Raw genomic sequence first — 57,671 nt, forward strand, 5'->3', positions numbered from 1 at the left:
CAGCTATAAACATGATAATTGCAATAACTCTGGAAATATCGTGGTACCGAGGGGGGGAATCGAACCCCCACATTGTCACCAATACTGGATTTTGAATCCAGCGCGTCTACCAGTTCCGCCACCTCGGCAAGTGAAGAATGCCAAGCTATACCTATTTTTTAATACGATGGCCAGAAATAATTGGATTGTTATAAAATTGAATAAAATCAATGCTGTTGAGCCATATTGACGCACTGGCAGAAAAGTCTTCATATTAAATATTTGAATATGTTAATAGCTGTTAACTCTAAAACAAATGGAGAAACTATGCTTATTAAAACAATAAAATTACTATCATTAACATCAATGTTATTTTTTACTATGGCCTTTGCTCAAACGCCATTGCAAACTCTTGAGGCTCTAGATATCAACCCAAATTTGACTATCATTGAAAACGGGGTAGAAAAAGAAATAAATATTATAACTGAAATTGAAAAAGAACTGATTATACTTTCTCAGCAGCCTAAATATGTTAAAAGTGACTTATTTAAACGTTTTGAGAAAATGAACACTCTCCTTTCTCATGCCCTTATTTCACAAGGCACTAACATTGACCTTTGTTCTGAAGATGGCTTAAGAGAAAAAATACTTGCTACTGGAGATGCCATACGATTTGATAAAAACTTAGCGAGTTTTAAAGGAAAACTCTCAAAGTTTGGAACAAATGCACGCCACGTTATTGATCCTTATATCAATTACGCAATATACCTTGGTTTAATAGGAAAATACTTTAAAGCATACGTCGGAAAATTAGGATACAACTTATCGAATAAGCTTAGAATTCCAAAGTTTACAGTGGATTTAAAAAACCCTATTGTATCTCCTTCAGAAAATCTAGCGTTCGTTGAACCTTATTATGATAATTTATATTATCTACTCGATACAGTTTTTGAAGTAGACCCGTTTTTTATACCTGACCTGGTAGCTCAGATTTAATTTTGATTTATTGTCAAACGGCATATTGCCGCACTTCACTTTTTCACTTTACCCTAGAACTAAAAATGAGTAGTTCTAGGGCAAACATAAAAACCATTTAGGAGGAAACACATGTTTAAAAAATTAGTATTAAGTTTAATTTTGGCGGGCGCAACACTCAGTTTTGCTCAAAGCTTGTCACAAGCTAAAGCTGAAATACAGCGTCAAATCAATGATAAAGGTCTAAATAATATTGTTGAAGAAACCGTAAGCTTCTTATCCAATTCCCAATTTTTTACTTTTGAAGATGGTGAGTTCACTTCAAAAGTTTATTATACAGACCAATTAACAGCATCGCAAAAACAACAAATTGAAGAAAAATATGCTGCTTTTGAAGAAGCTGTATTCAACGAAATGACAGCAGATGAACAACAGTTAATAAGAGATTATGTTGCTTCTAAAGGTTCTGATGGTTTTTATGATGATAGCATTATATTTAACCATATCAATAACAATTTAAAACCCTATTACTTGCCTATCTTAAAGGATATCGGTGAATTAGACTGGTCATGGAGCCATATTTATAGCTTAACGCCTTGTTATCCATATGATGGCAGCAAATCTTACGTGGATGACGGTGAAAACTATTGTGACCTTTACAATAAAAAACCTGATGCTAAAAGCAGTACTCTACAAATAGCTTACAGTATGGCTCAAGTTGGTATCTTTGCCTTTGTCATGGAATGTAAAAATTATCCAGATGTAAAAATAACAGATGGAGTCTATGTTAAATTCTTAAATAAGCTTAGAAATACCAGTTTAATGACATTAACAGATTCTTCTATGGCAAGATTTTTAAACTTCGACGACAAATCAACAAGCTCTCTTGAACTCATCAAAAATTGTGATCGAATGAATGACTTGATTGATAGCATATTATAAGAAGTCTCTGTTCTTTGATCTTACTAAAGATAAAAAAAGCCATAACATATATTGTTGTGGCTTTTTTAGCTTTAGATGCTCTGTATTAAAACTTAATATCGATTACATCCACCGTCACTATTTCTTAAGTAGCATAAAAAATACTCTGCCTCCTAAAACATAATAGTATCAAGAACGCTATTAAGGCCCTTGAATCTCAACATCTAAGGAGCCTCTGCCTTTTCTGACAATGATATTATCTCTAGAATCTGGCATTTGACTTAATAATATGAAGACTCTGGAAATACTGCTGCCTTGTGGATTAACAAACTGTTCTGTTTTAATACCCGTTACATTGCCGCCAGCACTTTGAGAAACTTGTAGCTTATTCAAGGAAACATCTTTTATTTCAACCACGGCTTGATTTGGACGTCTCAAAAACCGCTTAATTGCAACTTTACCGCCTTCGTGATTAATGCTGACTCGACCACTTCCATCAACTGATATATTAGTAATTGATGGCAGGTTTGCTAAAGCAGCTCCAGTATCAATGTTAGGTTGTTGTGCAGCTGGCTCATTGGCTGCAAAAGCATCATCAATAGAGGCTGCTTCATCTGTAAAACCTGGTTCATTGCCAAAACCACCATCAGATAAAGCCAAATCATCGGGTTGAACATCTCCACTTGGGCTATCCTCAAAACCCAAATCCTCTTCTGTACCACCAAATCCTAGATCATCTCCAGTATCTGCTGGCGGAGCATCGTCAAAACCTAGCTCAGAAATTAAATCGTCTGGCTCTGGTGCCGGAGCAGGTGCTGGCGCCGCTTTTCTTTTTGGCGCTGGTGCTGGTCTTTGACTTTGTCTGACAACAGGTTTTGGAGGATCTTGCGCAATAGGCTCTTCTATTGGAGCTTGTTCATCAAGGTTTTGCGCCAAACCTGATTCTCCAGGCTTATTAAACCTAATCATCAACATATTTCCTGCAACTTCTGCATTGTGTTCAAAGGGCTCGGTCAATGTCACTTTCACTTTTGAACCTGAACCAGCTTCTTCAGCTTCAATAAGCTCTATCATAGGATGCGGCAAAGGAATCATTTTTCTCTCTAAATTCAGTGGTGTCTGAGGAAACTCTACAAGCAAAGTGCGTTCATCCAGCGCCTTGGCCATATAGTTCATACCTTCTCCACCCACGATTTCTAAGAAAACGCCTGCATCGGTTTGCGATACATTCAAACTTTGAATACTGTTTTCTGACGTTTGTTTTTCTTCAATGCCTGCTTCTTGTTTCTTACCTTTTTCACCGGGCAAGAAAATAGAAAACAGCGCAAAAAATAGAACAACCAAAATAACTATTCCCGAACCAATTTTTAGTAGTGACTTCATTGTTTTTTATGTAACCTTTCTTAGAGATGATTAAACATTTTAGTTTTGCATACCCTTACTTATTAATTTTACACATATTTTTTATCTTTACGAGTTTTTACCGCATCCAGGCACAAAATATTTTAGATAAAAATCTTCTACTTTTGCCTTCATTTAAGGAAACCATCAGCAAAAAAAACTTTACCCACCTTAATACTCAAGAACAACAGGCTTTGTACGTATTTAAAGCTCAATCAGCTTTTGAACAAAAAAATCATGCTACGGCTTTGCAATGGACAGAAAAAATATCCAATAAAGGTTTTTTTGCTCCTATCAAACCCTACCTAAAGTTTAAAATATATCTACAGCACTGCCAAGAACTTTTAAATAGCCCTGTATTAACTCAAAAAACCCTTAAATCCTTCAATAAGTCGCATAATAGCGCCTTGCAATACATTAAATATCTTAATTTGGCCTTACTACCTGGCCTAAAACAAGACATACACAATGATCTTAAACAATTGATGTTTCATAACTATCTGCATTACTTCACGCAAAAAGATAAGCTCAGTATTGAACACCCATATCTGCTCAGCAACCTAGATCTTAATCAAGAACAACAAAAAACCATAGAAAAGCTTATACAAGCTCAACCCAATAAAAAACATCGCGCTCATGCACAGAAACTTTTGCAAAAAGACAACTTCACACAAAAACCCATTAACATAACTGAAAAAGTTTCATCAAAAGAAGACGATGCCTCAATAATTTACTTCAATCAAATTGCCCCTGGATCAAACAAAAAAAATATTGAGCACCATTTAAAACTCTTAAGCTTGTATCCAAACAGTCAAGGTGCTCAAAAATCATTAAATGCAATTCTTACTGCTTGTAAACAAAATGCTAAAAGCACTTTTTTAACACTGTACTACAGTAAACAAACGCCTTTACCCTTTGAGTTATTTTATAAAACAGGACACATTTTATGGAACCAAACATTATATTCTTATGCACAAATGGCTTTTGAAAAAGCCCTCATGCTGAATGCTTTCCATAAAGATGCGCATAAAGCCAGCTTTTATATGGCAAGAATTAATGAAGACCAATTAAAATGGGATCAAGCTAAACAGGCATATATGCAGTTTGTTGCAACTTATCCTTCTTCTGACTTGTACAAACGATCTATCTTTAAACTTGGCTTAATCAGTTATATTTTAAACCAAGAAGAAAAATCTCGTAGATATCTCAATACTTTTTATAGTTTGGCAGACTCGGCCAATGAAAAAGGACAAGCTCTGTATTGGCAATTAAAACTAGCACAAAAGTTTAATCAAAAAAACCGTGTTGATTCACTTAAACAAGCTTTACAAAAAGAAGCTCCACTGTCTTTTTATGCTGCAAAAGAAAAGCTTTGGCCAGATTTATTCCAAAGTTCAAATTATTCAGACAGTATTTCTCCCCAATCAAAACTTTATTCAGCTTATATTTGGACCTTGGCCGGATTTAAACATTTAGCGATTTGGGAACTGGAAAAACTATCTTCATTAGACTATTTAGATAAAGAGTTTATTAATTATCTCAACCTTTGGCATGCCAACCAAGATCATACTACACCTGTTATTTTAGCTTATAGAGCAATTCACAGTAAATCTAGTCCTAGTCCCATAGATAAAAGATTGATTTCTAGTGTTTTTCCCAAACAATACAGTCAACAAATAACAAGCACAGCTAAAAATTTAAACTTATCCAATGAGCTTGTTTTGGCCATTATAAAACAAGAAAGTGCTTTTAATCCAAAAGCAAAAAGTCCTGCTGGGGCTTATGGTTTAATGCAACTCATGCCAAACACTGCAAAACAATTTTTTAAATTGATTGAGCAAGAAAAATCTTTTGATGAAAAGTTTTTATATGAACCTGAAACCAACATAAAACTAGGCAAATTATACCTTCAAAAATTAATTCAAGACTATGATGACAACTTGATCTACATCGCGTCAAATTATAATGCGGGCGCAAACCCTTTAAAAACTTGGCGTAGCCGCTGGAATAGCTTGGATGAAGATCTATTTATTGAAATGATCCCTTACAAAGAAACCCGCAACTACGTTAAGCTTGTTTTACGCAACTATTATTTTTATCATTTCTTAAACCATAAAAACATTGACAAATAAAAATATATCAATCGCAAACCTATATTTTTAGCCTTCTTGCAAAACATTTTTATTGACGTACATATTAGTTAACGGTAACAAAGACTATAGTTATTATTAACCTAACTTTTCAAGGAGAAAAGAATGACAAAAGCTGAATTAGTTGAAAAAGTAACAAAAGAAGTTAAGCATAGAGAGCTTTCAAAAGCTGCTATCAATGAAGTATCTGACGCTATTTTTACAGTGCTTTCAAAAGGCATTAAAAAAGATAAAAGATTTACTTACCCAGGTTTTGGTACTTTTACAGTTAGATCAAGAAAAGCTAGAAAAGGTAGAAACCCTCAAACAGGTGAAGCTATCAGCATTCCTGCTAGCAAAACTGTAGGTTTTAAACCTTCACCAGACTTTAAAACTTCTTTATAAGTTAGTTTTAAGATATTCTTTAAAAAGGCTTTGTAGTGATTTACAAAGCCTTTTTAGCATAAAGACAAAAGCATAAACTTATTCAGCTTCAAATGTTATTTTTACAATAATTTTTAGACTCTACCAAATTAATTTATTTCATCAATACGATCTATAGCTTTTCTAACCCTTTTTGTATTTTTAAATGTTGCAACGTGAAACATTGCATCCCCTCGATTAACAAGCGGCAAATCACTGATACCAATAATAATTCCAGACTCATCTATTTTAATTTCAAACTCATTCTCACCAAAAGTATCTGAAACAATAGCTAAAGTTTCTCCTGGTGATACGGTATCTCCTAACTTTTTCATGGCTCTAAAAGAGCCGCTTCGTCCGGCTCTAACCCAAAAGCTACCTTTAGCAATGAATGCATCTTTGTTTTTTTTAGTTAATATTGTTTTTTTAAGTTTTGGAAGCATTCCAATTGCTCTCATCACTGAAATACAACCTTTTAAACCTACTTTAATTACATCTTCTTCAAATCTTAAGGCTTGGCCGCCTTCAAAAAGCAACATACAGATATTCTTTTTTCTTGCTGCATCTCTTAAAGATCCATCTCTAAGGTTTGAGTTTATAACCACTGGAGCTTTAAATAACAAAGCCAGCTTTTTGGTTTCTTCATGATCAAGGCAAGCTCTAATCTGTGGTAAGTTTGATCGGTGTACACTACCCGTGTGAAAATCAATACCATGCGTACATTTTTCTACAACCTGCTTCATAAAAACATAGGCTAACCTTTTAGCCAATGAGCCTTTTTTTGAACCGGGGAAACTTCTATTTAAATCTCTTCTATCAGGCAAATAACGTGATTTTAAGTTAAAACCAAATACATTGACCACAGGGACAACAATTAAGGTGCCTTTAATTTTTTTGTTTTTCAAAAAATGTAAAAGTCTTTTTATAATCTCTACTCCATTGATTTCATCGCCATGAATAGCTGCTGAAACAAACATAACAGGGCCTTCTTTATCTCCACGGATCACTTCAATTGGAATACTTAAATTTGTGTAATCATACAATGCTCCAACATCAAGAAAAACTTTTCGTCGTTCACCCTTATTAATTTTTATTTTTCCAAACTTCATCATTTATTGATCTGACTGAAATACCTTTGCTTCTCGTGGTAATCGTTTTAGTTTAGGTCTGCGACGATTTCTTTCTTTTTCTGGAATCATGGCCTTCATTTCTTTTAGCTTTCCAAAACATAGCAGTCTATCTTCTGCTTCCAGTACCCGATCTGCTCTAGGATTTGGAATAACTTTTTTCCCTCTATAGAGTGTTAATACATTTATATCTCTTTCTCTTAAACCTGTTTCTTGAATTGTTTTACCCAAATATTCAGAGCCTTTGGGCATATATAGTTCAGCCACACCATAACCACTACTGACTGTCAGCCTTTGTCTAATATCAATTTCAGGAAAATCAACCTGAGCAGCAATGTAATCAATGATTGAGCCAGCAACATCTAAGCCTGTACACACTTCTATGCCTTCTAAGCCAGGAGAAGAGTTGATTTCCATAATCTGCGGGCCATTTTTACTTTCTAGCATATCCACCCCTGCTACTCTTAAACCCATAATTTGAGCGGCTCTAACCGCTGTTTTTTTATACTCATCATCTAACTCTATTTTTTCTGTTTTTCCGCCTCTATGCACATTACTTCTAAATTCTTGGCCTTGTGCCACTCTACGCATAGATGCAACCACCTGATCCCCCACAACAATCGCTCTTATGTCTTTTCCTCTACTTTCTTTAACAAATTTTTGAATTAAAATGTTTTGTTTTTGGCTTTGTAAAAGTTCTATAATAGAGGCTGCAACCTCAACTTTATCAGCTAGAAGAACCCCAATTCCTTGCGTTCCTTCAATAAGTTTAATAATAACGGGAGCTCCACCAACTCTATCAATTGCCGGTAAAACATCATTTTTTTGTTTAACAAAATTGGTTTTTGGAATACCAATATTGTGCCGACTTAAAATTTGAAAGCTTTTAAGTTTATCTCGTGAGTTTAAAATACTATCTGCGGTATTAGCACAAAAAACATTCATTTGTTGAAACTGCCTAACCACAGCCGTACCAAAATAGGTCATAGATGCACCCACTCTTGGTAAAACAGCATCATAATCCGCAAGACGTTTTAGTTTATAGAATAATTCAGGAGCACCCATTTCTAGGTCAATGGCAAGTTTATTGGTATCTAAGACCTTAACTTTATGGCCTCTACCTAAGGCAGCTTGTTTAAGTCTTTGCGTACTGTATAACTTAGCGTTTCTAGATAAAATTGCTAGCTTCATAACTTCATGTTTCTTTCATCATCAAAAAAGATTTTGACACATCAATTAAAAATTTTTTAGATATACTTGTTCTTCCTAATAATATTCTAAAACCCATTTCATCTCTATTGCTTAATGATAAATCAACCAACCAAAGCTTTTCATTTATTTTGATATAGGTTTGAATAATTGGGCGTTTTTCAGTTATACCATTTGAACTTTTTATTTTTCTATACTCTAGAATTTTTTCTTCACATAAAACTTTTTCTTTAGAGGAATCTTGCTGAGGATAAATATAAAACTGGGCATACTCTTCATTGTTCTTTTTTAATACTTTTAGTTTATGCGCATGTAAACTTGACGTTCTTGCTCCAGAATCAATTTTGGCTTTAATTTTTCTGACCTTTAAGTCTGGTAAGGCTATCCATTCTCTCCAACCAATAATACTTAAATTACTTTTTTTCATATTGATTCTAAAAATATTCTGATAATTTTTTGTTCTAAAAAATTAGCTTCTCCCTCTGGACAAGCTATTCTTACTGTAAATTTCACTTTTTCCACTTCAGAAAGATCAATTGCAATTTTAGGTTCTGTAGAGGGCTTATAAATTCCTTTTTCTTTAGCTAAAGCTGCAATTGCTTTTTTTGCCTTTGCCTCAAACACTTCATATTCAGTTAAACATGCCTTTAACAAATTTTTTTCATGTATTTTCCATTTCTCATCAAGTTTTAATACAATTTGAAATGAATGAAAAATATACTCGCTGCCCAAACTTTCGTTTTTAACAACTTGGGTTAAAAGTTGACTATTGGGAATAAAAATTTTTTTCCCAGAGAGATGATGAACGGTATCGCCTGGACCAATCTCCATCAAGGTTGTTCCTAAAAGACTTTGTCTTATCACCACACCTCTAATTGTCCCAATTTGAATTCTATCACCAAAGGTAAAAGCCTGGTTAGATGATTTTAAGATGCTACCCAGAACACAAAGCAATAGTTCTTTGGTAGCCAAAACCAATGCTGCCGCAAATGCCGCTATAGAGACAGCAAAACCTTTAATTGAAGCTCCCCAAATGATAAAAATCCCAAAAAATAAAATGGTCGATAAAACTCTTTTTAAAGTGTTTTTATACTTTAATCGCATTTCTATACTTGGAATGTTCCAATTGTTGATTACCTTTTTACCCATAAACTTTAAAAGAATGGTTAAAACAATCACTCCTAAAGTGACCAATAATTTCAGATAAAACTCATCTTGTAAGACTTCTAACATGGATACCTTATAAACTATTTTCATTGACAAATCCCAATATATTTTCTTTACCAAATGGTTAATTTTGCATAGGGATATACTTTATGAATGCCTTTGTAAATTCTGTTTTTGAATCTGACTATATAGAAAAGTTTATCGCTATTTGGAATTTTCCCTTGGTTACTTTTTCTGGAAGAAGTATCTCTGTAAGCAATATTGTTATCGCAGTTTTTGTTCTTATTACTGGCTTAATTTTTTCCAAATTGATCAGTAAAATTTTAGAACGCCATTTTTTTAAAAAGTTTAGGCTAGATATTGCAACCTCTGCAACGGTTAGAGTGATAAGCAATTATATTTTTATTGTTTTATTTTCACTTTTGGCGCTGCATTTTGCAAATATACCGCTTACCATATTTACTTTTCTTGGTGGTGCCATTGCTTTAGGAGTTGGTTTTGGAAGTCAAAGCATTATTAACAATTTTATCAGTGGCCTTATTGTCCTCTTTGAACGCCCCGTTAAAGTTGGTGATTTTATTGAAATAGACAGTACTTTGGGTTTAGTAGAGCATATAGGCTCACGCAGCACTCGACTGCTTAAACCAGATAATACGCATGCAATTATGCCCAACAGTTGGTTGCTTGAAAAAAAAGTATTGAACTGGAATTATAGAGATAGAAAAGTGAGAACCTCTGTGTTGGTGGGGGTTGCTTATGGCAGTAATGTTGAGAATGTTTTTAAACAGTTGAACTTTGCTTGTGAACAAAACTCCCAAATTCTTAAAAAACCCGTTCCAACCGTATTGTTTGAGTCTTTTGGTGATAACGCCTTATTATTTGAAGTGATTTTTTGGGTTGAGGTGGATAACCTACTACAAAGACGGCAGATTGAAAGCAGCTTGAGGTTTGAAATCAATCAATTGTTTACAAAACATAAAATCACCATAGCTTTCCCACAAAGAGATGTTCATCTAGATGCCTCAAAACCTTTGCCTATACAAATGATCCAAATTTCAGAACAAACAAAACCATAATATTTCCGGTTTTTGTGACTAAAGCTTATTGTTTTTTGTGAATCCAAAAAGAATGGTCGGGACGACTGCCATGCCACCGCAGGTGGCTCAAACAATGGTGAACCTTGGTTCAAATCCAGCAATACTCTATAGATCTACTTATAAATATGAATTTTTTGCTAAACTTAAGAGATAGAATGGTCGGGACGACTGGGCGAAATTGCCCTTTTTCTAAGATATTAAAATCATTGCTAAATTCAACAATAACAATAACTTAATCACACTTTGATAACATCGTATTACATCGCAAATCATCTCTTGTCATGATTCTTCTTTCCCATTTCTTTCCCTTAGTCTAATGCAAACAGTTGGAAATGAATGTAGAATCATCGCTAAAATATGGCTATATCAAGACAAGATATTTTAACGTAATTGTAATTACAATTCCCAACTATCGTTAGCTTTATTTATAAATAACTATCTTCCAAAACTATGGCTTAAAATAAATTTTACATTATCTGAATTTTCCCAGATAAAATTATGCCCTCCGATTAAAAGTCTATAACTAGTCTGATCTAAAGTAGAAGTAAGGGGTTTACTATAGGGATCTGATACTCCCATATAAATATCAATACCTTCAAAATCATTATTTAAATAGTTGCTGCTCTGTTTATTTAAAACAATATTCTCCAATGACCCATTATAAGATTCCCAACGATGAAGTCTAGCACCTTCTACAATATTATCGGGAAGATATTTTGGAATGAAAGGTCTAAGCATATAAAAAGAAAGTGGCCCTAGCGCTTCATGTATATGACAGACTAAAGGTGCCCAAAATCTATCTAACGCCATAACAGATTCAATCATATTTCGCTTTTTCAGAATCTTCTTTAAAACATCTCTATCTTTTATTTCGAGAGGTGCTAGCAAAACTAACTTTTTAAATCGTTCAGGATATCTATGCTTAAGCTCAAGTGCGATTAACGTACCTAAAGAATGTGCGACGATAGTAAATTCTCCTGGATCAAGGGAAGAAAGAATCGCATTAATATGATCATCCATCGAATATTCAACATCTGGCCATGGAGACTGTCCAAAACCTAGTAAATCTAGCGCTACGGTGTGGTACCTACTTTTATCCAAAGAATTTTTGAGCGGCACCCAATAGGCGTGAGTTCCAGATAGTCCATGTAAAAACAGAACTTTTTTCCCGTTTCCTGAGGAAGTTTTGAACAGTGGTCTATAGGCATTTTTATTGTGAACAAAATTTCTAATTTTAGGTGCGCTATAGAAAAAGACTATAACTGCAAGTGCTAACAACAGTGAAGTATATTTGACACTATTTTTCATTTGGTTGCTTTTCCAGCCTTGTTCCCAATAGATATTTTCGTTTTAACAATTTTCAGGTCATGCTTTTTTTATGAATTTCTTTTTCTAAGCTTGATTTCGCCCACAAAAGAAGATTAAATCCCCATGACATAGCAGCTACGAAGGTTCCTTTTATTGCAAAATCTGAAATAAATTGTCTTCTTGAGTATTTGTATTTCATCATTAAGTTCCTTATTTTTTTGTTCTAAATATTTTAACTGACTTTTACATTAATGATCATCCATATTGCCATACTCACCATCATAATATTCTCAGTTAGAGAAATGAACCCTAAAGGTACATTGCTATTTCCTCCCACACAAGCGCATTTCAAATCTCGTTTTTGAATATAAACGGCATAAAAAACTGATATGCCTCCAATCAAACCTATAAACATTGCTACTGGAGCTGAAATAAATGTTAATTGTTTTCCAGCCATTAAAATACCTGATCCAGCTTCAGCAAAAGGATAAATATATGCATAAGGAACCCACCGCTTAGCCAACAAGTCATAGCCAAGAAATTGATTTGTAAAAGACTCCAGATCTCTTAATTTTAAAATTGCCAGCACACACATGCTCAAAGCAATAAATAACTCCAAAGATCGTACTAGCTGAAACTTACCTGAGCTGAAATATACCAAAGAAATTGCTAAAAGAGATGTAACAGAAAATACAGCGATAATAGGCTTATAGGTTTTTTTATTAGCAGTTTCATTTTTAGCTTTGCCAAAATATTTTAGAAGGTCTGTATAGCCACCAATCCTCTCACCATTTATAAAAGCTTGTGGTGTTGTCTCAACACTATGTTTATCTTTAAATCGATCTGTTTCCTCTCGAGTTTTTAAGTGATGATCCTCAACCGTATATCCATTTTTCTCAAGCAAATATTTAGCTTTTATGCCAAATGGACAAATATGTTTTTCCATCACCATACGGTAAAGCTGTGCAGTTTTTTCCATTATAAATCTCCTTTAAATTGTGGAATGGGCCTGTTGTTTGCCTCTACTTGATTTTTTGCAATACCATTTTTCTTTATATCCTGAATTAACCACTTCATCTCTTTGATTTCTCTACGCTGTGCTTCTATAATTTGATTTGCTAATTTTTTCACTCTAAGGTCTTCAATACCAGCACGTTCACTGGTTAGTACAGCAATTGAATGGTGAGGAATCATTGCTTTCATCCATGACTTATCTTCAATCGTTGCTTGGGAGCGAACCAAAAAAAATCCAGCGATAAAAAACGTAAACGAAACCAGTAAAATAGTAATATTCTTGCTTTTATTTTCGTACATATGAAGCATAAATAAAAGCATAATAATTGCCATTGCAGCTCCCATATAGATGGTCATGTATAATCGGGTTTCGCTAAAGAACACATGATCTATTGAATATGTATTTAAATACATAAGTACTAACATGACCAATGTAGATGTAAAAATCATGCTAAAAAATCGTGTATAAGAATTCATTTTCTTCTCCTTTTAATAGTTTTTAGGTTTAAAATATCTTAACATTTTATCTCTCTAGCTTTTTTAAAAAGACTACAGTTCTATTAATTGATAGTTCAGCTAGATGGGTATTAAATAATATAATCAAATATCTAGCCGAACTAACCTAAGTTATATTCAATCTATTTTTTAAAAAATATACTCTCCATCTTAAATTTTAAGACTTTCTTACTCCACAGCTTTTCATTTCTGGTGCATATGGGTTTTTGGTTTTATTGTTGTCTTTAACTGTGTTTTGTATCCAATCCTTCTTCACCATTGGACAGTGATATCTGCTATATGTTTCACTTGGACGATATTGATCTAAAACTTCTATCAATTGAATATTAAAAAGATGATACTTTTCGTTAAATATTTCCCTTGAACTTTCTTCACTCAAACCTTCAAAGCTTTGAGTGGCTACTGAAAGTTTTTTTTGAAGTTCACTATTTTTTATTTCTTTAACGTATGATGTAATAGAAACAATATGTTTTTTTATCGCATCTTGATCATAGTTAAAGTATGCTGCATGTAAGTCTTCATTTATTTTTAAAAGGCCATTCAGCTCTTCAGGAATATTTTCTGAATTAACTTTTTTTTGTTCTATATTTTTATTAGACATTTTTTTTTCATGTTTGTGCCCTTCTTGAACAGGCTGGTTATTATCACAAGCTGATACTAAAATTGCCAAAACAATTACGCTTAATTTTTTTTTCATTTTACTTTCCTTTTTTTATTTTTATTATTTTTTTACTTTCTTCAATCCACTGATGAATTGTAGACTTTTCTTTTGCTGTTACTCCAGACCACCAGTGCACTAGCTTATAACGAAATGGTGGCATGGAATCCTCTTTTAAAACTCTTTCAATAGCATCAAGGTCATCAACAGGTGCTCCATGTCCTTTAAAAGGAAAACCCTTGCTCATATCCATATGCTTCTTAGCTTCTTTAATATCATTGTTGATTAGTTTTTTTGGGCCAGGAATTTGGGCATACCATGGCTTTGAGTTAGAACTACCATGACAATCTAGACATTTTTTTTTGAAAATTTTGTATACTTTTTTCTGATATAAAGCGTTTATTTTATCAAGCTGTTTTTTTGTTGGTTCATTAGAAATGATTTCAAAACCATTTTGATCTACCTTTAAAGATTTTTTATTATTAAAATTTAAAGTTTCTTTGTTTTTATGAAGAGCTGGCTCATGCGCATTTACCCACTCACATAGTAAAACAAAACCTATTGCAATCACTGCTAATCTCAGTTTCATTTCAATAACTTCCTTTCTTGTATGCTGCTGAATAAAACTGGAACCAATAGAGTTGTGATTACAGCAACTAACATTCCTCCTACAGAAGGTATCGCCATAGGAAGCATAATATCGGAACCTCTACCTGAACTCGTTAACACTGGAACTAAAGCTAACACTGTGGTAGCCGTCGTCATCATACATGGGCGTATTCTTTTCTTTGCTCCAATCACAACTGCTTTTTGAATTTCATTTATAGACTGTGGCTTAGACTTTTCAAAACTTTGCTTAAGGTATGTCGCCATCATTACGCCGTCATCAGATGCAATTCCAAATAAAGCTAAAAACCCAACCCAAACAGCCACACTAAGGTTGATTGGACCCATTTGAAAAAGATTATGAAGGTTGACTCCAAAGAATCCAAAATTCATAAACCAGTTCTGCCCATAAAGCCATATCAATATGAAACCGCCTGACCATGCTAGCAAAATCCCGGAAAACACAATAAGTGTTGTCGATACCGCCTTAAACTGAAAATAAAGAATAAGAAAAATAATAAATAATGCCAGTGGCAACACCACACGTAGCTTCTTTTCAGAACGCAATTGGTTTTCATAGTTTCCTGCAAAATCAAATGAAATACCAGAAGGCACAGTCAAAGCACCACTTTTAATCTGTTGGTTTAAAAATGCTGAAGCTTCTTCAACGACGTCAACCTCGGCTTTTTGTGGTTTTTTATCAAATAGCACGTATCCCGTAAGAAATGTGTCTTCGCTCTTAATTACTTGTGGCCCTCGAACGTATTGAATCTCTGATAATTGAATCAATGGGATTTGCGTACCATCAGAAGCCGGAACCAAAATATCCTCAAGAGACTCAATATCATCTCGAAGTTCTCTTTGATAACGGACTCGTACCGGATAACGCTCTCGCCCTTCCACTGTTGTTGTAACTTGACGACCACCAATAGCGATTTCAATAATATCCTGAACTTTTCTTATTGAAATTCCGTAACGAGCTATAGCATCTCGATCAATTTTAATTTCTAAATATGGTTTTCCTACAATTCTATCTGCAATGACTGAATCAGCTTCAATGGAAGGAACTTCCTTTAAAAGTTGTTCAATTTGTAAACCAAAAGACTCAATGGTTTTTAAATCTGGTCCTTTAATCTTTAACCCCATCGGAGCTCGCATTCCACTTTGCAACATAATGATACGTGCTGCAATAGGTTGAAGTTTAGGCGCAGATGTCGTTCCAGGCATCTGGGCTACTTTTGTCAACTCCTTCCAAATATCATCAGCATGCTTAATATGTTTTCGCCAATTTCTATATGGCTTACCTCTTCTGTCTGGAATTAATTCACCCTTGAATGAACGAACAAAATCATCTTTTTTTCGATCATATTTAAAGCGTAATCTTTTCCCGTTTTTATCTACTTTATATTCAGGTTTGTAATTCACTACAATTTCAAACATTGAAATTGGAGCTGGATCAAGAGGGGTATCTGCACGCCCTAATTTTCCAACTGCTGTTTCGACTTCGGGTATAGACCCCATAGCAAGATCTAATTTTTGAAGCACATCTAATGCTTCACCAATAGAAGCATGTGGCATAGTGGTAGGCATATATAAATAAGAGCCTTCGTCTAATGGAGGCATAAACTCTTTACCTAAATTTGCCCATACCCATCCACCAAACACGAAAATTATACCAGGAATCAAAAGAAACTTTTTTTTATTCGTCAAAGCCCATACCAAAATACCTTCATAACGTTTTTGAAAATAATAAAAACTACCGAGAACTAAGGTTGTAACTAAAGCCACAAAGAGTAAATTAGGTAAAAATCCTTTTTGATTGCCTAAAGGAAGCCAATTTTTGGTAAGTATAAAGCCTACCAATAGAACAGCCATCGCAATTAAGGGCTCTTTAATTTTATTCATGATTGTAACTGGTAAGCGCTCTTTGAAACCAAGGTAAAGTGAAAAAAGAATAAGAAGAGCGCCAATCCATACATGATAAAGAGCAGTATAAAGAATTCCACCAAGCAAAAGACCTAAAGCTATAAAACGATGTTGCACTTTTTCTAATTTTGGTTTTTTTATACGAAATAAAATGTCTGCTATGGCTGGAAGAATAAAAAGAGCGACAACAAGAGATGCAATTAAAGCAAATGTTTTGGTAAATGCTAAGGGTTTAAAAAGTTTACCTTCAGCACCTTCCATCGCAAATACTGGAAGAAAACTTACCACTGTTGTTGCTACAGCAGTCATTACGGCACTTGCAACCTCTCTAGTTGCTTCAAAAATTACAGCGGTTTGAGACTCTTCAGGCTTTTTATCTTTTAAATGTTTAAGAATATTTTCACTCAGTACAATACCCATATCAACCATGGTTCCGATCGCAATTGCAATACCAGAAAGAGCTACAACATTTGCATCTACTCCGAATTGTTTCATAGCGATAAAACACATCAAAACCGAAAGAGGCAGCAATCCAGAAATAAGAAAAGAGCTTCTAAAATGAAGGACTGTGAGAAGAATCACAATTATAGTCACTAAAATTTCTTCGGCCAATGCTTTATTTAAGGTTCCTAAGGTTTCATAAATAAGTCCTGATCGATCATAAAATGGAACAATAGAAAGTTGAGAGTGCGTTCCATCATTTAATATTTTACTGGGTAGACCGGGTGTAATTTTTTTAATTTGCTCTTTGACGCGTTTTATTGTGGCCAACGGGTTTTCTCCATAACGAGCCACAACCACACCGCCGACAGCTTCTGCCCCGCCTTTGTCTAAAGCTCCTCTACGTAAAGCTGGACCAAAACTAACATGGGCAATATCTCGTACATAAACAGGAGAATTATTTCGAACGGTGACAACCGTACGTTCAACATCTTTAAGGTTTTTGATAAAACCCAAACCACGAATAACATATTCAGCGCTGTTGACTTCGATCGTGCGGGCACCCACATCCACATTTGAATTTCGAATCGCATGATACACATGATCCAAAGTAACTTTATTCGCGCGCATAGCATCAGGATCGACATCAATTTGATACTCTTTGATAAAACCACCTACAGAAGCAACTTCTGAAACACCTTCAACTGCTTGAAGTGCATAACGAACATACCAATCTTGTTGGGTTCTCAGTTCATCTAAATCCCATCCTCCAGTTGGTTTACCCTCTTTATCTCTTCCTTCTAGTGTGTACCAAAAAACTTGCCCCAAAGCGGTGGCATCTGGTCCCAAGCTTGGCTTCACCCCTTCAGGAAGTGTATCCGCAGGAAGACTAGAAAGTTTTTCAAGAATCCTCGAACGAGACCAGTAAAAATCAACGTCTTCTTTAAAAATAATATAGATACTAGAGAATCCAAAAAACGAGTTGCTCCTAATGGTTTTGACTCCAGGAATGCCTAAAAGTGAAACAGTTAAAGGATACGTAATTTGATCATCTACATCTTGTGGCGATCTCCCCATCCACTTGGTAAATACAATTTGTTGGTTTTCACCAATATCTGGAATGGCATCAACTGGGACAGGGTTACGAGGAAGCCCTGGTATGTCCCAATCAAATGGAGCCACCATAGCTCCCCAAGTTAAGAAGAAAGCCACAAGCAAAAACACCACGAGTTTATTTTCTAAGAAAAATCCAATCGTTTTGTTTAACATAGCGTCATTTTGATTTGAGTTATTCATTTTATGATCCTCATTTTAATGATTGTGCTCACTTGGAGTCTTTCCACCGTCAGGATTCATCATGCTTGGTTTGGCCTGAATTTGAAGTGAACTGTCGATCTTAAAGTTTCCTTTAGTCACAACTTCTTCGCCTTCACTCAGTCCATGTTTAACAATGTAATAATCTCCTGCTCGACTTCCAAGATGAATTTCTCTTCCCTCAAATGTCGGACGATCAGCATTAGGAACACGAACATATACAATGGCTCTTTCTCCAGTTAGAAGAGGAGCAGAAACTGGAATCACCAAAGGCAAATCTTCTTGTTTTGGATCAGATATATAACCCAAAGTTTCTATGGGAACGAGTGCCATCCCACATACATCACATTTTCCTGGTCCATCTTTGATAATTTCTGGATGCATAGGAGAAATCCACTTTCCTTTCATCGATGCATCAGCAACAGGCCCCACGCTTGCTATGTTCGATTTTATAGATGCACGCACAAACATGCCTGGTTTTAGTTTACCTTCCTCATTACTCACATTAACTCTAAGTTTAACTGTTCGCGTTTTTGGGTTTAATACAGGGTCAACAAAAGACACTTGTCCATGAAATTTTTCTCCAGGGTGTGCAGCAGTAGAAAATTCAACGTATTGACCATATCGCACCCAACGTAAATCTGATTCATAGGCTTCTATCTCAACCCATAGTTTAGAAAGGTCAGCGATGGTGTAAATTCGATCTCCCGTTTTTACATAAGCACCTTCAGAAACATGTTTTTTAATAACAATACCAGCCGTTGGTGACGTAATAGTTGTATGATCTGTAGCTTTTTTTTGTTTAGCTATGCGTTCAACTTGTCTTCTCGTTAAACCCCATAATCTTAATCGTTCTTTTGTAGCCGTTATTGTTTCAATTGAAGCTTGATTCTTGATGGCTTGAATCATTTCTTCCTGAGCTGAAATGAGCTCTGGGCTATACAAATAAACCATATGATCACCACGCTTTACATTGACTCCAGTATAGTCAACAAACATTCGATCAATTCTTCCACCAACTCTAGCTGTTACAAACTCTACTTTAGTTTCATCGTAATTTATGGTTCCATTTAGATTGATTTTAGCTTCTGCGATTTTACGTTCCACTTTTGTTGTTGAAATTTCTGCCAATTTTTGAGCTGCTTCAGACATTTCAAAAACCGTATCTTTAGAATGTTCACTCATATTGTTCTCAATGGGAATAAGATCCATACCGCAAAGTGGGCATTGCCCAGGTTTATCCTTTTGAATCTGTGGGTGCATGGAACATGTCCAAGTTGCTATCTTTCTTTCAGCCATACTTTCTGAGTGCTTGTGCCCTTGATGTGATGTAGAATTTTCTTTCATATCCATTGAATGTTGAGACTTTGGCGAAAATAACAAAGCACCCAATATGCCACCAATAAGAAGACTAATCAAAGCTACTTTACGCGGATCATTTTCTAAAAAGGACTTTAGTGAAATTTTTTGAAATAAATGTAATGGATTTTTCATTACTTGTTCTCCTTTAACAATATAGATGTTGAAACTGGCTTTGATTTATTTTTTAAGGACTGATCTCCAATCAACATATCAATTGAAGCCTCTGCTTTACTTGCACGAGTTAGAGCTTCTTCGCTGGCAAGTTGAAATTCAAGAAGCAAGCGTTCCGAATCTATTAAATCACTAAACGAAGCTTTGCCCGCCTCATACCCTCTTTTTGTAGCCTCAAAAGACTGCCTTCCTTTTGGAACTAAGTTATTTCGATAAAGTTCAACTTTTCGAACCCCCTCTGAATACTCATAAATGGCTTGAGACAAATCAGCAGTGAGTTGATTTAACTTTTCCTTTTGTGTATTGCGGGCTGATATTTCTTTTGATTTTGCCTCTTTGGTCTGATTAGTGTACTTACCACGCCAAAGGGGAAAGCCCATTGAAACCATCACCGCCATAGCATCTTTTCCACTATCAGTAACAGCATTCGCCGCTTCTCCTGTCATAATATAGTCAAACCCGAGACTAAAATTAGGGAGCCCATCTTTCTTAGCTAATTTAATTTTCTTTTGTTCTTTCTGTGTCACTTTATCCAACGCTTTGAGTTGTGGATTAGATATTTCCATAAGTTCTCGCATTTTGTTCATATCAATGTACCTTTGAGGCAATGGAATAGCATTAGGCCATTCTAAAATCGTATGACCTGAGTCATTCAAGGCAGAATTAAATCGTGCAATCAAAGGTTTTTTTAAATCTTTTATGCTTACCAATTGGTCTTTCACTTTCTCTAACTCTACTTGTGAACGAATCACATCAGAAAACTGGCCAATACCAGATTGATACCTCGACCGAGTAACACGCTCAAGATTAGCAAGGAGGTCCATGTTTTGATGCAATATTTTGATTGAACGTTCAAGAAAGTAAGCATCGTAAAAAATATCCTTCACATTTCGTATCAGTTCAAGTCGCTTTGCTTCAAATTGATAAAGCAAAAACTGAGCATCATCTTGTGCAACCTTAGATTGAAGAGATAATGTGCCAAACCAAGGAAAAGACTGAGAGACTCCAAATTTATGTTCTTGAGGCCCTACCCGGGTTTCAACCGATTGAATAAAGTTTGCATACGATAGTTTGGGATCAGGAAGTGCACCAACGTATTTAGATTTATAGTTCTGCGCTTTATAAGACTCGAATATTGCCTTAAGACCGGCATTGTTAGCAATGGCCGTATCGATATATTCCTGTAATTGCTCACTTTGAACACTTACTTTAACTGTATGATTTATTTCTTCTTGAGTATTTTCTGCATGGGCAAAGCCTACATAAAAAACTATAATTAACATTAAAGACATACCAAGTATGCTTTCATGAAATACATATTTCATAATTACTACCTTTAAAAAATATAACTGCAAAACCCAAACTTTTACGCATGGGAACAACTTTAAATATTAGAATAAAGGATAGTCAGATCAAGAAGGTTTGATTTTGAATATAGATCGGCCTAGGATTTGGCCTTAGATAGAATTCTTTTGTAAAAGCATTTGGAGGAAGAGCCAAAACAAAAGAAGGTGTTATAAGCTGTGAACTTATAAATGGGATAAGCGCAAGATCAACCACTCTTTGAGTTATTCTCTTTACAACATCTTTAGATTCTACAACTAGATCTATTGCGCATATGTGGCCTTCATCACCACAGCAATTCTTTTTTTTAGAATTTGATGCATCAGAATTAGCCGCTTGATCATGACAATGGCTAGAGGGATGTTTGTTCTCTTTTTTTTCTGCCGTCCCAAGGTCTTTAACTGAGCACAAGCAAAGATGTGGTGATACAAAAAACAGAGCTATAAATAAGCTCATAATCTTCAAGTATGTTGATCCGTATTTCATCTAAGTGTTTTTACGAAAAAGTTCCGTAAGCTCCTTAATTTTTTCTTCTCTAGCTTTCTTATTTTTAGCACTAAATGCTTTAAGAACGCAATGTTCTAAATGTTTTTCTAAAATAGAGGCCTCAAGTGATTTGATTGCCGCTTTTACTGCACGCGTTTGCATAAGTATTTCTGGACAATACCTTTGCTCCTCTATCATTTTACGAATGCCGCCAAGTTGCCCTTCGATTCGATTTAGGCGAATCACATCCTTTGTATGATCTGGATGACAAGTCTCATTAACTTGTTTGATTTTTTTCTGTACATTACCAGGCATCGTATTTTTAATTATATACCCCCTACAGGTATATTGTCAATTCAATTTTATGCATTTACTAATTATATAGTTACAATTTTATTTTGACCTCAACAGCGGCTGTAAATAGATATCTTTAAATTCTCTCATTTATTATCAATCCAACTCTTGCCTTGAGTTTTTAAATTCACAAGTGAGCCTTTCAGCTTTAAATTGATTTTTTGATTGTTTTTTAAACATCTAAAATTGTATTTTTTTATATACGTGATCAAGAATTTTTTGCGTCTTTGATGATGTGACGTGCGCCTCTCAAAATAATAGTGGCAATAATTAAGCCAATAGCAAGATCAGGCCAGCGTACACCTAGTTTCCACACAAGTATGCCGCCAAGAATCACACCTATGTTTGCAATAACGTCATTGGCTGAAAATATCCAACTCGCGCGCATATGAACTTCTCCATCTTTATGTTTTTTAATCAAAAGAAGGCATACAACATTGGCCACTAAGGCGATAGCTCCCATCCCCATCATAAATAGAGATTCGGGTTCACTTCCAAAGGCGATTCTTCGAACAATATCCACAATCACCATAAAACCTAGCAAGCTTTGAAAATAACCGCTAAAAAGAGCGGCTTTTGTTTTATGCTGAGATGATCTACCTACAGCGTACAAAGCAATACTATAAACAATGGCATCCGCAAACATATCTAATGCGTCTGCTATCAATGCCGTGGATTGAGCAAACCACCCAACACCAATTTCAAAGAAAAACATCGTAAGATTTATGCCCAAAAGCCAATACAACACTCCCCTTTGCTCTTGGTCTTTGATTTCTATTTCACATCCGCAATCTGACACTTCATTAATTTCTATATCATCTCTGCATCAATCGTCGAGTGCTCAATATGAAATTGAGTTCGAAGTATTTCTTTTAGAGTCTTTTTTACATTCCGTACATTGCTAGCTTCATCTAATTCTATGTGCCCTTCAAAACAAATTCTGTGATCATCCAATTGCCAAACATGAATATGAAAGACTCTTTTAACACCTTCAACTTTTTCTAACCTGTCCTTAATTTCGTTTATATTAATACCATCGGGTGTTGCCTGCATCAAAATCAGGATGGCCTTTTTCGTGAGTACACCTCCATGAAAGATGACATAAAGAGAAATTCCAATGGTTGCAAGCAGGTCGACTATGTTCCATTGATAATAAATGATCAAAATACCTGCAATAATCACAACCACCGATGCAAGTGCATCTGATATATTGTGAATAAAGGCCGCGCGAATATTCATATTGTATTTTGCACCCGCTGAATGCGTGAGAAGTGCAGTTGCTATGTCAATTACAAGAGCAATTCCAGCAACCCAAATCACTATCCATCCATCAATTGTTTGAGGACTTGTATAGCGAGAGATGGATTCGTACATGAGGTAGAAACCAACAAGAATAAGTGAGACACTGTTGATAAGTGTCCCCAATGTTTCAGCCCTTTGATACCCATAGGTCATGGTTGGACTGGGCGGTGTTTGTCCTATCTTTCGTGCAATTACAGCAACCAAAATTGCTCCAGCATCACTAAAGTTGTGAAGCGCATCTGCCAGTAAAGATAAACTTCCTGATATTAGTCCCCCAACAATTTGAGCTATGGTCAGAAGAATATTGATCCCAATGGCAATGTAAAGCTTTTTTGATTGTATTTCATAATCATGAATGTGTGCCATATTTTAAATCCCCCTTTGTACCATAAACCGGCTAAACACACTGTATAAACAAGGTAACACAACCAATGTTAGTATGGTTACCAAGAACATTCCAACCACTACAACCGTAGCTAAAGGCCTTTGGACTTCAGCTCCCAAGCCTGTTGACAACATCATTGGCAAGAATCCAAAAATATCAATAAGTGCTGTCATAAGCACAGGTCGCAAACGAACCATTGTTCCCTTATGAACCACTTCATCGACACTTAGACCTTGAGCTCGAAGTGTATTGAAATATGTTACCAACACCACACCATTAAGAATACTAATCCCTGATAAGGCAATAAAACCAACTCCTGCTGAGATACTAAACGGCATTCCCATAAACTTCAGGGCTAGCACACCACCAATCAAAGACATAGGCGCACAGAAAAAGATGAGTAAAACTTGTCCTATATTCTGAAAAGCAAAGTAGATCATCATCAGAATAGCTAACAAGGCCAAAGGAATAAGAATCTTTAACCGTTCTTTTGCAGTCTGTAGATTTTTAAAACTCCCTCCCCATTCAATGAAATATCCTTCAGGTAATTTAATTTGTTCATCGGCAAGTTTCTGTGCTTTTTTGACAAAACCCTCAATGTCTCTGGTTTCAGGATTAATTAAAACTGCGACTCTTCGTTGAGAGTTTTCTCTAGAAACAGAAGAAAAGGTTTCTACATAATCAATCGTAGCCACTTTCTCAATTGGGACGGTATACCCTTCGGAGATACCCACCGGAAGAGTTCGGATAGTTTTAAGATCCTTACGTTCTTCTCCAGAAAGTCTAGCAATAATGGGATAACGTTTTACACCTTCATAAATACTACCTATCTCTCGCCCACCCAAAGCTGTTTCAATAACGTCCAACACCGGACGATCACTGACGCCTAATTGACTCAACACTTCCTGCTTCGGTGAATACTGAAGCATGGGTGCCTTACCACTGGACTCTGACTCCGCTTCACCAACACCTGGAACTTGACTGAGGACATTGGCAAGATCCTTTGAATAGTCAATCAAGAGATCAAGATCGTCACCATAGATTTTTGCAGACACTTCCGCCCGAGTTCCTTCAAGCAGTTCATTAAAGCGTAGTTCTACAGGTTGTGAAATAAGAAGAGTCTGCCCAGGAACTGTTAATTCGAGCTTTTTCCGAACTGCCTCAATGAGTTCTTTCTTGCTTTGAATCGACCCACTCCATTTGTTTTTTTCATTGAGCATCACATAACTGTCAGAGATATTTACTCCCATCGGATCAGTTGCAACTTCGGCTGCACCAGTTCGCGCAAATACATCTTTTACTTCTGGAAATGACTTTATAACCTTCTCAGAAATTCGCTGTAAGTCAACCGAGTTTTGTGTACTGATGTTAGCAGGCCTAATAAACTGAACTGCGAAATCCCCTTCATCTAATTTGGGAATAAACTCTGACCCCATCTGGGAAAACAAAAACACACCACCAAAAATAGAAGCTATACCTATAGACATCACCAAGTATTTAAACCTGAGTGCCTGCTTTAAAACAGGTTGAAATAGTTTTTCTGTAACTCGCATCAAAATGGTTTTGTTTTCACGAACCTTTCCGCTCATGATCGTCGCACTTAATGCCGGTACTAACGTAAAGGACAAAAACAATGCCGAAGCCAAGGCCATAATAAAGGTCTGAGCCATCGGAACAAACATTTTTCCCTCTACGCCGGTAAGAACAAGTAATGGAATAAATACAACGATCACAATCATTTCGCCAAATCCTGCTGCTTGTCGAATTTCAATCGAAGCATCAATGACTTCTTGTTTAACTTCTTGACGTGATAAATCTCTTTTTAATTCTTGACCCTTTGCATGTATACGTCTGACACAATTCTCCACCACAATAACAGCACCATCAACAATGATTCCAAAGTCTAAAGCACCTAAACTCATAAGGTTTCCGGAAACCCCACGCCATTTCATTAAAATAAATGTAATCAAGAGAGATAATGGAATAACAATGGCCGTGATTAAAGCTGCACGAAGGTTTCCAACCAAAAGCATGAGAATAATGATCACGAGCGAAGCACCTAAAAGAAGGTTATGTTCTACGGTACCTAAGGTAGAGTTAACCATCGTTGATCGATCATACAGAACATTGATTTCAACCCACTTTGGGAGTGTTTTTTTAATTTCGTCCAGTTGTTCTACGACACGAATAGATACGGTTCTACTATTTTCTCCTAAGAGCATGAAGGTGGTTCCGATAATGGACTCTTCACCATTGACCGTAGCCGCTCCGGTTCGAATCTCTTTGTCTAATTTAACAGTAGCAATATCTTTAACTCGAATAACTTTTAAGGTTGAAAGCTGTTTAACAACCACATTCTCAATATCTTCTATACCTTTAAGGAGGCCGATCCCACGTACCAACAATTGTTCACCGGTTTGTTGAATGTAACTCCCCCCTACATTTACATTTGTTTGAGAGATGGATTGCTCTATGTCGTCGAAGTGAATTCCATATTGAGTCATTTTAGGAATATTGGGTTGAACAAAAAATTGTTTCTCAAAGCCTCCGATCGTATTAACTTCTGTCACACCTTTTGTAGTCAAGAGTCTAGGTTTAATCTGCCACTCCTGGATAGACCTTAACTCCATAAGTTCCTGTAGTCGCTCTTCAGGATCTTGAGAAGGCTGCTTGGCTTCCACAGAGTAGTGAACAATTTCCCCTAAGCCCGTACTGATAGGTCCCATTTGTGGCATGACATTTTCAGGAAGTTCAATGGTTTGAAGACGCTCAGAAACCAATTGACGGGCTCGGTAAATATCAAAGCCCTCATCAAACACCACCGTCACTTGAGAGATACCGTAACGAGAAATCGACCGAACGGTTTCCACCCCTGGCATTCCATTCATGACATACTCAATCGGAAAGGTAATCATACGTTCGATCTCTTCGGGGATAAGCCCATCAACCGGTGTATTGATTTGAACTTGCGTATTGGTAATGTCGGGGACCGCGTCAATAGAGAGCGCTTGAAAAGCTTTAACTCCAAACACAGCAAGAGCCCCTGTCGCGATAAAAACCAATAATCTGTTTTGTACTGAAAATTTTATAATTCGATTAATCATACTTGTACCTTCCTAATGCCCGTGACTGTAGTCTGAGGTGTCCTGCGCGTAAACATCAGCCACACGTAACAATTCTACCCCTTGAGTAACAATGAGTTCGCCTACCTTGATAACCGCCGTCACTATATAGTGGTTTTCCTCTTCACTTTGAATATTGACCGGGATCAATTTGAAGAAGTGATCGTGGTATCGGTAAACAGCAGTGGTATTTTTGATTTGAACCAAAGCTGATTTCGGAATTTTAAATAAGGAACCATTTACTTTTTGATGATCAATACCTAAAGCAACATAAGCCTGTGTAGAAAGACGAAATCCTTTTTCATCATGAATTTCAACGACGGCTTTGCCTTCACCCACTTTACGATTGCCTTCTTCATGCCCTTCTTCTCCATGCTCATCATGTGCTGAATCTTGATCATGAGATTCATATTTTGCATGATCTTTTGCTTCCTTTACTTCAGCCTCTTGTTCGTGAGAGTGTTGATGTTTTTCAGTTTCTGCACTAACCACGGCCGTAAATATCAAACACACAATCAGGGTTGCTATCGCCCAAGAAAACGCATGTATTTTAAAAAACGTTTTTCTCATTGCAGTTTTCCTTTGTCTAAATTTCCAGTGAGTCGATATATATTCCATAATGCCTCAATTGCTCCAAGTTCAAATGACAATTGAGCCTCACTAAAATCAATCAGTTGTCGATGAGCTTCAATTACCAGTGCCGTAGATACTACACCTCTGTGAAATAACGACTCAATTCGCTTGTGTTTCTCATCCATAGTTTCACGCCCTTTGTAAGTTTGAAGGGCTTTATAAAAGCGTTGATATTTTTCCTTCCAAATATCCAAATCCATAGCTGCTTCACGTTCTATATTTCTCCAAGAAAGTTCAGCAGTTTTTACATTTGCGTCTTCAAAAGCTCGACGTCCTTTATTTTTATTCAAGAGAGGGAGCGGCATACTTAGTGCCGCTCCAAACAAAACTGCCTCTGATCCTATGCTCTTCCCATAGCCAACAGCAGGACCTAAATTTATATTTGGAGTTTTTTTTGAGTTCTCTTGCGCAAGCCGTGTGTGTGCAATTTTAAGTTTTTGTTTTGCATCTAAGACCTTTAAAGATTTATGAATGTCCTTGAACGCATAAATATCACTTGGCAATGAAACTTCTGCCGGAACAACCCTGTCAATTGCAAGTGAAGGACATTCACTAAAAAAAGCTAAATGTTTTTCAATATAAATTTTTTCAGATTCTTTTTGGATAATATCAAAACCATACGCACTTGATGCCAATTCAAGTGTATCCATTTCTATTTGTTGTTCAGGTGAACGAGATGGTAATTTTTTTAGACGCTCCCGAATACGGTCAAATGCATTTGTGGCTTCATAATATAATTTAGATATTTCTTGTATCTGTTTCAGCCGGTAAAGCTTTACAACTGAGTCAATCATAACGGCCTCTAAAGCTTCTCTTTTTTGCAATTCCGTCATCTCAATTTGTGCTTCAGCTGATTTGATTCGAGCTGATCGTTTCCCTCCCAATTCAATCGTATGTTGAAGAGAAAAAAACGTGTCCGCTGCAAATTGAGAATTTGGACTTCCAAAAAGTGCCTCTGCATTTAAATTTGGATTGGGGCGTTGTTTTGAAACATCAGTTAATTTTTGACTTACTTGAGTTTGAAGTTTAGCTTCTAATATCAAGGGGTGGACCTCCTGAATACGACTCAGCAATTCATTTACGTTGTTTATTTGGCATAGCTCACTTCCATAAGCTAAGCTTGCAAAAACAAAATTTAATACCAAAATATATATTTTCATCACGGCAAACCTTTCTAGTGATGTTATTTACAATAATATCAACAATATTTTGTAAATGTATATCAATGCGTTAATTTAACTGTATTGCTGTTAGTTTATATACAGATAACTATTAGCTTGATTAAATTAGATCGTTAAATAATTTGGTTGTATATATTTGGCGGCTGCCCAGGACATTTAAGAAAGGGAGTTTGAATTTTTAAGTTTGAGTTAAAATAAGAAAGACTTTTAGTCTGATCTAAAAGATTTAAACTTTGATTTGTCAAAGTCACATAGTGCAATCCATTACAATGATGACGACAGTGGTCTGAAGATCCGCAGTCAGTACAATCTTGATGCTCTTTAAGAGTCTCTATTTTAGATCCACTATCAGCTTTAATTTGTGAAGTTGAGTCATTTGAAACAAGATGATCGGAGATGTTAAGAAACTCAATACTGGTTCCTAATAACAAGCAAAAACAGATAATATATCTCACAACACTATTATGAATCATAACTCAAAAAAACACTAGCATAAATATTTCATTATACAAATTTTTTAAACCTATCTTATGGTCACCTCACACATAGTTTTGAATAAAAACAAAACAGGAGGGTTTATTTTTTAGTGAGGTTTAATCAAAAGTAATCACATCTAAAATCAACCCCTAAGAACTCCAACATGTTTTTTGACAAGCTTTTGCTCTGTTTGGATTTATGATTTCTCTATAAGCGCACTCTCACTTAATATTAATATAACAAAAATAATTAAAATCGTATTTACTTTAAACCAAATAAATCTATAGAAACCAGCCCTATGTTAGCTCCAACTGCAGACCAAAAAATTGTTTGGTATCTCTTTGCTTTTCCAGGGTTATAATGTCTTCCGCCAATAGTATCTTCACTGGCAAATAATATTGCTGAGGTAATTGCTATAGTCGTTAAAGCGCCTTCAGAAATAGCAAAGAACTTTCCTTTTTTCTTATTTCCTCTTTTAAAATGACCGATGCCATAGGGTAAGTAGCGTTTAATATCTTTTTTTGGTTCATACGGTTTAAGGTTTAGTTTGTTTGTAGGGCTTGCAATAGATTTTTGAATTTGTTTAAACTTTCTTTTACATTGCTTAGAAACATCAAACTTGTCTAAATTTTCCACATATTGATACGTTAACGCAGAGTTAAAAAAAGACTCCATTTTGTCAAACTGACCTAGCTCACAATAAGAAAAACCCATAATCAAATTAGCTTCTACAATTTGATCTATATTATTGATTTTCATCTGATTTAAAGGCTTTTCTAATTCGTTAATAGCTTTAAAATAGTTTTTTTCTTCTAAAAAACTCTTGGCTTTAAAAATTGTAAATTCTGATTGCTCTGCACTATATGCAGACGCTATAAGCATAAATAGAAAAGCAGAAAAAAATGATGCTAGCCTCACGATTCAGGGCTCCAATTAACGCTATACTCCTTACCTGATCCAATCATTATTTTTTCAATATAGCGTAAACCTTCAGGAGATCTTATTGCAACAAGATATTCGCCATACTTTAATTTCATATTTTTTTTATTTAGATCTACAGGCGCACCATTGATATATGCTTCTGAATTATTTGGAGCATTGATAGTTAAAAAGCCATATTGAGCTTTTTGCTTAGGTTTTGTTTTCTTATTTATATTAAAATTAACAGAAGTTTTTTTCTTTAAAATTTCAGGTTTATTTAACTCATCTTCAAAGGGTAAAACGGCGTTTTCTAGTACTAAGTTTAAGCCTGACAGTGAGTTTTCTTTTTCCACTTTATTTTCTAACTCAGCCGGTTTCACAACAACTTGCTTGTTCTTATATTGATATAGCCCATATGCAATAGGAACACTGATTATTAATACAAGCAGTATAATAAATGCATTTAAGACTTTTTCGGCTCTAGTATTAATTCCATCGTATACATCTAGTACTTTTTGTAACTTCGTTTCTTTGTTTTTTGAAATCGTTGATAACGCGCTTTCAACATTCAGTACTTTAGTAAAAGGCATAAGCTGCTCATCTTTTTTGTATGTTTTTAAATAGTCTTTGAGTTTATCTGCACCCTCCTCTTTCCATTCTGAAGACAAAAACTTTAACAAACTTAATCTGAGGCTTTTAGCGTCTTCAAAGCGATCATCAGAATTACGAGCCATAGCCTTATTCATTATTTCTATTAACTCATCGGGTACATCTATAATTGGATCTGCATTAGAAACTTTCTTATATTCACGAATTTGATTTGCAATTTCATTATGAGTCATCCCTTTTAATACAAATGGACTAAAACCATAAATATACTCATGCAGCATGACGCCAACTGCATAAATGTCTATTTTATGTGTTATGGTTTCAAAGTTTACTTGCTCAGGAGAAAAGTAATTGTCTTTGCCCTTAATAAAACCAAGCTGAGTTTCATTCCTTGGTAAAGCACCTAAAGCAATACCAAAGTCTGCTAATTTAACAAAACCGTCGTAAGACAAAAGAATATTCTGAGGACTGACATCTCTATGAATGATGCTCAGAGGCTCATTATTGTGTTGTTTTTTATGAGCATAATCGAGGGCTTTAAGAATTTCAGTTATAACATGGAGATAGACTTGCAAAGGAAGTGTTTTGTTTACTTTTCTATGTTCTTTTAAAAGCTCATTTAAATCTATTCCTTCAATGTATTCAAAAGCAATACAAGGATCATTGTCATACAAAAAGTACTCATCGAAAGACACAATATTGGGGTGATTGAGCAAGCTAATGATCTTGGCTTCTTCACTAAACATGGTTTTAAATTCATCTGAATCTGCTTTAGGTCTGATAATTTTCTTAATAGCAACCGTCTTTTTACAATTGTCTAAACCAAGTTTTTCAGCCTTAAATATTTCTGCCATGCCCCCTTGAGCGACTTTGCCCAAGATTGTATATTGCTCAGAAATACCCATTGTCTAGTCCTGACAAAGATAGTGATTTGCTGCAAACTGTTTACTGTTGCCGTTGATTGTATTGAATAACGTGGCTCTAACATCATTATGACGGGTCCAAATAAAGCTTTCTTCCCAATAGCGAACTTCTAAGTTTCTAGTATACGTTGCAAAGCCTTGGTCATTGCTTACAGCTGCTCCAAGATCATACCAATCTTGATGATAAGGGGCTGTTTGATCATAGTCACAAGGTGATGCAATTTGAGCACTCCATCTACGTTCAAACTGCACTGGCTCATCAATTAAAACCGCATCACACTCACCTAAGACTTTTACAGTAAACGCAAAATCATGAGTTTGATCATGAGGGCTCTCTGAATATTGAACATCAGAAGAAACTGCTTCGATAAACTTATCTCGTGTTGTTTCTAACTCTAAAATAATTGGTTGAACATCCAACATACTGGGAACAACCGCAGTTACTCTAACTTCTTTTTTGTATTGATCAAGGTCAGTAGCACCTGCAACAACATCAAAAGTAATTTTTCCGTTACTTGCAGTTGTATAGGTTACACTGTTTTCAAAGCTTGATTGATCAAGTGAGCCATTGCTTATGGTCACTAACACATCTGTATTAGCTATAGGCTGATCATTGGGTCCAATAAGCTCAACAACATAGGGAACACCAAATTCTTGGTTTTCACGAACACAGTCAGGAGCGCCGTTATAACCAGGTCCAGACTCAACTTGTAAAATAGCAATACTGGCTGTTATATCAAAAATCGCTTCTCTTTCACCTCTTGGCCAATAGGCTTTAATTTGAACCTGCTCAGTATTGGGCCCAAGACTTACAGTTGCTTCTGCTAAACCGTTAGCATCAGTATAGGAAACTGAAGTAACACTTGCACTGCCCATGATAACAGTAAATTCAATTCTTTCATTTTCAGAGGGCAATGCTTCATCGTCAATAGCTCTAACAACCAATGGAAAAGCCAAGGCTTGATTGATTACACCTACTTGTCCATTTCCACTGATGATTTCTAAAGCAACATCCCTATCTTCTACAAATTCAGTTTGACTTAAAATATCTTGGCCTAGACCACATGATTGAAAAAGGATTATCAATAGTGCTAAAACCGCAAATTGCGCTAAAATTTTAAAGTTATTTTCTATGTAAGCATGTACCATTTGATGTGTCATTACCATATTTTACATACTATCCGCAAGCGGCATATTGTGCTTTGCGTTACTTGACACTTATTCTCAACTCTTTAACTTTTTACTGGGTTTAGTTTAAATAAAACTCTATTTTCAGAAGTTATAATACTGAATTTTTGAATTATTTTAAACTAAACTCAGCCTATGTCTTTTAAGGCTTTAGCAATTTCAAAGATGTAAGCCATTTGACTTTCATCAAACTTACTCATGATATCCATAGTTTCAGACTTTAACTGTGTTTTTGAACCATACTTTTGCCGTATTCTCAGGTTTTTTAAGGGCAAAAGGTCAAAGTCATTGATGATCAGATATTTTAAGAACGTTAACAATGCAGGTGTAGATCTCAAACTCTCTATTGAACTGACATAGTTTGCTGTCATACCTAGCTTTTTAGCAACATCTTTGCTTTTAATTTGAGAGTGCTTTTTACGCTCTTGTTTACATTGAGCCATGATTTCTTCTAATAAAGCTTTTGCTTGTTGATCGATGTTGTTTTTCTTCATTTAAAACCTGTCTAAGTTTATAAAAGTTAAACTAACAGGCTTTTTCAACATAATAAATAGCTATATAAGTGCTATTTTTAGTTTATAATACTTCTATTTATGCTATAATAATCTTAAAATACTGCTAATGGTGTTAAAAACCCTTAAATGAGGCTTATCTATGAAACAAAAAAGTAGAATCTATAAAAAGGATTTGGATGCTGCCCTTAACTTCTTAAACAATCACCCCGATGGACAATGCATTATGCTTGCTGAACATATCTTAACCGCTATGGCCAAAGGCAAATTACCAAGAGTAAAACAATACATTATCAATGCAAACTTCGACTTTAGAGAAATTATAGATTCAAAACAGTTTCAAGAAGATTTAGAAAACAATCAAAACAGTGAAAGTTACCTTAATCATTCAAAAACCAACGGTTTGGTTAAAGTCATTCTAAACCAGGACCGTTTTCACTTTGTTATGTTTTATAAGCCCAATTTAAATAAAAACGAAGCTGCTTTATTTTCTCAAAACTATTCAGCAGTCATTAGATCCATTTATTCGCTTTTGGGTATAGACATGAGCAAACACAAAGCCAAGCATGCAGCTTTTACAAAAGAAACTTCTAGTTTTGATAGTCTGGTTTCAGAGTAATTAAATTACTGCTATGAATAAAAAGAACACTCACATTATTCATCTACACAATGAACTAGATAATAAAAAGTATCAGCGCTACTTTTTACAACAAGCCTTAGATGAAACTGTATCTCTTCGTATAGAGATTGCCTATATCTATGATGTCCTTGAAACTCTATGTGCCTCAGATGATGAGTTAAGAGCTTTCTTAAAAATCACAGATAGACTTGAAAAATCTTCTTTGAGACTTAACATCATTTTTAAAGCGCTTGAAAAAATTCAAAATCAGATAAAAGAGAAAGCTTAAATATTCGCTTTTAATAGCTAAAATAATGCACTATTGTTACAAACAACTATACATTTCACAACTAATAGTTGTTAAATTATATGCTATATTTAACTTGACTTTAGTTATACTTTTATGTTAATATCACAACTATAGGTTGTTGAATAAGATGACAAAATTAACTAAAATATTGCAAGAATGGCTCCCTGAAGATATCCACTCTATGAAATGGTTTAAACAACACGGTATCAGTCAACAATTGGTTCACAAATACTATACCTCAGGCTATTTTGATAAAATAGGACCAGGAGTCTATAAAAGGCCAAATGATAAATTAAACTGGGAAGCTGGTATACGTCTCCTTCAACATGAACTAAATAAAAAAATACATGTAGCCTCAAAATCAGCATTAGAACTTAATTCAGTAATTCATTATGGCGTATTAGGTAAAAAACCAAGTGTGTTTGTTTGGACATACTCAAAAGAAACTATCCCCACGTGGTTCAAAAAATTGAATTTTAATTGTAACTTTTTTTGGACTCAATCAAATTTACTGAAAAGTCAAAAGCTTGAGCTTAAAACTCAAAATTCAGGTTTTGATCTAATCATAGCATCAAGAGAACAAGCAATATTAGAGTATATATATGCAAGCGATTTAAGGTATTCATTTGAAGACGTTACACATTATCTTGAAATGCTTCATTCATTAAGACCAGACGTATTACAAAAATTACTGGAAAACTGTTCTTCAATAAAAGTAAAACGAACCTTTCTATACCTTTCTGAACAGCTGAACCATCCCTACTATAAAAAGCTCAATTTAAAAAAAATACATCTAGGCACTAGTCGTTATGTAATTGTAAAAAATGGTATGCTTGATAAGAAGTATAATATTACAGTACCTAAACAATATCCGGAAAATCCATTTTGAATAATAATCCATATCAACAACAAGTTGAATTGTTGCTTAAGGTCATTCCTTATGTTTTTAAGCACTCATTCTTTGCTTTAAAAGGTGGAACAGCAATTAATCTATACTACAGAAACATGCCTAGATTTTCTGTTGATATTGATCTTTGTTTTTTACCCGTAGTAGATAGAAAAGAAACTTATACTAAGATCCATAAAGCTCTAGATACCATCAAGACTGATATAGAAAAATATCAAAAATTAAAAGTCACTCTCTCAACTCCAACACATCAAAACAAAGAAACTAAACTAACCGTCTATGACCAAAACATATTCATCAAAATTGAACCCAATTATATTTTAAGGGGATCAGTATACAAAGTTAGCCAAAAAGAATTATGCATAGATGCTAAACAACAATTCAAACTTGAAAACACGATTCAATGTCTTGATATAGCTGACATATATGGCGGAAAGCTTTGTGCTGCCCTAGATAGACAACACCCAAGAGATCTTTTTGATATTATGATCTTATTAAACAACGAAGGAATTACTGAAGAAATAAAAAACAGCTTTATTTATCACCTACTGTCATCGAATAGACCTATACATGAGCTTTTAGAGCCTAATGAAGTTGAAATTGAGCAAGCATATCTCCAAAACTTTCTTGGCATGTCTAATACCGAAGTATCTCTGAACGAATTGCTATCCATAAGAAAAAAGTTTTTTGCCTTAATTAAAAATATTCTAAAAGATCAAGACAAACAATTCTTATTAAGTTTTGTTCAAAATCAACCTAATTGGGAATTATATGCTTTTCCAAAAATCAAAGAGCACCCTTCAATCAAATGGAAGCTTCTTAACCAGAGCAAAATGAATGAACAAAAATCTAAAAACTATATTAAAAAAGTAAAACAGACTTTAAACATATAAAAATAACCATAATGAGACACTGTTGCCTAAGACAAAGTCACATCAATGCCTCAGCCGCGTCGCATTATATTTTGCTGTTATTTTTTCATCTTTGTAAAAACCGTTCGACTTCCAAACTCGACCGATTTTTTTTCGGTCAATGTTGACTCAAAATCCTACGCTTTTTTTATTTTTATCCTTTTTTAAAAGTTGGCACGCATCCTGCTTTGTAGATTTGCATGTCACTTAGACCATGGTGGTTTAAGTAAAATAAAAAAGGAGAAAAATATGATTAGTAACATCAACTGGCGGGTTTTTATAAATTTCAACCTAATCCCTGGTCGTGCTTAACACAGACATTGGCGGGTTAGAGATTATTGAAGATGAATTCAGTGAACATGAAAGAAGATTTGTTGCACAGCAAATGCACTATCTTCCGATGTCTGAGTTCTTGGTAGCACATCTTCATTTTTACAGAGGACATTCTTTACAAGAGATTGCTTCAACAAGCGGCATCTCAGTGAAAAAGATTGAGGCTCTGTATAAGCAAGCATTGGCTAGCTTAAGGCGTGTCTATCACAAAAGGTTTAACAGACCTAAGCCCTTGGGCTTGAAGGCGGGTTTATTAACAATTTAAACTTTGTAAGAAAAACAAAGCAATTTTTAAAATTTAACAAAAAGGAAAATAACAAATGAATAATTATAACAACAATAAAAATCAGCGAGACAAGTCTCGTGTGTTTCAACTAGAGTGGCGTGATCAGGATAGAAAATATCCAGCAGGTGTAGGCTTTCATGAAGAAGGCTATGATGAATACAGACTAAAAATTGATGTGTTCTCCCCTTCTCGCAGATACTACGTCAGAGCTGTGGAGTTTCATAGTGCTGATACCAAGTATCGCTTGGAGACCATTGATGACAATGAAACCAAATCACGTAAAACTTTGGGTGAAGGTTATGAGACTACTACTGGTAGCATCAAGATAGAAATCCCACCGTACAAACATGACCTAGTCCTAAGAAAGGTAAAGTGAGTCGTGTAGTACTTGGCGGGTTTATATTAATTTTTTCTATGGCTATCCCAGAGATAGCCTGGGCCTTTGGTGGATTTGAAAGCAGAATGAACAATCTCACCAATCAGCTCATTAGCGTGGTTTTACCCCTAATGAGTGTATTGGGATTGATTTATGCTGTGCTCTTATCTGTCACAGGGAGTGGTGAAGCAAAAGGTAAAATCTATGCTGTTTTAGCATGCAGTGCCATTGGTTTCATGGCTCCACAAATCATAGCATTCATTCAGAGTGCTGCGGGGTAATTGTGATGTCGTATCTTGAACAAAGCGAGATTCATCGGCATCTTGATAGCCAATTTAAGATCTTGGGCTTTAATGCCCAAGATCTCCTCTTGGTTCTATTGATTGCCTCAATCAACAATCTTATTTTTGGGCAAACACCTTTAAATCTCATCATGGTGTTTATTGTGCCTGCTGTTTTAGCCTTGTTGCTGATTCTTGGCAAGCGCAATAAACCTGATGACTTTTTAAAGCATTATCTGCGCTATCAAAGCCAATCAGGGTTTTTTAGTGCTGCTCAACAATCTAAACACATTCACCAAAGGAACAAACATGTTATTACAAAATAAAACAAACATGGAGGCTGCTGATAAGCGGCAGCTTCCAGCGTATCAAAGCTTAAGCGATCAACTGCCCTTTTGGCGTCCATTTAGAAACTGTATGGTCTATGAAGACGGCTCATTAGGGAAGGCTTTTCAACTCCAGGGTATCGATATTAATTTATCTACTCCAGAGAGTATCAACAATACACTGTTACACATAAAAAACATGATTAATAGTGCACATGAAGGGTTGAGTCTGCAGTTTTTCTACAGGCTAACCTCCAATGTTGATCCAATCATCAATAAGCATAAAGCTCTATCAAGTGAAAGTAATAGTAGCTATAAAAGTATCGCTCAGCATCGCTTTAACTTTTTAAATAAAAAGAACACAGACAAACTGTTCTTTCAACCAGAGCTTTATGTTTTTGTTCGGTCACAAGCGCATAAACTTTCAAAAGGCAATGTCTTACAAAGCACTAAGAAGTTTATACAACTCTCTCAAGCGGACTTTGATCAACACTATTATGCTTTTGAACGGCACGTCAAGCAGATAGAGTCTTCACTGCAGCATTGTAATTTTAAGCCGATCAAACTTAAAATCAATGAATGGTTTGACCTGCTTTATGAGCATTTAAATTTAGACAGGTTAGATAAAGTACAAAGAGCTCAATACAATGCAGCGGGTGACTTTGTCTCTCAGTTAACCCTTACCGATCTGCATGTCAGCAAAGAAAATATCGAACTAGGTAGACTCAAGTTTAGAACCATTAGTCTACACACTTTACCTGAAGGTGTGAGTACTGCTTCGATGGTGCAGAGTATTTTAAAACTGCCCTTTCACTGCTGGATCTCTCATACCATTGAAATACCCACACAGAAAAAAGAAATGGAAAAGATGGCAGTGCATAGGCGTTTAGCCCATTCTATGGCCAACGGTTCTAATGGTGTTAGAGACTTAGAGTCTGAAAACAAACTCAATCAGATTGAGTCTTTATCCAAAGATTTATTAGAAGGTACAGAAAAGTTAGTGAATTGTTCTATGAACGTGATTGTCTGGGGATACACCGATCAAGATCTTGATTTAAAATGTGATGAAGTTTTAAAAGCATTTACCCATATGAATCAAGCGCAAGGGGTGATTGAAACCTATGCTGGACTTGATGCGTTTATGGTTAACATACCTGGTGTCTGCAATACTTTTAGAAGCAAGAAAGTAAAAAGCAGCAATGCTGCACATATGTTCCCTGTGTTTAGCGCATGGCAAGGCAATAACGAACCCGTATGTTTATTAAGCAATCAAGACAACATACCCTTTAGTCTTAATCCATTTGACTCAAGCTTACCCAACTGGAATGGCTTGGTTTTTGGCGGTTCAGGATCTGGTAAAAGCTTTACTATCTCACAACTAATGCTTCAGTTCTATGGACAAAAGCCAACGCCAAAGATCATTTGGATAGATAATGGTGCCTCTTCACAAAAACTGATTGAAGTCTTGGGTGGTGAGTTTATCAACCTAACCACTGATTCAGATATTTGTCTGAATATGTTTGATCTACCCAAAGGTCAAACAGTTCCCAGTGCCAACAAGATCAAGCTGATCCTAGCTGTTTTGGAAAATATCTTAGTCGATAAACATCAACATATCTTACCCAAAAGAGATAAAGCACAGTTAGAAGAACTGATTTTTAAAACTTATGATGACATTGGTGTTGATCAAACACCAACACTATCAGATTTTAAAGAACAGTTAACTAACAGTGAAAACCCAAACATGCATGCCTATGCCCAGATTTTATACACTTGGACCGGGGATACTATGTACGGGAAAATGCTGGATGGTCAAAGCAATGTCAACATTGATAAAGACTTAGTCACCATTGAGATTAAGGGCTTGGATGCTTATGAAGATCTGCAAAATGTATTCTTACTGCTGTTTACTGACTTCATTCAATCTGAAGCATCACGTGAGCTGGATAGGCCGTACTTATTGATTATAGATGAAGCTTGGAAATTGTTTGAAACACCCAGTGGTTTGGCTTTTACTTTAGAAGCATACAGGACCTTTAGAAAGTTCAACGCCGGCATTTGGGCCATCAGTCAAAACTACAAAGACTTTCTAAGCAATACCGCCATGGCCAATTCTATTTTCCCTAACACAACATCTACCTTTATCCTAAAACAAAGAGGCATTGACTGGGAAGACTTTAAAGATAAGCTGCAGCTCAGTAGTACTGAGGTAGATGCTGTAAAGTTTTTGACCATGCAAAAAGGGAAATTCAGTGAACTGTTTTATATGCAAGATACTGGAAGATCTGTATTGCGATTGTCTTCTGACCAACTGGCCTATTGGATCTGCACCACTGATCCCAAAGATAAACAAATCATTCATACTGTTCAACAACAGTTTCCAGAGAAAACATTGCTCGAAGTTTTAGAGCATATTGTTTCTGAAGACTTTAATAATAACCAAAAGGAGAAAAAGTGAGATCACTTAAACTTGGCGGGTTTATTTTAATCATATGCATAAGCACCAATGCTTATGCCATATTTGGTAGTGCTGCGGCTATTCCACATCTTATAAAGATCGTAGTTGAAAGTAAAAAACGTTACAATCAACTACGCAGTGTCTTGCGTGAAGGCAGAGCACAAAGACATATTCTTGAGCAGGTCAACAGTGGTTTGGATAGACTTAATCATATTCAAAGCGCTTTACCTATTGAAGATGAAGCAGTTTTAAAAGAACTGCAAAGTATGGGCATTGCTCTAAGCACGATCAAAGAACTGTATGGAGATATCCCAGACAGTGCTGAGTCTGCAATTCAAGAACTGCATGATAAAAGCATTGCTGAGAGCTTAAAGATGAACGTGAACATCTCTAAGTACGCCAAAGAGCAAGAAGACAATGCCATCAAGATTACAGAATCTGCCAATGCTTTGAGCCCTAAAGGTGCTTTGCGTGCTAATGCTCAAACCAATGCCCAAATTCTGCATACCTTAAATCAATTGCTTAAAGTCAATGGTCAGATGCTTAAACTGCAAAGTGAGAAGCTGGCTTTGGATAACAAGTACAGCAAAGACTCAGTCAATCACTTTAACACTGTAGGCGACGATCTTAAAAAGTCTAAATCCATGTTCAGTGATGGCTTTAAACTGCCGGAGTTTGAGTAATGTTTGGCTTTTTACCAGAGGTCTGTGGTGAAATTAGAGGTCATTTGGTGTCCGCTTATTGGATGATGCTGGTTCCTTTTGTGCTGTTTTTGATCATTCTAGAATTCTTAAATGTGGATGAGCATACCCCCAATCCAATGAATATCCTTAAAAGAACCGTGATATCAATTATCATACTGCTGTCTTTTGAACAGATCATGGGGATCATTGCTATGGTGGGTGATGGCTTAACTGAGCACATCAATGGCATTGGACAATTGACTGATCTATTGGATGAGATTCAAAAGAACTATGAAGAAACGTCCCCTAAGTGGTTACAGTTTAGAGAAGCTCTAATCTTTGTGATTAACTTGGTGTCTTATCTCATAGCCTATATTGGCATCTTCATTACCAACATTCTCATCCAATTTGTCTGGAGCATATTGTATGTGGTGTCACCTTTGATGATTCTGATGTATGTGTCACGCTACACATCGTTCATAACAGCAAGTCTGTTTAAAGGTTTGATTCAGGTAACCATTTGGAAAGTGCTATGGAGCATTCTAGGAGTCATGCTGTTAAAGTTTGCTGTCAGTCCAGAAGTACAAAGTTGGGATAACTTTTTTACCACAGCTTTAGTTAACTTATGTATTGGCTTCAGCATGATTTTTGTACCCATTGCTACCAACTCACTGATCAGCAGTGGATTGCAATCAGTAGCAACTGGCGTATCAGCCATGCCCGTCATCAGTGCCGGACATAAGTTTAAACAAAGCTTTATGTCTTCCAATAAAGATAACACAAAGTTTGATGAGCCAAAAGCTCAGCAAAAACACTACGGTCAGCATAGGGCTAATCGTAGTTTTAACAATAAACAACAGGAGAAGTAACACTAAGGAAACCACCATGAACAATACAAAACAAACGGCGGGTATCAATAATCTTAACCAAGGAGTCACAAAAGAAACATCTTCTTTTGACTCCGATCAAGTCACGACAAAGTCTGATATCAGACTTCGCGATGACCTTATAAACCATCATGATGAAGAACACTTCATCAAAGATGAAACAAAAATTGAAAATCTGGATTATAAAGAAGACAAATCCTCTTCTTACATTGATCCAGCCGTCAAGCAATGGACAAGCACAGTAAAAAGCTTAGAGCTGTTTAAGTTTTTAAGCATAGGACTGATTGTTATTACAATTGCATTGTCTGGACTTCTTTACATGCAGATCAACAAACCTTTTTTGGCGTATGATCGCGCAGATAAAAAAGTCAAAGAACTCTCAAGTATGAAGCTGACCAATGAAGACGTCAAAGACTTTATTGAGAAGTTTGTTGAACAGCGCTACACTTGGAAAGAGTTTGATCCAAAAAAGATCACCTATGCGCTTAAGCCCTATGCCACCAAGACTTTTTTAAAAGGTCTTTCAGATCTTTTAGGAAACAAAAAGGCCAAGAACAAACCGGGCGAATCCATTGAGCAGTATGTCACAAGAATCAAACCGATTTTAACCAATACTGATTCTTTTGCCATCTTTGATCGGATCTTACGTATCAATGATATCCCCATCATTGTCCCAGTTCAAATTAAGCTTGGGATTATTAAAGGCCGTAAAACGTCTTTTAATCCCATGGGTTTGTATGTTAATTCATTAATCGAGTTTGAGAATTGATTCGCTATCTATTGGCGGGTCTATTTTTAATTAACATAACAAACAGTCAAGCAGATGTCATACGACATCTGCAGGCTTCTCAGCATACGCTAAAACCTATTTATCTTAAAGTAGGCAAAGCGACCATCTTGCGCTTTACTCAAGCGCCATCTCATATTGTTCTGGGCAATCCAGCACATTTTGAGACGCAGTTTCTGGGTAATGACTTGATCATTCGCCCCAAGAATGAAGGCAAGAGCAATCTCTTTGTGTACAATGATACGGGTACCTTAAGCTTTATTTTAAGGGTTGAACGTGACGGGCTAAACTTTGATGACTTGGTTTATATCAATGCATCCAAGTCTAAAAAAACACGTAAAGCACACACCAAAAAGTTTAATCGGCATCTGTATTTAGGCAAACGTTTGATCTTTAAAATTGATTCTATCGCCTTTGATCCCAACTCAAAGGTCCACAGAATCAACTTTAAAGTCAAAAACCTAAAAAGCAAAAAGCTTAAGTCTAAGCATATTAAAGCTAGGTTTAGACTCTTTAACCGTGTCTTTAAAGTTAAGCATAAACTAGATATCAACAAAGAACGCTTGAGCAAACATCAGGTAGTTTCTGGTCGATTAAGGCTAAAGCTTAAAGACAGGAAAAGCTTTACGCTTGTCATTCAATACAAACATTTAAACACATCCATCATCATTCCAGGGAGGTTTTTATGAACAGTAGTACTGTTAGTAAAAAAGGGTTCAAGGCTTGGTTAACCAAAGAAGATGGCGCAAAGACGGTGATCCATGTCAGAAATTTTGGCATTGGATTATGCTCATTGATGCTTGTGGTGTCTTTGGTCTCTATCTACTTTAGAAAGTCCAAAAACAAAGTGATTCGTCAAAGCAATGTCATGCTGATTGAATCTGTTCCAGAAGATACAGTTGCAGCGGTTGTTTCTGAAGAAAATATAATGGGGATTTCACCTAAACCTGTTAGACAAAGACCAAGGCGAAGTAAAAGAAAGCCAGCAAAGCGCAGGCGTTTGTATGACTATGGTGGTCCCATGGTGATTCAAAACACCAATCACCATAAAATACCACCCAGAGGTATCCGTATGCAAGGTACACTCATGCATCAAATTGATACAAGAATGCCTTCAGCTGTAGAAGTGCTTTTGACTTCTGGCATCCACTACAAGGAAAAAGAGTACTTCCCTCAAGGCACCATTGTCTTAGGCAGTTTCTCTTATCCAGGTTCTGGAAGTCAGGTCTACCTTAAAATGGATAAAGCCATTAAACCTGATGGCAGTATTCATCAAGTCAATATACGGGCACTTAATTTAAAAAACAAGCAGCTGGGCATTGCAGGCAAACGCAAAAGACAACATGGCAAACGTCTTTTATCCACCCTTGGAACTACCATGGTGGGTACCACCAGCGACGTCTTAACCCAGCGTGAAGCCTTAAATCAATTTGGTGAAGCCACCATCAAAGCAAGCTTAGGTAATGCAGCACTGCAAAGTGTGTATCGCATGGCTGAACTTGAAACCCAAAGAAACTTAAACGAATTTGCTCAAAACAAAGAGTACGTCATTGTCCCACAAGACACCGTCCTTTGGATTGAGCTTTTACCCAAAAGATAGGAGAAGCATTATGGAAAAACACAAAAACGATTTTGACTCTATGGGAGAGATTTTAATCTTCATAGGCACCATCATCAACATTATTTTTACTGGAATCTGGAGAGGAATCAAAAACTTTCCAGCCAATCACATACTAACGTATGCCTTTATAGCCTTAGGTATTGGTTTAGCTCACTTTTTATCTGGGAGTAAGCAACATTTATTAACCTTTACTGCTTGGACTGGGTTTATAGGCAAGTTTATAGATCCATGGGCCTACATGATCTTTGATTCACACAGGATCTATTACTATTTAGGTCTGCTCAGTGTGTACATGGTTATCATGTTGTTCTTCATTGGTGGGCACTTTGTCCTGCAGCAAAAAAGCATTCAAAATAAGCTCGATAGACTCAGCCTAAAGAATGGCTCAGGAGCTAAAGCACAAGTCAAAAGCTATCACAAGCTCAACTCCATGCAATCGAAGATGCATGTCTTTGCTCCAGGCTTAAGCTTAAATGACTTTGAAAGCAAAAAAGATCAGCTTGCTTCTGCCATGCAAGTAGCCGTAGAAGATATACAGCAAAGTCATAAGCATGGCTATGTAGATATCTACTTATCCAAGAAGCCTATGCCGCAAAAGTGTAATTATTCAGACATCATCTTACCTTCTGAGTATACATTTAAATTGGGAGCATGTCGTGAAGGGAGTTTTACTCAGGACATAACTAAGCTTCCTCATATGCTCATAGCAGGAACCACTGGTGGTGGTAAATCCATGTTCTTTAGGCAAGCCTTGCTTGGTTTGTTGGAAAGTTCAAAGAACATTCAGCTCCACTTAATCGATTTAAAAAATGGTGTTGAAATGAGTGACTTTGGTATTTTGCCCAATGTTCACATTGCCAAAAACAATCAAGAAGCCAGTAAGCTCATCAAAAAAATACACGATGAAATGCAATCACGTTTTAACCTCATTGCCAAAATCGGTAAGAAGTTTATCGTTCCAGAACGGGATGAACTTGATCGCATTGTTGTCGGTATTGATGAAGCCAGTGTCTTATTTGCTAAGCCGCAAAGTGCCCCTGCCGCTGTTAAAGCACAAACGGATTCTACCCGGCATCTTGTCAATGAAATAGCCAAGCTAGGTCGTGCTGCGGGTATTCATTTGGTTATGGCAACTCAAAAAGTAACCAAAGAAACCATTGATACACATATCCAAGACAACGTTGAAGGTCGCATGATCTTTAGAATGCAAACCTTTCATGGGTCTAGCAATGTCCTTGGAACCAATGCTGCTAATAAACTCCCTAACATTCCAGGGAGAGGTATTTGGAAATGTGGTCCTAAAGAGTTGGAGCTGCAGGCACCATTTATCTCTGAACAAGAGTTTGATTATCGCCTTAAACAAATCAAAGGCGAGTTTGAACTTGGCAATAGGAAAAACCAACAAGAAAATATGTCTACAAGAAAAGTAGTCCATTCAAAGGCCAATGGCGGCTATAAAAAATCGAAGGAAGGAGAAAAAAATGACCATAGCTAAAGCCAATAAAATTGTTACACCCAGAGATATTGCCATCTTTCAATATCTTTATGAAAATAGAGTCGCAACCGTCCAGCAAATCAATCGTGATGTTTTTGGATACAAAGCCAAAAGTGTCGTTTGTAAAAGGCTTGACAAGCTCAACAATGGTGGCTGGATTAAACGAGGTTTTGCCTTGTTTGGCAGCAGGACCCGTCACACTTATTCTATTACTGAGGAGACGTTTCAGCGTATCATAAAAAACGATGTATTTGATTATACCTATACTCAAATACAGAGTGACTCAAAAACGCATGACATTACCTTAGTTGATATAAAGCATAGCTTAACTCAACTTAAAACGGTCACCGATTATAAAACTGAAAACATCGTTTTACAGAATAAAAAATCAGATGCAATGTCTTATGTAAACCTGTCTTACCACATAAGAAGTGATGCTCTTATGACGGTAACCCTTAATCAGAATAGCGACTTTGTTTTTCCAATTGAGTACGAATCAATCAACAAAAAGGAAAAACGTTATGCCAGCAAAGCTGCCCAGTATTATGCAGCAGCTGAATACAATATTGTCTTATACATTTATTCTGATCCACAAATTTACAAAAACCTGACTCAAGCTGAACAAAGTATTGTCCAAGATGAACAATACCGTTTTTACTTTTGTAAAACCAACGATGTCATAAACCACTCTGGTTCTGTGACATTTACCAATCAGAAAGGAGAAACAATTATGATTGATTAAGTCAATTTTACTAGAGACCTAGTGTTAGAAACAAACTAGAGACCATGTTTGTAGAGCGTAGCTAGGGTGAAAACTTTAAGGTACTGAATTAACTTGTTTTTTAAACGCTAAAAATCAAGAGAAGTTAGGTCAGTTCCTAATATGAACAAACTTATACAATAAACTAAAAGGAAATAAAAACATGAAACAAAAAATGAAAAATGTTCGTTTAAATATAGATGAACAAGCCAATAAAACAGTAGAATTAATGTTAGATCATTTAAAGAATAATAATGATTACATTAAAATAAATGCATCTAAATTGACCTCATGGATCATACAAAGATTCTATGACAATTCATTTAAGAGAGAAAAAAGTAGAATTATTTCTGATCATTTTCAGAAGGTTGATTACTTTAAGTCTATCTTAAATGATATGGATGAATCTCTTGATCCTGAAGCCATGTTAAAAATGATGCAGAAAAAGATAAAATATGCTCAACAAAATGTGGTTTTATCAGAATCTAAATCATCAAGTAGTATGAAACCTGTAGTAGCAAATGTTTCATCAAACTCTGAGGTGCAAGCTTGAATCCAAGCATCTTGGCGGGTTCACATTTAAATCAAAAAGAAACATTAAAAGATCATTCAGAGTATGATATACAAGGACATAAGAGGCAGGATGCTTCTGTGTTCATTGACAAGAGAATAGATGATTTGTTGACTGTAGATGAATTGGCTTTGTTGCTTAAATGCAGCAAAGGTACCATTCGTAACTGGGTCTATCAAGGTAAAATCCCTGTGGTACGCCCTGCTCCAAGAATGGTCCGATTCAACATACATGTAATTCAAAGGTGGTTATCGGAAAGGAGCTTTTATGGCTACTAAAGATAAACAACCAAAAAGAAAATGGGTTAAAGTCGAAAAATGCGTTGGCATTTTTAAGATTTTAATCTGGGATGAAACTAAGAAAGACTATATCGACCTTAAGTCTTCTGATCCACATCTAAGAGCTAGAAAATACAAAGCTATCAAAAATGTAAAAGTTTTAGGTAAGTGGAAACAAAAAACCAAAAACTTTTCTACGCTCGATGAGGCTAAGAATTGGAGACGAAAGGATTTAAAAAAGTCAGATATTACTTCATCAAAGACCAAAAGCTATACCTTGAGGCAATTAATTGCTGATTGGAGAGCTTGGTCTAAACCACCCAGGTTAGCTCCGCTAACCTGGCAAACCTACGGCAAAGATATTTCACATTTTAATGTGATGTTAGATATTCCTGTAGAAGAAATTACTGCTTCAGATATTGATCAATGGCTTTCTTATGTTATTGATCCAAAATATCCGAAGAAGAAACTTCGCACCTCTTTTTATAGAGAATTGAAGGTTCTTACGGTCATCTTTAATTGGTACCGGGAGTATAAAAACCCAAAGTTTCAACACTCCATTTTAAAACGCCATAGAAGAGACTGTTACTTTAAAGAGAAGGCAGGAAAACCTGATATTTCTTTATCTGTTCAAGATTTAGAAAAATTTCTCGCTCAGTTAAAACAAGAAACAAACCCAATGTATTATTACTTGGCATGGTTTCAAGCTTTAACAGGAGCACGGATAGGTGAAGCTTGTGGTTTAATGTGGGACTGCGTGAACTTTCAAAGTCAAACAGTAGAAATCAAAAGAGTATGCAATTGGGATCTTTGGACCAAACAACCCAAGATCCGAGAAAACACCAAAACAGGTGTTTTTAGAAAAATTGTCATGCCCGAAAAATTGGTTCAACTACTGACTGAATGGAAAGCGCTCAACCCTGAACAACAATTGGTATTTCACAGAAAAGGTGAATTGATTAAGTATAATGCTATCCAACGTGCATACAAAGATGCCTTTAAAAAACTAGGGCTTCCCATGCGCTCTACACACGTTTTAAGACACTCTTTTGCATCAATCTATGCAAACCAGACGAGAAACATTCGTGGTGCTCAAGCAGCTTTAGGACATCAAGATCTTCGTATCACTCAGCATTATGCAAAAGTCACTGAGCAAACCCAACGTGATGCCATTGTTGATTTTGAATTTGGTAAAATTAAAAAATCCAATCCTTCTCCTGATAACGGAGGGATGAATAATGTAATTTCTCTAAATTCAAAAAGAGCAAACTGTGTTGGATAATATTAATTTCTAGAGCAGTTTGTTCAAAATAATAAAACCGTCAGCAATGAAATTTTTTTATCTTTCCCATTTCTTTCCCAAAAGGACTATATGAAAAAATTATTAAATGATTTTAGATAGTTATCGGAGAAATGGTCGGGACGACTGGATTTGAACCAGCGACCCCATGCACCCCATGCATGTGCGCTACCAGGCTGCGCTACGTCCCGAACAATACGTGCTTAGCTATATGAGTTCCTATTTTAAGTCAATATACAGCTTTTAAACACTTGTTTTTTCACGCATCTTTTTTACTGCATAAGCTATATCTTCAACCGCTGTTTCCATATGTTCTTTGCTGTTGTGCAAGCCCAAACCTATACGAATACTAGACATGGCCCTATTTTCTGCCATTTTAATGGCTGTTAACACATGTGAAGGCATCTTGCTTTTTGCACTACAGGTAGAGCCAGATGAAACTGCAATTTTGCGTAAATGTGGAACCAAATCCTGACTCAAACCATCAAAGTTTAAGTGAATATTATGAGGCAAACTGTGCTCAAGCTTACCAGTCATATTCCATCCATCTAAGGCTGAAGGAAGTTGATCTAAAAAATATTGTTTTAAATCTAAAAAATGCTTTTGTCTTTCTTGTGCGTGGTCAAAACATTCCGCCAAAGCTATACATAGTCCAACCGCTAAAGCCGTAGGATGTGTTCCAGGTTTTAGGCTATTGCCCTCACCCCCACCATACATAATAGGTTTTAAAGGCAGGCGTTTGGATGATGTCTCATTAATAACAAGCCCTCCTATTCCTTTTGGACCATATATTTTATGCCCAGAAAAAGACAACATGTCCACTTCCTTATATGCTTTAAAAGACGGCTGAACACATAATGATTGAGAAATATCCATATGAACCCATGCTCCGTATTGCTTGGCTAAAGCAATACAGGCTTGCTCATCCTGTATAACCCCTATTTCATTGTTACCATGGATAAAGCTGACTAGGGCCGTATTTTGCTGCTTTAAGGTCTCTCTTAATTGATCTAAGTCAATTCTTCCAAAAGCATCAACGTTCAGATAAATAACAGTTACTCCCTGCTTTTGCATAAAGTCCAATACATTCAGCGTTGCTTTATGCTCAATTTTGCTGGTAATAATCTGCTTATTGTATGTTATACAATGCTCCAGTAACCCTAAATGAGCAATATTAATGGACTCTGTTGCGCCAGATGTATAAAACAATTTTAATTTTGATAAGCCGGTTTTTTGTAAACTATTTTGCTCAATCGCTTCAAATGCTATCTGTGAGTTTTTTCCTAAGGCATGAATAGAGCCAATATTGGCAAAATTCCGTCTATGAAAACTGTTCATCTGCTCTATCACAACTTCTAAACAGGGGGTTGTGGCGTGGTGATCAAGATAAATCATTACTTGAATAACTTTAATTCATCTAAAATTGCATTGAGCTCACGTTTTATGGCCAATATGCCAGAATTGGGCTTTTTTATTGTAGTGTCATTTATGTTTTTGTTATTTTTATTTGCTAAAACTTTATCTTTGGGCACATCATAGACCAAGCTAAGCTGATTCTGACGCTGCTTTTTTTTAATCTCTTTAATTTTCTTTTTTGCACCCGCAATTGTAAATTTATCATCGTACAAGAGCTTTTTTACCAATAAAATCTCATTGATATCTTTACGCTGATAAAGTCGCTGTTTGTGGTTGGTTTTATTAAGTTTAAAATTAAACTCATTTTCCCAATACCTTAAAACATAAGGTTCTAATTGCGTAATTTCTGCGACCTCACCAATTTTAAAAAAAATTTTATTGGGTATGGTTTGTCCTATTTTAACTCTAAACTCTTCCAAAGCACACCAATTTTAAGCTTAAAAATGATCGACTGTCAACAGTGTAAATAATTCTATTGTCTCACTTCTAAATTGTATTGTTTATCAATTGTTTTTAATAATTTATCGCATTGTTTATCGATATCTTTATCTTGTAAAGTTTCTTCGTTAGATTGAAACTTTAATTTAATAGCAATGCTTTTTTTATTTTTGCCCAACTTCTTAGATTCAAATAGATCAAACAGTTGTACATCAACACAGTTTTTTATTTTTTGTTTGACAACAAAATCAATAAACTCTCCAGCTGCAAGGCTGTTATCAACAACAAAACTAAAATCTCTGGTTATGCTTGGGTAAGTTGAAAAGCTTTTGAACTTTTTTCTTCTTACTAGCATGTTTTCTATGGCTTGAGTCTCTATTTCCAAAACATAACATCTGGGTACATCATAGCGTCTACAAACTGAAGGGTGAACCTCACCCATAAATCCTATGGTTTTGTTTTGAAATTGAATCAAGGCAGACTTCCCAGGATGCAAAAACTCAATGTCTTGTGTCTCTTGCCACATTAACTGTCCCAAAGCATACTGTTCAAAAACTGTTTCTAAATCACCTTTTAAGGTAAAAAAATCTAAATCTTCTTGTTCACTGGCATACCATTTTTTTTCATCTGCTTTACCACTGATAAGCATAGCCAAACATTTTTTTTCACTTGCAGGTGAGTCCGTATTATCTAATGATGGATGTTTTCCATAAGTTTTAGATATCTCAAAAATTTTAAGGCCTTTATGTTGTTGGCTGTAATTAAAGTTTAAGTTGTTGAGTAATCCTGGAATAAGACTATTTCGCATCCACTCCGTTTTTTCATTTAAAGCATTTTTCAAGGCAATTGCTTCTTTATGCCAAAATAAATTTAACTTTGAATCTTCTTTTGAAAAAAAACTGTAGTTTTTAACTTCATGGTAAGAAGAACACTTTAAAACCGACTTTATTTTATTATTATTTGTAAATTCATCTTGTATTGAAGTAGATGTATTCAATCTTGGGATTGTGCCTTTAAAATTATCATAGCCGTAAATTCTTGCCACTTCCTCAACAAGATCAATTTCTCTAGTGATATCATGTCTGTAGGTTGGAACTTCAACCCTAAGATCATCCCCATATTTTTGTACAGACATACCTAGCCGTGAAAGACACTCACCTGCTTCTGGCAAGTCTGTTCCTAAAACTCTACTGATGGTATGTTGCTTTAAAATATAGTCTTGCTCTTTATGTTGTTCACTCTCATACCATGTTGTAGACGCTTGATGTCCACCACATGTTTTAATTATAAGCTTTGCCGCTTTCAGTGCACTGGGCCATACGGCTTTGGGATCAACATGACGCTCAAATCGATAAGAACTTTCGGTTGAAAGTTTTAATCTTTTGGCTGTTTGTCTGATTAAGCCCGCATCAAAACTAGCTGCTTCTAATAAAATATTTTTGCTTTCAAGTGTAACTTTTGCTCTTGCGCCACCAATGACTCCAGCAATGGCTATGGGTCCCTCTTCATCTGCAATAATTAAATCTTGTTCATTCAAACTACGTTCAATATCATCTAGACAAAGTAGTTTTTCACCTGATTGCGCAAAACGAACAAATATTTTCCCAACCAGTTTATCTCGATCAAAACCATGCATGGGTTGTCCCGTTTCAAACATGCAATAATTGCCAATGTCAACAACAGCATTGATTGATCTTTGGCCAACGGTTTCTAAACGATTGATAATTTTTTGCTCACTTGTTTTACATTCTATGCCATTAATTTCTACCAAAGTGTAGCAATCAACATGTTGTTTTTCTACAATCTCAATTTGCACTGAACTGTCATCTGTTCCTGTACCATAGTCTAAGCTTTTACTTTTACCATTGAGTGCCGCAGCTACTTCTCTTGCAACCCCAATTATACTCAAACAATCACCTCTGTTTGGTGTTAACTCTAATTCAAATAAAGTATCATCTAAACCCAATTGTTTTGCAGCTAATTCCCCTAAGTTTACTTTATCTGAAAAAACTATAATTCCATCTTCATCGTCTTTGGCTAGACCAAGCTCCTCTTTAGAACACAACATACCAAATGACTCTTCGCCTCTAATTTTTGATGCTTTGATTTTTAAGCCATTGGGTAAATCAGCCCCAACTTTGGCTAAAGCCACATGATCACCTTTATTAAAATTTTTAGCTCCACAAACAATTTTATAATTTTCTTTTCCATCTGTAACGTCACATAAACGTAACTTATCCGCATTAGGATGTGGAACAAAATCCTTCACTTTTGCAACTACAACATGTTCTAAACCTTTTCCTAGAGGCTGGACTTTATCAACTTCGATACCAACCCTTAACAAAGATTCTTCTACGGTTTTAGCGTCAACTTTATCTATCAAATATTCGTTTAACCAACTTAATAAAACTTTCATAAAGCCTTAATCTTTCTTACTAAAAAAATTATATGTTTTACTCTAGAAAACAAAATAAAAACTTTTTATCTATAAAATTGTTTGTCCTTAAACCTTATCCAAACTGGCCAATAAACCGAGTGTCATTTTCATAAAACCCGCGAATATCATCGATACCATATAAAAGCATGGCTATACGCTCTACACCTAAACCAAAAGCAAAACCTGATATTTTTTCAGGATTGTACGATGACTCTTCACTTGACTCTTGGCGTAATTTTATGACAGCATTAAATACATTAGGATCAACCATGCCGCAGCCTAAAATTTCCATCCAGCCATTTTTTCCCATAATATCAACTTCTGCGCTTGGCTCAGTAAATGGAAAAAAGCTAGGCCTAAATCTTGTTTTAACAGAGCTTCCAAAAATCATTTTAATAAATGTTTCTAAAGTTCCCTTCAAGTCGCCAAAATGAATATCTGTGTCCACACAAAGTCCTTCAACTTGATGAAAGACAGGAGAATGGGTTGAGTCCGCGTCGTTTCTATATACACGGCCGGGAACAATAATACGCAGTGGCGGCTCGCTTTTTCGCATACATCGCACCTGGACAGGCGAAGTATGTGTTCTTAATACTGTTTTCTGATCAACAAAAAATGTATCTTGCATATCACGAGCTGGATGGTTTATAGGAAAGTTAAGTGCCTCAAAATTATAATAATCTGATTCTATTTCTGGCCCAGTAGCAACCGTAAATCCCAAAGATTTTAAGGCATCAATTATTTCGTTCTCAACTATTGTTAATGGGTGCAATGACCCAGGAGGCATTTTTTTTCCTGGTAAAGTGATATCAATTTTTTCAGACGCAAGCTTTACTGTTTCCAGCTTATTTTCTAATTCAACTTTTTTATCCTGAAATTTTTCTTCAAGACTACTCTTAATAGCGTTGACTTCTTTGCCAAAAACTTTTTTCTCATCATTACTCAGCTTGGATATATCTTTAAGAAAGTCTTTGAGTAGGCCCTGTTTACCCAAATAATGAGCCTTTTTATTATTCAGTTGAGCAAGATCCTTAAGTTTTGCAAGGTCTTGCTCAGCTTGTTTATAAATGGTTTTTAATTTATCTAAACTCACGCAGCTTTTTTAACAGTATTTACAATATCTTCAAAACCTTTTGGGTCTTTTACTGCAATATCTGCCAAAACTTTGCGGTTCAATTCTACGCCAGATTTTTTTAGTAAGTTCATGAAACTACTGTAGCTTAAGTCAAAGTTTCTTGTGGCAGCATTGATTCTTTGAATCCAAAGTCTTCTAAAATCACGCTTTCTATTTTTTCTACCGGTGTATGCATTATCTAAAGCACGTTCAACAGCAATTGCTGCTAAAGAATAACAGTTCTTACGTCTTCCTCTAAAGCCTTCAGCTCTATCCATAAGCTTTTTACGTCTTCTGTTGGCCTTAAATCCTCTTTTTACTCTAGGCATCTCTCTATCCCTCTTTCAATATACAAAATCTATTATATCGTATTATTTTGCTGTATAACCTTAACCATACGGAAGCATTTTTAATACTCTTGCTTCATCCACAGCAGCTATATACATGCGCTTTCTTAACTGTCTTTTGCGCTTTGGGTCCTTAGAAGTTAAAATGTGTCTTAAATTGGCTTTTTTAGCCTTAATTTTGCCACTCTTCGTAATTTTTAAACGTTTCGCCGCGCCTCTTCTGCTTTTCATTTTAGGCATTTTGCTTTTCTCCTTCGTTTGGGCCCTTACCCATAAACATCCGTATAGACCGCACTCAATAAACTATTTTTAAGCGCAAATCAATCTTTTATTTACTTTTTTGGTCCTAAAACCATGGTCATATTGCGTCCTTCAAGTTTAGGTGCTTGATCAATGGTGCAACGATCTTCAAGCTCTTGACTGATCTTGTTTAACATATTTAATCCTAAATCAGAGTGAACAACTTCCCTACCTCTAAAACGGATGGTGACCTTGACTTTATTGCCTTCAGTAATGAATCTAGCAATATGTTTAAGCTTAAAGTTAAAGTCGTGTTGATCGGTTGAAGGTCGCATTTTAATTTCTTTGACCTGAATAACACTTTGATTTTTCTTAGCTTCCTGGCTTTTTTTCTTTTGCTGGTACTTAAATTTACCATAATCCATGATTTTACAGACAGGAGGTCTAGCTGTTGGAGAAATTTCAATCAAGTCCAGTTGTTTGTCTTGAGCAATTCTCAGTGCTTCTTGCGTATCTAAAATCCCTAATTGATCGCCATCCGGGCCGATAACACGCACTTTTGGCACTCGGATCATTCTATTGACCCGTTGTTTAAATTCAGTTTTCTTCACGTAGCTATTTCTCCTCCATGTTTTCATGTAAAAATGCAACCAATGCATCTAAACTGTATGTTTTCATATCTTTTTGGCCTCTTGCCCGTAAAGATACGGTTTTATCTTTAAGCTCTTGATCACCAATTACAAGAGCAAAAGGAACCTTTTCTATTTGTGCTTCTCTAATTTTATAGCCCAACTTTTCACTTCTATCATCTAACTCTACCCTAAATCCTTTAGACGCAAGCTCTGTTTTTAAAGTTTTTGCATAGTTATGATGATCTTGAGTAATCGGTAAAAGCTTTAGCTGCACAGGTGCCAACCAAAACGGAAAAACACCGGCATAATGCTCAATCAAACAGCCTAAAAAGCGTTCAATAGAACCAAACAATGCTCTATGAATCATAATGGGTGCTTTTTTCTGACCATCGTCATCGACAAACTGCAAATTAAACCGCATGGGCAAATTAAAGTCTGCCTGGATCGTGGCACATTGCCAAGATCTACCAATGGAGTCTTTAATTTTAATATCAATTTTTGGCCCATAAAAAACCCCTTCGCCTGGGTCTTCATTGTAAGATAAACCAGATTTTTCTAAAGCACCCTGTAAAGCTTCTGTTGCCAGAGCCCAATCTTCATCTGTACCTACGGATTTTTCTGGTCGAGTTGAGAGATAAATCTCATATTCATGAAAACCAAAACGGGCAAACATTTTTTGCACAAACTGCAAAACTTTAAAAATTTCTTCATTCAACTGCTTGGGCGCTACAAATAAATGGGCATCGTCTTGAGTAAATCCTCGCACACGCAATAAACCATGCAATACCCCTGACCGCTCATATCTATAGACTGTGCCAAGCTCAGCTATCCGAACAGGTAAGTCTCTGTAACTCTTTAACTTTGACTTAAAAATTTGCACATGAAAAGGACAATTCATGGGCTTGACCAGGTAGCCTTGATCATCCACATCCATACCGGAGAACATATTTTCTTGATAAAACTCAGTATGACCAGAAGTTTCCCAAAGCTTGGACTTGGCAATGTGAGGTGTATAAGCAAAATCGTAGCCATTTTGTAAATGTTGTTGTTTCCAAAACTCTTCTACCAAATGTCTGAGTAAAGCTCCTTTTGGGTGCCATAAAATTAAACCAGGCCCTACTTCATCGGACACACTGAATAAATCCAACTCTTTGCCCAATTTGCGATGATCTCTTCGTTTGGCCTCTTCAATCAAAGTTAAATAGTCTTTAAGTTCTGCTTTGCTAGAAAATGCAGTACCATAAATTCTTTGCAAAACTTCATTGTTTTCATCACCTTTAAAATAAGATGCTGATGCGTCTAAAATTTTTACTGCTCCAATTTGTCCAGCATGTTGCACATGCGGACCTCTGCATAAATCAACAAAACCACCATGACTAAATATAGAGATATCTTCACCTTCAGGAATATCTGCCAAACGCTCTAGCTTAAGCAACTCACCTTTTTCTTTAAAAATTGTTTTTGCTTCTTCTCTAGTCACAACCTGCCGTGAAAAAACATGTTTTTGTTCAATGCTTTTTTGCATGGCTTTTTCAATTTTTTCCAAATCCTCTTCAGTAAACGGCTGGTCTACTTTAAAATCATACTGAAATTTTTCACTGTGATCTGTTCTACCTACGTCTACCTGTGCATTGGGCCAAATTTCTTTTACCACTTGCGCCATAATGTGCTCAGCTGAGTGTTTAATCACTTCTTGGCCTTGAGGATCTTTACTTGTAATAATAGAAAATGTACCGTCCTCCAATAGAGGGGTTCTTAAATCAACAAGCTTGCCGTTGTATTTAATGGCTAGGGCCGCTTTTGCTAAGCCTGCACCAATCATCTGTGCAACATCAAGACCACAGCTTCCTGATTCTACTTGTTTTATATCTCCATTGGGTAAGGTTAAATTAATCAAGATCTTCTCTTCATTGTTATTGGGTTATTGAATTATTGTATGCAATGGTAGGCACGGGCAGGATTGAACTGCCGACCTCTACCGTGTCAGGGTAGCGCTCTCCCACTGAGCTACGTGCCTTTATCATATTGTAAAAATTGAATTGAAATATATCATCTAAAAAGTCTTATTTTTTATGCACTTTGTTGTACTCTTTAATCACCAAATCAGTAATATTCATAGAAGGCTTAACATAATGAACACCACCTTCAAGTTCCTCTAAAATTAAATCATAAGAGCCTGTAGTAGCAATTTTTTTAATCACTTCTTGAATTTTTTTACCTATGTCTGCTCTAAACTCTAATTCTTGTTTTTCAACTTGTGCACGCTTTTTTTGATATTCGGTAAATTCACCTTGCATATTTTTTTGTGCATTGATGATTGCATTTTGTTTTTGTTCAAGAACCTTTTTATCCCATGCCAAACGCATTTTACCAAACTCTTCTTGCTTAGCAATCATATCACTCTCTAAATCTTTTAAGTTTTTTTCAAGACCAGAAAGCTCATTCATGGCCGTTTCCATTTTAGCACGCGCTTTTTTACCTTCTTCAATGGTATCAACAACCTTTTGAGCACTGTATACAGCTATCTTTGCCCAAGCCGTAGAACTCACACAAAGGGTTAGAACCAAAACACTTAAAAATTGATTTACTTTTTTCATCATATCCCCTCTTAAAACAACGAACCAATGGTAAAGTCAAATACTACGTTGTTTTCGTCTTCTTTTTTATCCAATGGGTA

Annotated in this window: 59 protein-coding genes and 3 tRNA genes (1 of these 62 cut by a window edge); 24 read left to right on the forward strand and 38 right to left on the reverse strand. The window is 35.8% G+C overall.

Features of this window, described 5'->3' with window-relative positions:
• Window positions 1-41: 41 nt before the first annotated feature.
• Window positions 42-128, reverse strand: a tRNA-Leu gene (locus tag PKC21_01750).
• A 178-nt stretch (window positions 129-306) separates the two neighbouring features.
• Between PKC21_01750 and PKC21_01755 the strand changes: the two genes are divergently transcribed.
• Both PKC21_01755 and PKC21_01760 read left to right on the forward strand, forming a co-directional pair.
• Window positions 307-975 (forward strand): hypothetical protein, encoded by a 669-nt coding sequence (locus tag PKC21_01755; protein HMR24055.1) that lies wholly within the window; start codon window positions 307-309, stop codon window positions 973-975.
• Window positions 976-1,086: 111 nt separating this feature from the next.
• On the forward strand, window positions 1,087-1,896 hold the full coding sequence (locus tag PKC21_01760) for a hypothetical protein (protein HMR24056.1): 810 nt from the start codon (window positions 1,087-1,089) through the stop codon (window positions 1,894-1,896).
• A 180-nt stretch (window positions 1,897-2,076) separates the two neighbouring features.
• Here the strand turns inward: PKC21_01760 and PKC21_01765 are convergent, their stop codons facing one another.
• A complete protein-coding gene (locus PKC21_01765) occupies window positions 2,077-3,258 on the reverse strand; it encodes a hypothetical protein (protein ID HMR24057.1) in 1,182 nt (393 codons plus the stop codon).
• A 26-nt stretch (window positions 3,259-3,284) separates the two neighbouring features.
• Here PKC21_01765 and PKC21_01770 point away from each other — a divergent pair, with 26 nt between their 5' ends.
• A complete protein-coding gene (locus PKC21_01770; protein ID HMR24058.1) occupies window positions 3,285-5,408 on the forward strand; it encodes a transglycosylase SLT domain-containing protein in 2,124 nt (707 codons plus the stop codon).
• A gap of 123 nt (window positions 5,409-5,531) precedes the next feature.
• Window positions 5,532-5,810, forward strand: coding sequence for an HU family DNA-binding protein (locus tag PKC21_01775; GenBank protein ID HMR24059.1), 279 nt, complete (start codon window positions 5,532-5,534; stop codon window positions 5,808-5,810).
• A gap of 128 nt (window positions 5,811-5,938) precedes the next feature.
• Here the strand turns inward: PKC21_01775 and PKC21_01780 are convergent, their stop codons facing one another.
• From PKC21_01780 to PKC21_01795, 4 genes are read right to left on the reverse strand one after another with little or no spacing between them, the layout of a single operon-like run.
• On the reverse strand, window positions 5,939-6,940 hold the full coding sequence (locus PKC21_01780) for a succinylglutamate desuccinylase/aspartoacylase family protein (protein ID HMR24060.1): 1,002 nt from the start codon (window positions 6,938-6,940) through the stop codon (window positions 5,939-5,941).
• Window positions 6,941-8,146 carry a RimK family alpha-L-glutamate ligase gene (locus PKC21_01785; protein HMR24061.1) on the reverse strand — a complete coding sequence of 402 codons (1,206 nt, stop codon included), beginning with the start codon at window positions 8,144-8,146 and terminating at the stop codon, window positions 6,941-6,943. It abuts the gene before it with no gap.
• A 4-nt stretch (window positions 8,147-8,150) separates the two neighbouring features.
• On the reverse strand, window positions 8,151-8,591 hold the full coding sequence (locus tag PKC21_01790; GenBank protein ID HMR24062.1) for a RimK/LysX family protein: 441 nt from the start codon (window positions 8,589-8,591) through the stop codon (window positions 8,151-8,153).
• Window positions 8,588-9,421 (reverse strand): mechanosensitive ion channel family protein, encoded by an 834-nt coding sequence (locus PKC21_01795; protein ID HMR24063.1) that lies wholly within the window; start codon window positions 9,419-9,421, stop codon window positions 8,588-8,590. The genes PKC21_01790 and PKC21_01795 overlap by 4 nt, the downstream gene beginning before the upstream one ends.
• 59 nt (window positions 9,422-9,480) lie before the next feature.
• Between PKC21_01795 and PKC21_01800 the strand changes: the two genes are divergently transcribed.
• Window positions 9,481-10,407 (forward strand): mechanosensitive ion channel, encoded by a 927-nt coding sequence (locus PKC21_01800; GenBank protein HMR24064.1) that lies wholly within the window; start codon window positions 9,481-9,483, stop codon window positions 10,405-10,407.
• A 456-nt stretch (window positions 10,408-10,863) separates the two neighbouring features.
• On the opposite strand, the gene PKC21_01805 is transcribed toward PKC21_01800, so the two are convergent.
• The 20 genes from PKC21_01805 to PKC21_01900 all read right to left on the reverse strand — a co-directional run bounded on the left by PKC21_01805 (window position 10,864) and on the right by PKC21_01900 (window position 33,163).
• On the reverse strand, window positions 10,864-11,736 hold the full coding sequence (locus PKC21_01805; protein ID HMR24065.1) for an alpha/beta hydrolase: 873 nt from the start codon (window positions 11,734-11,736) through the stop codon (window positions 10,864-10,866).
• 52 nt (window positions 11,737-11,788) lie between these two features.
• Window positions 11,789-11,938 (reverse strand): hypothetical protein, encoded by a 150-nt coding sequence (locus tag PKC21_01810; protein HMR24066.1) that lies wholly within the window; start codon window positions 11,936-11,938, stop codon window positions 11,789-11,791.
• Window positions 11,939-11,968: 30 nt separating this feature from the next.
• A complete protein-coding gene (locus PKC21_01815) occupies window positions 11,969-12,715 on the reverse strand; it encodes a glutaredoxin family protein (GenBank protein ID HMR24067.1) in 747 nt (248 codons plus the stop codon).
• Window positions 12,715-13,227, reverse strand: coding sequence for a DUF305 domain-containing protein (locus PKC21_01820; GenBank protein HMR24068.1), 513 nt, complete (start codon window positions 13,225-13,227; stop codon window positions 12,715-12,717). The genes PKC21_01815 and PKC21_01820 overlap by 1 nt, the downstream gene beginning before the upstream one ends.
• 196 nt (window positions 13,228-13,423) lie before the next feature.
• Window positions 13,424-13,963: a hypothetical protein gene (locus tag PKC21_01825; protein HMR24069.1), complete on the reverse strand. Its 540-nt coding sequence runs from the start codon at window positions 13,961-13,963 to the stop codon at window positions 13,424-13,426.
• A gap of 1 nt (window position 13,964) precedes the next feature.
• A complete protein-coding gene (locus tag PKC21_01830) occupies window positions 13,965-14,513 on the reverse strand; it encodes a heme-binding domain-containing protein (GenBank protein ID HMR24070.1) in 549 nt (182 codons plus the stop codon).
• The gene (locus PKC21_01835) at window positions 14,510-18,193 is read right to left on the reverse strand and encodes an efflux RND transporter permease subunit (protein HMR24071.1); all 3,684 of its coding nucleotides are present in this window, start codon (window positions 18,191-18,193) and stop codon (window positions 14,510-14,512) included. Before PKC21_01835 ends, PKC21_01830 begins: the two co-directional genes overlap by 4 nt.
• A gap of 15 nt (window positions 18,194-18,208) precedes the next feature.
• Window positions 18,209-19,705, reverse strand: a complete 1,497-nt coding sequence (locus tag PKC21_01840; protein ID HMR24072.1) for an efflux RND transporter periplasmic adaptor subunit — start codon at window positions 19,703-19,705, stop codon at window positions 18,209-18,211.
• Window positions 19,705-21,069 carry a TolC family protein gene (locus PKC21_01845; GenBank protein HMR24073.1) on the reverse strand — a complete coding sequence of 455 codons (1,365 nt, stop codon included), beginning with the start codon at window positions 21,067-21,069 and terminating at the stop codon, window positions 19,705-19,707. Before PKC21_01845 ends, PKC21_01840 begins: the two co-directional genes overlap by 1 nt.
• 82 nt (window positions 21,070-21,151) lie before the next feature.
• A complete protein-coding gene (locus tag PKC21_01850) occupies window positions 21,152-21,544 on the reverse strand; it encodes a hypothetical protein (protein ID HMR24074.1) in 393 nt (130 codons plus the stop codon).
• Between the two features lie 30 nt (window positions 21,545-21,574).
• Window positions 21,575-21,889, reverse strand: coding sequence for a metal-sensitive transcriptional regulator (locus PKC21_01855; protein HMR24075.1), 315 nt, complete (start codon window positions 21,887-21,889; stop codon window positions 21,575-21,577).
• Between the two features lie 247 nt (window positions 21,890-22,136).
• Window positions 22,137-22,727, reverse strand: a complete 591-nt coding sequence (locus PKC21_01860; protein ID HMR24076.1) for a cation diffusion facilitator family transporter — start codon at window positions 22,725-22,727, stop codon at window positions 22,137-22,139.
• Between the two features lie 11 nt (window positions 22,728-22,738).
• Entirely contained in the window at window positions 22,739-23,596 is an 858-nt protein-coding gene (locus PKC21_01865) for a cation diffusion facilitator family transporter (GenBank protein ID HMR24077.1), read from the reverse strand.
• A gap of 3 nt (window positions 23,597-23,599) precedes the next feature.
• Window positions 23,600-26,719 carry a CusA/CzcA family heavy metal efflux RND transporter gene (locus PKC21_01870; protein ID HMR24078.1) on the reverse strand — a complete coding sequence of 1,040 codons (3,120 nt, stop codon included), beginning with the start codon at window positions 26,717-26,719 and terminating at the stop codon, window positions 23,600-23,602.
• Between the two features lie 12 nt (window positions 26,720-26,731).
• Window positions 26,732-27,307 carry a hypothetical protein gene (locus tag PKC21_01875; protein ID HMR24079.1) on the reverse strand — a complete coding sequence of 192 codons (576 nt, stop codon included), beginning with the start codon at window positions 27,305-27,307 and terminating at the stop codon, window positions 26,732-26,734.
• The gene (locus tag PKC21_01880; protein ID HMR24080.1) at window positions 27,304-28,530 is read right to left on the reverse strand and encodes a TolC family protein; all 1,227 of its coding nucleotides are present in this window, start codon (window positions 28,528-28,530) and stop codon (window positions 27,304-27,306) included. Before PKC21_01880 ends, PKC21_01875 begins: the two co-directional genes overlap by 4 nt.
• 759 nt (window positions 28,531-29,289) lie before the next feature.
• Entirely contained in the window at window positions 29,290-29,910 is a 621-nt protein-coding gene (locus tag PKC21_01885; GenBank protein HMR24081.1) for a hypothetical protein, read from the reverse strand.
• Between the two features lie 32 nt (window positions 29,911-29,942).
• Complete coding sequence (locus PKC21_01890; protein HMR24082.1) at window positions 29,943-31,463, reverse strand: serine/threonine-protein kinase; 1,521 nt, start codon at window positions 31,461-31,463, stop codon at window positions 29,943-29,945.
• A 3-nt stretch (window positions 31,464-31,466) separates the two neighbouring features.
• On the reverse strand, window positions 31,467-32,642 hold the full coding sequence (locus tag PKC21_01895; GenBank protein HMR24083.1) for a hypothetical protein: 1,176 nt from the start codon (window positions 32,640-32,642) through the stop codon (window positions 31,467-31,469).
• 155 nt (window positions 32,643-32,797) lie between these two features.
• A complete protein-coding gene (locus tag PKC21_01900) occupies window positions 32,798-33,163 on the reverse strand; it encodes a helix-turn-helix domain-containing protein (protein ID HMR24084.1) in 366 nt (121 codons plus the stop codon).
• 160 nt (window positions 33,164-33,323) lie between these two features.
• Here PKC21_01900 and PKC21_01905 point away from each other — a divergent pair, with 160 nt between their 5' ends.
• The 19 genes from PKC21_01905 (at window position 33,324) to PKC21_01995 (ending at window position 48,352) form a co-directional block, all read left to right on the forward strand.
• Window positions 33,324-33,800: a hypothetical protein gene (locus PKC21_01905; protein HMR24085.1), complete on the forward strand. Its 477-nt coding sequence runs from the start codon at window positions 33,324-33,326 to the stop codon at window positions 33,798-33,800.
• A gap of 13 nt (window positions 33,801-33,813) precedes the next feature.
• On the forward strand, window positions 33,814-34,089 hold the full coding sequence (locus PKC21_01910) for a hypothetical protein (protein HMR24086.1): 276 nt from the start codon (window positions 33,814-33,816) through the stop codon (window positions 34,087-34,089).
• Window positions 34,090-34,237: 148 nt separating this feature from the next.
• Window positions 34,238-34,999 carry a type IV toxin-antitoxin system AbiEi family antitoxin domain-containing protein gene (locus PKC21_01915; GenBank protein HMR24087.1) on the forward strand — a complete coding sequence of 254 codons (762 nt, stop codon included), beginning with the start codon at window positions 34,238-34,240 and terminating at the stop codon, window positions 34,997-34,999.
• The gene (locus PKC21_01920; protein HMR24088.1) at window positions 34,996-35,910 is read left to right on the forward strand and encodes a nucleotidyl transferase AbiEii/AbiGii toxin family protein; all 915 of its coding nucleotides are present in this window, start codon (window positions 34,996-34,998) and stop codon (window positions 35,908-35,910) included. Before PKC21_01915 ends, PKC21_01920 begins: the two co-directional genes overlap by 4 nt.
• Before the next feature lie 322 nt (window positions 35,911-36,232).
• Window positions 36,233-36,526, forward strand: a complete 294-nt coding sequence (locus tag PKC21_01925; GenBank protein HMR24089.1) for a sigma factor-like helix-turn-helix DNA-binding protein — start codon at window positions 36,233-36,235, stop codon at window positions 36,524-36,526.
• 55 nt (window positions 36,527-36,581) lie between these two features.
• The gene (locus tag PKC21_01930; protein ID HMR24090.1) at window positions 36,582-36,923 is read left to right on the forward strand and encodes a hypothetical protein; all 342 of its coding nucleotides are present in this window, start codon (window positions 36,582-36,584) and stop codon (window positions 36,921-36,923) included.
• Window positions 36,920-37,204 carry a hypothetical protein gene (locus tag PKC21_01935; protein ID HMR24091.1) on the forward strand — a complete coding sequence of 95 codons (285 nt, stop codon included), beginning with the start codon at window positions 36,920-36,922 and terminating at the stop codon, window positions 37,202-37,204. Before PKC21_01930 ends, PKC21_01935 begins: the two co-directional genes overlap by 4 nt.
• A 2-nt stretch (window positions 37,205-37,206) precedes the next feature.
• Window positions 37,207-37,530, forward strand: a complete 324-nt coding sequence (locus PKC21_01940) for a hypothetical protein (protein HMR24092.1) — start codon at window positions 37,207-37,209, stop codon at window positions 37,528-37,530.
• Entirely contained in the window at window positions 37,514-39,988 is a 2,475-nt protein-coding gene (locus tag PKC21_01945) for a TraC family protein (GenBank protein HMR24093.1), read from the forward strand. Before PKC21_01940 ends, PKC21_01945 begins: the two co-directional genes overlap by 17 nt.
• Window positions 39,985-40,671: a hypothetical protein gene (locus tag PKC21_01950; GenBank protein HMR24094.1), complete on the forward strand. Its 687-nt coding sequence runs from the start codon at window positions 39,985-39,987 to the stop codon at window positions 40,669-40,671. Before PKC21_01945 ends, PKC21_01950 begins: the two co-directional genes overlap by 4 nt.
• Window positions 40,671-41,540, forward strand: a complete 870-nt coding sequence (locus PKC21_01955; GenBank protein HMR24095.1) for a hypothetical protein — start codon at window positions 40,671-40,673, stop codon at window positions 41,538-41,540. Before PKC21_01950 ends, PKC21_01955 begins: the two co-directional genes overlap by 1 nt.
• 16 nt (window positions 41,541-41,556) lie before the next feature.
• A complete protein-coding gene (locus PKC21_01960; GenBank protein ID HMR24096.1) occupies window positions 41,557-42,327 on the forward strand; it encodes a hypothetical protein in 771 nt (256 codons plus the stop codon).
• A complete protein-coding gene (locus PKC21_01965; protein ID HMR24097.1) occupies window positions 42,324-43,034 on the forward strand; it encodes a pilus assembly protein N-terminal domain-containing protein in 711 nt (236 codons plus the stop codon). Before PKC21_01960 ends, PKC21_01965 begins: the two co-directional genes overlap by 4 nt.
• Window positions 43,031-43,945: a TrbI/VirB10 family protein gene (locus tag PKC21_01970; protein HMR24098.1), complete on the forward strand. Its 915-nt coding sequence runs from the start codon at window positions 43,031-43,033 to the stop codon at window positions 43,943-43,945. The genes PKC21_01965 and PKC21_01970 overlap by 4 nt, the downstream gene beginning before the upstream one ends.
• 10 nt (window positions 43,946-43,955) lie before the next feature.
• The gene (locus tag PKC21_01975) at window positions 43,956-45,461 is read left to right on the forward strand and encodes an FtsK/SpoIIIE domain-containing protein (protein ID HMR24099.1); all 1,506 of its coding nucleotides are present in this window, start codon (window positions 43,956-43,958) and stop codon (window positions 45,459-45,461) included.
• Window positions 45,448-46,203, forward strand: coding sequence for a hypothetical protein (locus PKC21_01980; protein HMR24100.1), 756 nt, complete (start codon window positions 45,448-45,450; stop codon window positions 46,201-46,203). Before PKC21_01975 ends, PKC21_01980 begins: the two co-directional genes overlap by 14 nt.
• A gap of 181 nt (window positions 46,204-46,384) precedes the next feature.
• Window positions 46,385-46,774, forward strand: a complete 390-nt coding sequence (locus tag PKC21_01985; protein ID HMR24101.1) for a hypothetical protein — start codon at window positions 46,385-46,387, stop codon at window positions 46,772-46,774.
• Window positions 46,771-47,070, forward strand: a complete 300-nt coding sequence (locus PKC21_01990; GenBank protein HMR24102.1) for a helix-turn-helix domain-containing protein — start codon at window positions 46,771-46,773, stop codon at window positions 47,068-47,070. Before PKC21_01985 ends, PKC21_01990 begins: the two co-directional genes overlap by 4 nt.
• On the forward strand, window positions 47,060-48,352 hold the full coding sequence (locus PKC21_01995) for a site-specific integrase (GenBank protein HMR24103.1): 1,293 nt from the start codon (window positions 47,060-47,062) through the stop codon (window positions 48,350-48,352). The genes PKC21_01990 and PKC21_01995 overlap by 11 nt, the downstream gene beginning before the upstream one ends.
• A 132-nt stretch (window positions 48,353-48,484) precedes the next feature.
• On the opposite strand, the gene PKC21_02000 is transcribed toward PKC21_01995, so the two are convergent.
• The 12 genes from PKC21_02000 to bamA all read right to left on the reverse strand — a co-directional run.
• Window positions 48,485-48,561, reverse strand: a tRNA-Pro gene (locus tag PKC21_02000).
• 52 nt (window positions 48,562-48,613) lie between these two features.
• Complete coding sequence (locus PKC21_02005) at window positions 48,614-49,765, reverse strand: cysteine desulfurase family protein (GenBank protein HMR24104.1); 1,152 nt, start codon at window positions 49,763-49,765, stop codon at window positions 48,614-48,616.
• The gene (locus tag PKC21_02010; GenBank protein HMR24105.1) at window positions 49,765-50,205 is read right to left on the reverse strand and encodes a MerR family transcriptional regulator; all 441 of its coding nucleotides are present in this window, start codon (window positions 50,203-50,205) and stop codon (window positions 49,765-49,767) included. The genes PKC21_02005 and PKC21_02010 overlap by 1 nt, the downstream gene beginning before the upstream one ends.
• Window positions 50,206-50,258: 53 nt before the next feature.
• On the reverse strand, window positions 50,259-52,640 hold the full coding sequence (gene pheT / locus PKC21_02015; protein HMR24106.1) for a phenylalanine--tRNA ligase subunit beta: 2,382 nt from the start codon (window positions 52,638-52,640) through the stop codon (window positions 50,259-50,261).
• A 94-nt stretch (window positions 52,641-52,734) separates the two neighbouring features.
• Window positions 52,735-53,754: a phenylalanine--tRNA ligase subunit alpha gene (pheS, locus tag PKC21_02020; protein ID HMR24107.1), complete on the reverse strand. Its 1,020-nt coding sequence runs from the start codon at window positions 53,752-53,754 to the stop codon at window positions 52,735-52,737.
• A complete protein-coding gene (gene rplT, locus PKC21_02025) occupies window positions 53,751-54,104 on the reverse strand; it encodes a 50S ribosomal protein L20 (protein ID HMR24108.1) in 354 nt (117 codons plus the stop codon). The genes pheS and rplT overlap by 4 nt, the downstream gene beginning before the upstream one ends.
• 60 nt (window positions 54,105-54,164) lie before the next feature.
• Window positions 54,165-54,362 (reverse strand): 50S ribosomal protein L35, encoded by a 198-nt coding sequence (gene rpmI / locus PKC21_02030; protein ID HMR24109.1) that lies wholly within the window; start codon window positions 54,360-54,362, stop codon window positions 54,165-54,167.
• A gap of 92 nt (window positions 54,363-54,454) precedes the next feature.
• Window positions 54,455-55,000 (reverse strand): translation initiation factor IF-3, encoded by a 546-nt coding sequence (infC, locus tag PKC21_02035; protein ID HMR24110.1) that lies wholly within the window; start codon window positions 54,998-55,000, stop codon window positions 54,455-54,457.
• Entirely contained in the window at window positions 54,978-56,891 is a 1,914-nt protein-coding gene (gene thrS, locus PKC21_02040; GenBank protein HMR24111.1) for a threonine--tRNA ligase, read from the reverse strand. Before thrS ends, infC begins: the two co-directional genes overlap by 23 nt.
• Before the next feature lie 45 nt (window positions 56,892-56,936).
• Window positions 56,937-57,011: transfer RNA gene (locus PKC21_02045), tRNA-Val, on the reverse strand.
• A gap of 46 nt (window positions 57,012-57,057) precedes the next feature.
• On the reverse strand, window positions 57,058-57,594 hold the full coding sequence (locus tag PKC21_02050; protein HMR24112.1) for an OmpH family outer membrane protein: 537 nt from the start codon (window positions 57,592-57,594) through the stop codon (window positions 57,058-57,060).
• A gap of 8 nt (window positions 57,595-57,602) precedes the next feature.
• On the reverse strand, window positions 57,603-57,671 hold the final stretch of the coding sequence (gene bamA / locus PKC21_02055; protein HMR24113.1) for an outer membrane protein assembly factor BamA. The gene runs 2,268 nt beyond the window's last position; the window shows 69 of its 2,337 coding nt (coding positions 2,269-2,337); its start codon lies beyond the right edge, outside the window; the stop codon is at window positions 57,603-57,605.

Source organism: Oligoflexia bacterium (assembly GCA_035326705.1).
Lineage (GTDB): Bacteria > Bdellovibrionota_G > JALEGL01 > JALEGL01 > JALEGL01 > JALEGL01.

What these genes read in the sequence shown, in the direction of transcription:
- pheT (HMR24106.1), bottom strand. Translation starts at nt 52,640, where the DNA reads ATGAAAGTTTTATTAAGTTGGTTAAACGAATATTTGATAGATAAAGTT.
- rplT (HMR24108.1), bottom strand. Translation starts at nt 54,104, where the DNA reads ATGCCTAGAGTAAAAAGAGGATTTAAGGCCAACAGAAGACGTAAAAAG.
- PKC21_01810 (HMR24066.1), bottom strand. Translation starts at nt 11,938, where the DNA reads ATGATGAAATACAAATACTCAAGAAGACAATTTATTTCAGATTTTGCA.
- PKC21_01840 (HMR24072.1), bottom strand. Translation starts at nt 19,705, where the DNA reads ATGAAAAATCCATTACATTTATTTCAAAAAATTTCACTAAAGTCCTTT.
- PKC21_01820 (HMR24068.1), bottom strand. Translation starts at nt 13,227, where the DNA reads ATGAATTCTTATACACGATTTTTTAGCATGATTTTTACATCTACATTG.
- PKC21_01890 (HMR24082.1), bottom strand. Translation starts at nt 31,463, where the DNA reads ATGGGTATTTCTGAGCAATATACAATCTTGGGCAAAGTCGCTCAAGGG.
- PKC21_01900 (HMR24084.1), bottom strand. Translation starts at nt 33,163, where the DNA reads ATGAAGAAAAACAACATCGATCAACAAGCAAAAGCTTTATTAGAAGAA.
- PKC21_01930 (HMR24090.1), top strand. Translation starts at nt 36,582, where the DNA reads ATGAATAATTATAACAACAATAAAAATCAGCGAGACAAGTCTCGTGTG.
- PKC21_01845 (HMR24073.1), bottom strand. Translation starts at nt 21,069, where the DNA reads ATGAAATATGTATTTCATGAAAGCATACTTGGTATGTCTTTAATGTTA.
- PKC21_01780 (HMR24060.1), bottom strand. Translation starts at nt 6,940, where the DNA reads ATGATGAAGTTTGGAAAAATAAAAATTAATAAGGGTGAACGACGAAAA.
- PKC21_01955 (HMR24095.1), top strand. Translation starts at nt 40,671, where the DNA reads ATGTTTGGCTTTTTACCAGAGGTCTGTGGTGAAATTAGAGGTCATTTG.
- PKC21_02050 (HMR24112.1), bottom strand. Translation starts at nt 57,594, where the DNA reads ATGATGAAAAAAGTAAATCAATTTTTAAGTGTTTTGGTTCTAACCCTT.
- PKC21_02005 (HMR24104.1), bottom strand. Translation starts at nt 49,765, where the DNA reads ATGATTTATCTTGATCACCACGCCACAACCCCCTGTTTAGAAGTTGTG.
- PKC21_01825 (HMR24069.1), bottom strand. Translation starts at nt 13,963, where the DNA reads ATGAAAAAAAAATTAAGCGTAATTGTTTTGGCAATTTTAGTATCAGCT.
- PKC21_01815 (HMR24067.1), bottom strand. Translation starts at nt 12,715, where the DNA reads ATGGAAAAAACTGCACAGCTTTACCGTATGGTGATGGAAAAACATATT.
- PKC21_01775 (HMR24059.1), top strand. Translation starts at nt 5,532, where the DNA reads ATGACAAAAGCTGAATTAGTTGAAAAAGTAACAAAAGAAGTTAAGCAT.
- PKC21_01785 (HMR24061.1), bottom strand. Translation starts at nt 8,146, where the DNA reads ATGAAGCTAGCAATTTTATCTAGAAACGCTAAGTTATACAGTACGCAA.
- PKC21_01975 (HMR24099.1), top strand. Translation starts at nt 43,956, where the DNA reads ATGGAAAAACACAAAAACGATTTTGACTCTATGGGAGAGATTTTAATC.
- PKC21_01770 (HMR24058.1), top strand. Translation starts at nt 3,285, where the DNA reads ATGATTAAACATTTTAGTTTTGCATACCCTTACTTATTAATTTTACAC.
- PKC21_01915 (HMR24087.1), top strand. Translation starts at nt 34,238, where the DNA reads ATGACAAAATTAACTAAAATATTGCAAGAATGGCTCCCTGAAGATATC.
- PKC21_01865 (HMR24077.1), bottom strand. Translation starts at nt 23,596, where the DNA reads ATGGCACACATTCATGATTATGAAATACAATCAAAAAAGCTTTACATT.
- PKC21_01805 (HMR24065.1), bottom strand. Translation starts at nt 11,736, where the DNA reads ATGAAAAATAGTGTCAAATATACTTCACTGTTGTTAGCACTTGCAGTT.
- PKC21_01870 (HMR24078.1), bottom strand. Translation starts at nt 26,719, where the DNA reads ATGATTAATCGAATTATAAAATTTTCAGTACAAAACAGATTATTGGTT.
- PKC21_01850 (HMR24074.1), bottom strand. Translation starts at nt 21,544, where the DNA reads ATGAGCTTATTTATAGCTCTGTTTTTTGTATCACCACATCTTTGCTTG.
- PKC21_01755 (HMR24055.1), top strand. Translation starts at nt 307, where the DNA reads ATGCTTATTAAAACAATAAAATTACTATCATTAACATCAATGTTATTT.
- PKC21_01835 (HMR24071.1), bottom strand. Translation starts at nt 18,193, where the DNA reads ATGAATAACTCAAATCAAAATGACGCTATGTTAAACAAAACGATTGGA.
- PKC21_01980 (HMR24100.1), top strand. Translation starts at nt 45,448, where the DNA reads ATGACCATAGCTAAAGCCAATAAAATTGTTACACCCAGAGATATTGCC.
- PKC21_01875 (HMR24079.1), bottom strand. Translation starts at nt 27,307, where the DNA reads ATGAGAAAAACGTTTTTTAAAATACATGCGTTTTCTTGGGCGATAGCA.
- PKC21_01765 (HMR24057.1), bottom strand. Translation starts at nt 3,258, where the DNA reads ATGAAGTCACTACTAAAAATTGGTTCGGGAATAGTTATTTTGGTTGTT.
- PKC21_01885 (HMR24081.1), bottom strand. Translation starts at nt 29,910, where the DNA reads ATGCTTATAGCGTCTGCATATAGTGCAGAGCAATCAGAATTTACAATT.
- PKC21_01905 (HMR24085.1), top strand. Translation starts at nt 33,324, where the DNA reads ATGAAACAAAAAAGTAGAATCTATAAAAAGGATTTGGATGCTGCCCTT.
- PKC21_01790 (HMR24062.1), bottom strand. Translation starts at nt 8,591, where the DNA reads ATGAAAAAAAGTAATTTAAGTATTATTGGTTGGAGAGAATGGATAGCC.
- rpmI (HMR24109.1), bottom strand. Translation starts at nt 54,362, where the DNA reads ATGCCTAAAATGAAAAGCAGAAGAGGCGCGGCGAAACGTTTAAAAATT.
- PKC21_01970 (HMR24098.1), top strand. Translation starts at nt 43,031, where the DNA reads ATGAACAGTAGTACTGTTAGTAAAAAAGGGTTCAAGGCTTGGTTAACC.
- PKC21_01855 (HMR24075.1), bottom strand. Translation starts at nt 21,889, where the DNA reads ATGCCTGGTAATGTACAGAAAAAAATCAAACAAGTTAATGAGACTTGT.
- PKC21_01880 (HMR24080.1), bottom strand. Translation starts at nt 28,530, where the DNA reads ATGAAAATATATATTTTGGTATTAAATTTTGTTTTTGCAAGCTTAGCT.
- PKC21_01830 (HMR24070.1), bottom strand. Translation starts at nt 14,513, where the DNA reads ATGAAACTGAGATTAGCAGTGATTGCAATAGGTTTTGTTTTACTATGT.
- PKC21_01800 (HMR24064.1), top strand. Translation starts at nt 9,481, where the DNA reads ATGAATGCCTTTGTAAATTCTGTTTTTGAATCTGACTATATAGAAAAG.
- PKC21_01960 (HMR24096.1), top strand. Translation starts at nt 41,557, where the DNA reads ATGAACAATACAAAACAAACGGCGGGTATCAATAATCTTAACCAAGGA.
- PKC21_01895 (HMR24083.1), bottom strand. Translation starts at nt 32,642, where the DNA reads ATGACACATCAAATGGTACATGCTTACATAGAAAATAACTTTAAAATT.
- PKC21_01985 (HMR24101.1), top strand. Translation starts at nt 46,385, where the DNA reads ATGAAACAAAAAATGAAAAATGTTCGTTTAAATATAGATGAACAAGCC.
- PKC21_01910 (HMR24086.1), top strand. Translation starts at nt 33,814, where the DNA reads ATGAATAAAAAGAACACTCACATTATTCATCTACACAATGAACTAGAT.
- PKC21_01760 (HMR24056.1), top strand. Translation starts at nt 1,087, where the DNA reads ATGTTTAAAAAATTAGTATTAAGTTTAATTTTGGCGGGCGCAACACTC.
- PKC21_01995 (HMR24103.1), top strand. Translation starts at nt 47,060, where the DNA reads ATGGCTACTAAAGATAAACAACCAAAAAGAAAATGGGTTAAAGTCGAA.
- PKC21_01945 (HMR24093.1), top strand. Translation starts at nt 37,514, where the DNA reads ATGTTATTACAAAATAAAACAAACATGGAGGCTGCTGATAAGCGGCAG.
- PKC21_01795 (HMR24063.1), bottom strand. Translation starts at nt 9,421, where the DNA reads ATGAAAATAGTTTATAAGGTATCCATGTTAGAAGTCTTACAAGATGAG.
- infC (HMR24110.1), bottom strand. Translation starts at nt 55,000, where the DNA reads ATGAAAACATGGAGGAGAAATAGCTACGTGAAGAAAACTGAATTTAAA.